65 protein-coding genes and 3 tRNA genes (2 of these 68 cut by a window edge) are annotated in these 52,995 nt (G+C 61.8%); 54 read left to right on the forward strand and 14 right to left on the reverse strand.

All coding sequences use genetic code 11. The features are described 5' to 3' along the window. Together A3AU_RS0104625 and A3AU_RS0104630 are read right to left on the reverse strand one after the other, a co-directional pair. Positions 1-268: the 5' end (the start) of an ABC transporter permease gene (locus A3AU_RS0104625; protein ID WP_081709443.1), read on the reverse strand. Its footprint begins 614 nt before the window's first position; 268 of the gene's 882 nt are visible here — the first part of the coding sequence; its start codon is at positions 266-268; the stop codon falls past the left edge of the window. Between the two features lie 13 nt (positions 269-281). Beyond that, positions 282-1,364, reverse strand: coding sequence for a polyamine ABC transporter substrate-binding protein (locus A3AU_RS0104630; protein WP_027051759.1), 1,083 nt, complete (start codon positions 1,362-1,364; stop codon positions 282-284). Between the two features lie 92 nt (positions 1,365-1,456). On the opposite strand from A3AU_RS0104630, the gene A3AU_RS0104635 reads away from it, so the two are divergent. Both A3AU_RS0104635 and A3AU_RS0104640 read left to right on the forward strand, forming a co-directional pair. Beyond that, a complete protein-coding gene (locus A3AU_RS0104635; protein ID WP_027051760.1) occupies positions 1,457-2,071 on the forward strand; it encodes a TetR/AcrR family transcriptional regulator in 615 nt (204 codons plus the stop codon). A gap of 134 nt (positions 2,072-2,205) precedes the next feature. Then, the gene (locus A3AU_RS0104640; RefSeq protein ID WP_027051761.1) at positions 2,206-2,775 is read left to right on the forward strand and encodes a DUF2569 family protein; all 570 of its coding nucleotides are present in this window, start codon (positions 2,206-2,208) and stop codon (positions 2,773-2,775) included. A 66-nt stretch (positions 2,776-2,841) separates the two neighbouring features. Here the strand turns inward: A3AU_RS0104640 and A3AU_RS0104645 are convergent. Further along, a tRNA-Thr gene (locus A3AU_RS0104645) sits at positions 2,842-2,917 on the reverse strand. 157 nt (positions 2,918-3,074) lie between these two features. Between A3AU_RS0104645 and A3AU_RS1000000139710 the strand changes: the two genes are divergently transcribed. Both A3AU_RS1000000139710 and A3AU_RS0104655 read left to right on the forward strand, forming a co-directional pair. Next, a complete protein-coding gene (locus A3AU_RS1000000139710) occupies positions 3,075-3,242 on the forward strand; it encodes a hypothetical protein (RefSeq protein WP_081294272.1) in 168 nt (55 codons plus the stop codon). Positions 3,243-3,522: 280 nt separating this feature from the next. Next, positions 3,523-3,828, forward strand: coding sequence for a BA14K family protein (locus A3AU_RS0104655; RefSeq protein WP_027051762.1), 306 nt, complete (start codon positions 3,523-3,525; stop codon positions 3,826-3,828). A 65-nt stretch (positions 3,829-3,893) separates the two neighbouring features. Here A3AU_RS0104655 and A3AU_RS1000000140265 read toward each other — a convergent pair whose 3' ends face one another. Then, positions 3,894-4,142, reverse strand: a complete 249-nt coding sequence (locus A3AU_RS1000000140265; RefSeq protein WP_245235415.1) for a hypothetical protein — start codon at positions 4,140-4,142, stop codon at positions 3,894-3,896. Between the two features lie 307 nt (positions 4,143-4,449). On the opposite strand from A3AU_RS1000000140265, the gene A3AU_RS0104665 reads away from it, so the two are divergent. Next, positions 4,450-4,821: a hypothetical protein gene (locus tag A3AU_RS0104665; protein ID WP_027051764.1), complete on the forward strand. Its 372-nt coding sequence runs from the start codon at positions 4,450-4,452 to the stop codon at positions 4,819-4,821. On the opposite strand, the gene bhcR is transcribed toward A3AU_RS0104665, so the two are convergent. Next, positions 4,822-5,643 (reverse strand): HTH-type transcriptional regulator BhcR, encoded by an 822-nt coding sequence (gene bhcR / locus A3AU_RS0104670; protein WP_027051765.1) that lies wholly within the window; start codon positions 5,641-5,643, stop codon positions 4,822-4,824. It lies immediately after the preceding gene. Positions 5,644-5,854: 211 nt separating this feature from the next. On the opposite strand from bhcR, the gene gcl reads away from it, so the two are divergent. From gcl to A3AU_RS0104685, 3 genes are all read left to right on the forward strand, one after another. After that, positions 5,855-7,636: a glyoxylate carboligase gene (gcl, locus tag A3AU_RS0104675; protein ID WP_027051766.1), complete on the forward strand. Its 1,782-nt coding sequence runs from the start codon at positions 5,855-5,857 to the stop codon at positions 7,634-7,636. A gap of 10 nt (positions 7,637-7,646) precedes the next feature. Then, positions 7,647-8,444, forward strand: coding sequence for a 2-oxo-tetronate isomerase (gene otnI, locus A3AU_RS0104680; protein ID WP_027051767.1), 798 nt, complete (start codon positions 7,647-7,649; stop codon positions 8,442-8,444). A 107-nt stretch (positions 8,445-8,551) separates the two neighbouring features. Then, on the forward strand, positions 8,552-9,469 hold the full coding sequence (locus A3AU_RS0104685) for a 2-hydroxy-3-oxopropionate reductase (RefSeq protein ID WP_027051768.1): 918 nt from the start codon (positions 8,552-8,554) through the stop codon (positions 9,467-9,469). 118 nt (positions 9,470-9,587) lie between these two features. On the opposite strand, the gene A3AU_RS0104690 is transcribed toward A3AU_RS0104685, so the two are convergent. Continuing rightward, positions 9,588-10,436, reverse strand: a complete 849-nt coding sequence (locus tag A3AU_RS0104690; RefSeq protein ID WP_027051769.1) for a TrmH family RNA methyltransferase — start codon at positions 10,434-10,436, stop codon at positions 9,588-9,590. A 202-nt stretch (positions 10,437-10,638) separates the two neighbouring features. Here A3AU_RS0104690 and A3AU_RS0104695 point away from each other — a divergent pair. Together A3AU_RS0104695 and A3AU_RS0104700 are read left to right on the forward strand one after the other, a co-directional pair. Next, positions 10,639-10,723 (forward strand) — tRNA-Tyr (locus tag A3AU_RS0104695). A gap of 91 nt (positions 10,724-10,814) precedes the next feature. Then, positions 10,815-10,888, forward strand: a tRNA-Gly gene (locus A3AU_RS0104700). Positions 10,889-10,983: 95 nt separating this feature from the next. Here A3AU_RS0104700 and A3AU_RS0104705 read toward each other — a convergent pair. After that, positions 10,984-11,439 carry a YidB family protein gene (locus A3AU_RS0104705; protein ID WP_027051770.1) on the reverse strand — a complete coding sequence of 152 codons (456 nt, stop codon included), beginning with the start codon at positions 11,437-11,439 and terminating at the stop codon, positions 10,984-10,986. 130 nt (positions 11,440-11,569) lie between these two features. Here A3AU_RS0104705 and A3AU_RS0104710 point away from each other — a divergent pair, with 130 nt between their 5' ends. Continuing rightward, complete coding sequence (locus A3AU_RS0104710) at positions 11,570-11,824, forward strand: GlsB/YeaQ/YmgE family stress response membrane protein (protein ID WP_027051771.1); 255 nt, start codon at positions 11,570-11,572, stop codon at positions 11,822-11,824. Positions 11,825-11,899: 75 nt separating this feature from the next. Here the strand turns inward: A3AU_RS0104710 and A3AU_RS0104715 are convergent, their stop codons facing one another. Beyond that, positions 11,900-12,787, reverse strand: a complete 888-nt coding sequence (locus A3AU_RS0104715) for a DMT family transporter (protein WP_027051772.1) — start codon at positions 12,785-12,787, stop codon at positions 11,900-11,902. 294 nt (positions 12,788-13,081) lie between these two features. On the opposite strand from A3AU_RS0104715, the gene tuf reads away from it, so the two are divergent. The 28 genes from tuf (at position 13,082) to rplQ (ending at position 29,003) form a co-directional block, all read left to right on the forward strand. Then, the gene (tuf, locus tag A3AU_RS0104720) at positions 13,082-14,257 is read left to right on the forward strand and encodes an elongation factor Tu (protein ID WP_010909256.1); all 1,176 of its coding nucleotides are present in this window, start codon (positions 13,082-13,084) and stop codon (positions 14,255-14,257) included. Between the two features lie 67 nt (positions 14,258-14,324). After that, a complete protein-coding gene (gene rpsJ, locus A3AU_RS0104725) occupies positions 14,325-14,633 on the forward strand; it encodes a 30S ribosomal protein S10 (RefSeq protein WP_010909272.1) in 309 nt (102 codons plus the stop codon). 61 nt (positions 14,634-14,694) lie between these two features. Next, positions 14,695-15,408, forward strand: a complete 714-nt coding sequence (gene rplC / locus A3AU_RS0104730) for a 50S ribosomal protein L3 (protein WP_027051773.1) — start codon at positions 14,695-14,697, stop codon at positions 15,406-15,408. Beyond that, positions 15,408-16,028 carry a 50S ribosomal protein L4 gene (rplD, locus tag A3AU_RS0104735; protein ID WP_027051774.1) on the forward strand — a complete coding sequence of 207 codons (621 nt, stop codon included), beginning with the start codon at positions 15,408-15,410 and terminating at the stop codon, positions 16,026-16,028. Before rplC ends, rplD begins: the two co-directional genes overlap by 1 nt. Beyond that, a complete protein-coding gene (locus tag A3AU_RS0104740; protein WP_010909275.1) occupies positions 16,025-16,318 on the forward strand; it encodes a 50S ribosomal protein L23 in 294 nt (97 codons plus the stop codon). Before rplD ends, A3AU_RS0104740 begins: the two co-directional genes overlap by 4 nt. Before the next feature lie 23 nt (positions 16,319-16,341). Continuing rightward, positions 16,342-17,175, forward strand: coding sequence for a 50S ribosomal protein L2 (rplB, locus tag A3AU_RS0104745; protein WP_013895698.1), 834 nt, complete (start codon positions 16,342-16,344; stop codon positions 17,173-17,175). Between the two features lie 16 nt (positions 17,176-17,191). Beyond that, entirely contained in the window at positions 17,192-17,470 is a 279-nt protein-coding gene (gene rpsS / locus A3AU_RS0104750; RefSeq protein WP_006205463.1) for a 30S ribosomal protein S19, read from the forward strand. Positions 17,471-17,472: 2 nt separating this feature from the next. Further along, positions 17,473-17,862, forward strand: coding sequence for a 50S ribosomal protein L22 (gene rplV, locus A3AU_RS0104755; RefSeq protein ID WP_010909277.1), 390 nt, complete (start codon positions 17,473-17,475; stop codon positions 17,860-17,862). Continuing rightward, positions 17,862-18,587, forward strand: coding sequence for a 30S ribosomal protein S3 (rpsC, locus tag A3AU_RS0104760; RefSeq protein WP_010909278.1), 726 nt, complete (start codon positions 17,862-17,864; stop codon positions 18,585-18,587). The genes rplV and rpsC overlap by 1 nt, the downstream gene beginning before the upstream one ends. Positions 18,588-18,614: 27 nt before the next feature. Then, positions 18,615-19,028 carry a 50S ribosomal protein L16 gene (gene rplP / locus A3AU_RS0104765; protein WP_010909279.1) on the forward strand — a complete coding sequence of 138 codons (414 nt, stop codon included), beginning with the start codon at positions 18,615-18,617 and terminating at the stop codon, positions 19,026-19,028. Positions 19,029-19,041: 13 nt separating this feature from the next. Further along, complete coding sequence (gene rpmC, locus A3AU_RS0104770; RefSeq protein ID WP_006205459.1) at positions 19,042-19,242, forward strand: 50S ribosomal protein L29; 201 nt, start codon at positions 19,042-19,044, stop codon at positions 19,240-19,242. An 11-nt stretch (positions 19,243-19,253) separates the two neighbouring features. Next, positions 19,254-19,493: a 30S ribosomal protein S17 gene (gene rpsQ, locus A3AU_RS0104775; RefSeq protein WP_010909280.1), complete on the forward strand. Its 240-nt coding sequence runs from the start codon at positions 19,254-19,256 to the stop codon at positions 19,491-19,493. Positions 19,494-19,565: 72 nt separating this feature from the next. Further along, positions 19,566-19,934 (forward strand): 50S ribosomal protein L14, encoded by a 369-nt coding sequence (gene rplN / locus A3AU_RS0104780; RefSeq protein WP_006205457.1) that lies wholly within the window; start codon positions 19,566-19,568, stop codon positions 19,932-19,934. 12 nt (positions 19,935-19,946) lie between these two features. Beyond that, positions 19,947-20,261, forward strand: a complete 315-nt coding sequence (gene rplX, locus A3AU_RS0104785) for a 50S ribosomal protein L24 (protein ID WP_006205456.1) — start codon at positions 19,947-19,949, stop codon at positions 20,259-20,261. Then, positions 20,254-20,832 carry a 50S ribosomal protein L5 gene (gene rplE / locus A3AU_RS0104790; protein WP_051355275.1) on the forward strand — a complete coding sequence of 193 codons (579 nt, stop codon included), beginning with the start codon at positions 20,254-20,256 and terminating at the stop codon, positions 20,830-20,832. Before rplX ends, rplE begins: the two co-directional genes overlap by 8 nt. A 27-nt stretch (positions 20,833-20,859) precedes the next feature. Continuing rightward, positions 20,860-21,165: a 30S ribosomal protein S14 gene (gene rpsN / locus A3AU_RS0104795; protein WP_010909282.1), complete on the forward strand. Its 306-nt coding sequence runs from the start codon at positions 20,860-20,862 to the stop codon at positions 21,163-21,165. A 12-nt stretch (positions 21,166-21,177) separates the two neighbouring features. After that, positions 21,178-21,576, forward strand: a complete 399-nt coding sequence (gene rpsH / locus A3AU_RS0104800; RefSeq protein WP_006205453.1) for a 30S ribosomal protein S8 — start codon at positions 21,178-21,180, stop codon at positions 21,574-21,576. A gap of 88 nt (positions 21,577-21,664) precedes the next feature. Beyond that, positions 21,665-22,198: a 50S ribosomal protein L6 gene (rplF, locus tag A3AU_RS0104805; RefSeq protein WP_027051776.1), complete on the forward strand. Its 534-nt coding sequence runs from the start codon at positions 21,665-21,667 to the stop codon at positions 22,196-22,198. A gap of 141 nt (positions 22,199-22,339) precedes the next feature. Continuing rightward, positions 22,340-22,699, forward strand: a complete 360-nt coding sequence (gene rplR / locus A3AU_RS0104810; RefSeq protein WP_027051777.1) for a 50S ribosomal protein L18 — start codon at positions 22,340-22,342, stop codon at positions 22,697-22,699. Positions 22,700-22,828: 129 nt separating this feature from the next. Further along, positions 22,829-23,398, forward strand: coding sequence for a 30S ribosomal protein S5 (gene rpsE, locus A3AU_RS0104815; RefSeq protein ID WP_027046810.1), 570 nt, complete (start codon positions 22,829-22,831; stop codon positions 23,396-23,398). Between the two features lie 24 nt (positions 23,399-23,422). After that, a complete protein-coding gene (gene rpmD, locus A3AU_RS0104820; protein WP_006205449.1) occupies positions 23,423-23,620 on the forward strand; it encodes a 50S ribosomal protein L30 in 198 nt (65 codons plus the stop codon). A gap of 22 nt (positions 23,621-23,642) precedes the next feature. Continuing rightward, positions 23,643-24,116 (forward strand): 50S ribosomal protein L15, encoded by a 474-nt coding sequence (gene rplO / locus A3AU_RS0104825; protein ID WP_027051778.1) that lies wholly within the window; start codon positions 23,643-23,645, stop codon positions 24,114-24,116. 193 nt (positions 24,117-24,309) lie between these two features. Beyond that, positions 24,310-25,650, forward strand: coding sequence for a preprotein translocase subunit SecY (gene secY / locus A3AU_RS0104830; RefSeq protein ID WP_027051779.1), 1,341 nt, complete (start codon positions 24,310-24,312; stop codon positions 25,648-25,650). Then, on the forward strand, positions 25,647-26,243 hold the full coding sequence (locus A3AU_RS0104835; protein WP_027051780.1) for an adenylate kinase: 597 nt from the start codon (positions 25,647-25,649) through the stop codon (positions 26,241-26,243). The genes secY and A3AU_RS0104835 overlap by 4 nt, the downstream gene beginning before the upstream one ends. Before the next feature lie 217 nt (positions 26,244-26,460). Next, positions 26,461-26,829, forward strand: a complete 369-nt coding sequence (gene rpsM / locus A3AU_RS0104840; protein ID WP_006205445.1) for a 30S ribosomal protein S13 — start codon at positions 26,461-26,463, stop codon at positions 26,827-26,829. Positions 26,830-26,968: 139 nt separating this feature from the next. Then, positions 26,969-27,358, forward strand: a complete 390-nt coding sequence (rpsK, locus tag A3AU_RS0104845; RefSeq protein ID WP_006205444.1) for a 30S ribosomal protein S11 — start codon at positions 26,969-26,971, stop codon at positions 27,356-27,358. Positions 27,359-27,459: 101 nt separating this feature from the next. After that, on the forward strand, positions 27,460-28,470 hold the full coding sequence (locus A3AU_RS0104850) for a DNA-directed RNA polymerase subunit alpha (protein ID WP_006205443.1): 1,011 nt from the start codon (positions 27,460-27,462) through the stop codon (positions 28,468-28,470). Between the two features lie 104 nt (positions 28,471-28,574). After that, complete coding sequence (rplQ, locus tag A3AU_RS0104855) at positions 28,575-29,003, forward strand: 50S ribosomal protein L17 (RefSeq protein WP_027028848.1); 429 nt, start codon at positions 28,575-28,577, stop codon at positions 29,001-29,003. Positions 29,004-29,057: 54 nt separating this feature from the next. On the opposite strand, the gene A3AU_RS0104860 is transcribed toward rplQ, so the two are convergent. Continuing rightward, positions 29,058-29,675 carry a hypothetical protein gene (locus A3AU_RS0104860; protein WP_209444633.1) on the reverse strand — a complete coding sequence of 206 codons (618 nt, stop codon included), beginning with the start codon at positions 29,673-29,675 and terminating at the stop codon, positions 29,058-29,060. 139 nt (positions 29,676-29,814) lie between these two features. Here A3AU_RS0104860 and A3AU_RS0104865 point away from each other — a divergent pair, with 139 nt between their 5' ends. The 13 genes from A3AU_RS0104865 to A3AU_RS0104925 all read left to right on the forward strand — a co-directional run bounded on the left by A3AU_RS0104865 (position 29,815) and on the right by A3AU_RS0104925 (position 44,942). Then, a complete protein-coding gene (locus A3AU_RS0104865) occupies positions 29,815-31,311 on the forward strand; it encodes a DegQ family serine endoprotease (protein ID WP_027051782.1) in 1,497 nt (498 codons plus the stop codon). A gap of 106 nt (positions 31,312-31,417) precedes the next feature. Next, positions 31,418-32,725: a replication-associated recombination protein A gene (locus A3AU_RS0104870; protein WP_027051783.1), complete on the forward strand. Its 1,308-nt coding sequence runs from the start codon at positions 31,418-31,420 to the stop codon at positions 32,723-32,725. Between the two features lie 329 nt (positions 32,726-33,054). Continuing rightward, the gene (locus A3AU_RS01000000134925) at positions 33,055-33,420 is read left to right on the forward strand and encodes a DUF930 domain-containing protein (protein ID WP_245235416.1); all 366 of its coding nucleotides are present in this window, start codon (positions 33,055-33,057) and stop codon (positions 33,418-33,420) included. Between the two features lie 158 nt (positions 33,421-33,578). Further along, positions 33,579-34,409, forward strand: coding sequence for an aspartyl/asparaginyl beta-hydroxylase domain-containing protein (locus A3AU_RS0104880; RefSeq protein ID WP_027051785.1), 831 nt, complete (start codon positions 33,579-33,581; stop codon positions 34,407-34,409). A gap of 337 nt (positions 34,410-34,746) precedes the next feature. Continuing rightward, positions 34,747-36,399: a hypothetical protein gene (locus tag A3AU_RS0104885; protein WP_027051786.1), complete on the forward strand. Its 1,653-nt coding sequence runs from the start codon at positions 34,747-34,749 to the stop codon at positions 36,397-36,399. Between the two features lie 171 nt (positions 36,400-36,570). Continuing rightward, the gene (locus A3AU_RS0104890) at positions 36,571-37,542 is read left to right on the forward strand and encodes a helix-turn-helix domain-containing protein (protein ID WP_027051787.1); all 972 of its coding nucleotides are present in this window, start codon (positions 36,571-36,573) and stop codon (positions 37,540-37,542) included. A 143-nt stretch (positions 37,543-37,685) separates the two neighbouring features. Further along, positions 37,686-39,203: an aldehyde dehydrogenase gene (adh, locus tag A3AU_RS0104895; protein ID WP_027051788.1), complete on the forward strand. Its 1,518-nt coding sequence runs from the start codon at positions 37,686-37,688 to the stop codon at positions 39,201-39,203. A 123-nt stretch (positions 39,204-39,326) separates the two neighbouring features. Continuing rightward, positions 39,327-39,698 carry a DUF779 domain-containing protein gene (locus A3AU_RS0104900; protein ID WP_032916852.1) on the forward strand — a complete coding sequence of 124 codons (372 nt, stop codon included), beginning with the start codon at positions 39,327-39,329 and terminating at the stop codon, positions 39,696-39,698. Positions 39,699-39,729: 31 nt separating this feature from the next. Further along, entirely contained in the window at positions 39,730-40,104 is a 375-nt protein-coding gene (gene crcB / locus A3AU_RS0104905; protein WP_027051790.1) for a fluoride efflux transporter CrcB, read from the forward strand. 61 nt (positions 40,105-40,165) lie between these two features. Next, complete coding sequence (locus A3AU_RS0104910) at positions 40,166-41,146, forward strand: RluA family pseudouridine synthase (protein WP_027051791.1); 981 nt, start codon at positions 40,166-40,168, stop codon at positions 41,144-41,146. Between the two features lie 47 nt (positions 41,147-41,193). Beyond that, complete coding sequence (locus A3AU_RS0104915) at positions 41,194-42,066, forward strand: DMT family transporter (protein WP_051355280.1); 873 nt, start codon at positions 41,194-41,196, stop codon at positions 42,064-42,066. A 12-nt stretch (positions 42,067-42,078) separates the two neighbouring features. Further along, on the forward strand, positions 42,079-42,870 hold the full coding sequence (locus A3AU_RS0104920) for an ATP12 family chaperone protein (protein ID WP_027051793.1): 792 nt from the start codon (positions 42,079-42,081) through the stop codon (positions 42,868-42,870). Between the two features lie 182 nt (positions 42,871-43,052). Continuing rightward, entirely contained in the window at positions 43,053-44,942 is a 1,890-nt protein-coding gene (locus A3AU_RS0104925; protein WP_027051794.1) for an MFS transporter, read from the forward strand. An 81-nt stretch (positions 44,943-45,023) separates the two neighbouring features. Here A3AU_RS0104925 and A3AU_RS0104930 read toward each other — a convergent pair whose 3' ends face one another. Then, positions 45,024-45,215 (reverse strand): DUF2735 domain-containing protein, encoded by a 192-nt coding sequence (locus A3AU_RS0104930; protein WP_027051795.1) that lies wholly within the window; start codon positions 45,213-45,215, stop codon positions 45,024-45,026. Positions 45,216-45,530: 315 nt separating this feature from the next. On the opposite strand from A3AU_RS0104930, the gene A3AU_RS0104935 reads away from it, so the two are divergent. Beyond that, complete coding sequence (locus A3AU_RS0104935; RefSeq protein WP_027051796.1) at positions 45,531-46,571, forward strand: glutamine synthetase beta-grasp domain-containing protein; 1,041 nt, start codon at positions 45,531-45,533, stop codon at positions 46,569-46,571. A gap of 19 nt (positions 46,572-46,590) precedes the next feature. Here the strand turns inward: A3AU_RS0104935 and A3AU_RS0104940 are convergent, their stop codons facing one another. From A3AU_RS0104940 to A3AU_RS0104955, 3 genes are all read right to left on the reverse strand, one after another. Further along, positions 46,591-46,791, reverse strand: a complete 201-nt coding sequence (locus A3AU_RS0104940) for a hypothetical protein (RefSeq protein WP_027051797.1) — start codon at positions 46,789-46,791, stop codon at positions 46,591-46,593. A gap of 638 nt (positions 46,792-47,429) precedes the next feature. Continuing rightward, positions 47,430-48,839, reverse strand: a complete 1,410-nt coding sequence (gene glnA / locus A3AU_RS0104950; protein ID WP_027051798.1) for a type I glutamate--ammonia ligase — start codon at positions 48,837-48,839, stop codon at positions 47,430-47,432. A gap of 58 nt (positions 48,840-48,897) precedes the next feature. Continuing rightward, the gene (locus A3AU_RS0104955) at positions 48,898-49,236 is read right to left on the reverse strand and encodes a P-II family nitrogen regulator (RefSeq protein WP_006205430.1); all 339 of its coding nucleotides are present in this window, start codon (positions 49,234-49,236) and stop codon (positions 48,898-48,900) included. A 502-nt stretch (positions 49,237-49,738) separates the two neighbouring features. On the opposite strand from A3AU_RS0104955, the gene A3AU_RS0104965 reads away from it, so the two are divergent. Then, the gene (locus A3AU_RS0104965) at positions 49,739-51,280 is read left to right on the forward strand and encodes a bifunctional ADP-dependent NAD(P)H-hydrate dehydratase/NAD(P)H-hydrate epimerase (protein ID WP_032916803.1); all 1,542 of its coding nucleotides are present in this window, start codon (positions 49,739-49,741) and stop codon (positions 51,278-51,280) included. Positions 51,281-51,470: 190 nt separating this feature from the next. On the opposite strand, the gene A3AU_RS0104970 is transcribed toward A3AU_RS0104965, so the two are convergent. Then, a protein-coding gene (locus A3AU_RS0104970; protein ID WP_027051800.1) for an acyl-CoA carboxylase subunit beta crosses the window boundary here: on the reverse strand, positions 51,471-52,995 show its 3' portion. It continues 8 nt past the right edge of the window; the window shows 1,525 of its 1,533 coding nt (coding positions 9-1,533); its start codon lies beyond the right edge, outside the window; it ends in the stop codon at positions 51,471-51,473.

Raw genomic sequence — 52,995 nt, forward strand, 5'->3', positions numbered from 1 at the left:
CCACGGTGACGATCGCCGTCACCTGCAGCGAGTTCACCATCGCCTGCCAGTAGGAGGGGTTGGCGAAGAATTGGCTGTAGTTGCCGAGCGTGAAGCCGCCGCCTTCATGCGCCGTCAGGCTGGAAAACCCCATGGCAAGGAACGGCAGCACGAAGAACAGCAGCGTCCAGCCGAGCGCCGGAGTGACCAGCGCCCAGGGCAAGGCGCGGCCCGCCCGGGGCAGGGCAGAGCCCGCCCGGGGCAGGGGATTGTCTCCAGCCGGGCTCACGAGCGGTATCGGCTCATTTTGCCTGCAGCATTTCGGTCCACATGTCCTGCATCTTCTTGTCGAGGTCGGCGCTCGGCGCCGGATAGGCCTGGGCGCGGGCCAGGAAGCCCGGCTGTTCGTCGAAGCGCAGAACTTTCTTCTGGTCGTCGGTGAGCGCCGCCTTGGTGTTCGACGGCATGCCCCAATAGCAGGAAGAGGTGGCGAGCCGCGCCTGGCCTTCCGGGCTCATAATGTACTGGATGAACTTCAAGGCCATGTCCTTGTTCTTGGAATCCTTGAACATGGCCAGCGACTGCGACCACAGCACCGCACCCTCCTTCGGGATCGAGAAGTCGAGCGCCGGGTTCTCCTTGGCGAGGCCCGCTGTGACCCATTCGCCGCCGCCAACCAATATGTCGACTTCTCCGGTGGCGAGCGCCGTCTGGCTGGCGGTCACCTCGCCGACCAGCTTGGCATTGGCCTTCATCTTGAGCAATTCGTCCTTGAGGGCGGGAAGGTCGGCCTCGGTGAGGTCCGACGTCTTCTTGCCGATGGCGAGCGCCGCCATGCCGATGACCGGCAAATAGTAGTCGTAAATGGCGACCTTGCCCTTGTATTTATCTGATGTCAGCGACTCGAGGGACTGCATGTCGGCCGGATCGACCTTGGTCTTGTTGAAGCCGATTGTGTTGTAGCCGAACTTTTCGGTGATGCCGTAGCGCTTGCCGTCGACGACCGTGGACTTGTCCATCTTCACCTGTGGGAACAGGTCGGCCAGCGGCAGCTTGTCTTCGGGCAGCGGCTCGAACAGGCCTTTTTCGACGCCGCGCGGCACGTCGATGCTGTCGATCACCATCACGTCCCAATCCCCAGGCTGCGACTGCTCCACGATGGCGAGCCCCGCACCGGTGCCCTCGAACTCCTTGACGTTGACCTTGACGTTGTTGGCCGCCTCGAAGGGCTGCAGCAGCGCCGGATCGGAATGATCGCACCAGATCAGCGCATTGAGATCGGCAGCCTGGGCACCGCCCGCCGCGATGAGCAACGCGGCGGCCGCGCAAGCGGTGGCGAGGTTGGACTTCAGGGTGGAAAGCGGATTCCGGGTGTTGCTGGTCATCGAGTGTTCTCCCTGCCTTGCTGGCTTGTTGGACAAAACTTGAACCAATTCTAAAATTGAGTCAATTATGATTTTCTGGCAAAGAGGCCGATATGAGTGGATTGCGCGAAAGACAGAAGGCGGACCGGCACCGCCGGATCATCGAGGCGGCGGCAGCACTTTTCCGCGAAGCCGGCTATGAGGGCGCCAAGATCGAGGCGATCGCGGCACAAGCCGAAGTGTCGATCGGCACGATCTACAATTACTACGAAAACAAAGGCGACATCCTCGGCGCCATCGTCTCGCTCGAGGTCAACGAGGTGCTCAATGCCGGGCGCGGTGTCGTCGCCAGGCCGCCAGCCAATGTCGGCGACGCGCTTGACACCCTGGTCGGCATCTACATCGAGCATTCGCTGCACTATCTCAGCAAGGAGATGTGGCGGCAGGCGATGGCGATCTCGACGCAGCTGCCCGACAGCCCGTTCGGCCAGGCCTACACCGCGCTCGACCGGGAGCTTACCGAGCAGATAAGCGCGTTGGTCGCCCGCCTCCAGGAAACAGGCTTGGTGCGCAAGGACTTGGACGGGGTGGCTCTGGGCGAACTGATCTTCAACAACATGAACATGATGTTCATCGAATTCGTGAAACGCGACGAGGCCAAGATTCCGGAACTGCGCGCGGCGATAAGACGGCAGAACCGGATCTTGGTGGCGGCGATCGGCGTGTGAGAGACGGACCTGTCAGGAGGTGGCAGGAAAAATCGCCGTTGTAGGAGTCAGACGCCGTTTCCACGCCATCGCGCCTCTTGAGTTGAATTTGAAATCTGATACAACCTGGAAGGGCATTAAATGGGGAGGGGTAAATGGGGGCGTTTTCCATCTGGCATTGGGTAATCGTGCTGCTATTGATCGGCGTGCCGGTTTTCTTTGCCGTTCGATCTGCCGCGAAGCCGTCACGGAATCCTGAGGCTCTCGTGGGCTTCGGTGGATGGCTGATGCTGCTGGCGATCGGCCAGGCGTTATCACCGCTGCGCACACTCGCCGACTTTGCAAACTCCGCCGACGGCTACCAGCAGCTCATGACCCTCTCAAATGGGCCGCTGGCGGTGTATGGCGAGGTCGCCCTTAATCTGGCATTTCTGGCGCTTCAGCTGGTTGTGCTCGTTTCGATGCTGCGGCGAAGCCACCGCTTTCCGCAATTGTTTCTTTTCCAGTGGGTTGCGATCCCGGTCGTGTTCATCCTGGACACGATCTGGATCGTGTCGATTCTGGGCGTTCCGGTGAATCAGGTGCTTGCAGGCGATGCGCTGGTGGCGCCGATAGCCTCGTTCGTTGGGGCCGGCATCTGGGTCGCTTATGTCTATAAGTCGGTCAGGGTGAGAAATACGTTCATCAGGACGAACGCATCTGAGCAAATTGCGAGCGCTTCATAGGGAATATCGGCGCTCAGGGCCGAGCCCGGAAGGGCTTCAAGCTCTCGAAGGATCGCTGGTCAGAACTGGTGCCCCCGGACGGAATCGAACCGCCGACCTTCGGTTTACAAAACCGCTGCTCTACCAGCTGAGCTACAAGGGCACTTGCGCTCCGGTAGCATATTTGCTGCGCCAGTAAAGACAAAACTCGATTTTCGGTTACCCCAGCGGTGGATGACGCCGTGGCCGCACATGCTGAAATCCGCAAACGAGCTTCCTACATAAGGCGAAGGTGCAACTGCTTCGGACCGGAGTGTCGCATGATCAGGCTTGTCATCATTCTCCCCATCGTCGTCATCGCCTGGATGCTGCTGGTGAGGCTCATCAGCGATGTGAAGAAAGCCAATGTCGACTGGACTGGCGTGACCACCATCATCGGCTTCATCGCGCTCGCCTTCTGGCTTCGTCACATCACGGGCATGGGGTGAGGTGGTGGCACCACCTCCATCATCACCACGGCCACGGCAAGGTTATCATTTTCCTTTGATGGAGGGACCCAATTCTCCCAAGACGGGCGGCTTCGGCCGCCCTTTTTGTTCGAGGTGATTTTTGCGATCGTCGGGGCGAAATGAAAGATGCCGGATACTGGGACGGCCGGTAGGTCTCTGAAAAAAATATTGAAAAAGGATCGAACCTTTTTACTTGCCGCAACGACAGATGATCAAGAGGCGGATGGATCGCCTCGGTCAACGAAGCAAGGAGATCGTCATGTTCAAGCGCACACTCGTTTCCGGCCTCATCGCCACCACAGTTGCCGCCACCGCGTTGGTCGGCACCGTTCAGCCTTCAGCGGCTCATTCGCATCACCACGACCTCGGCATCGGCATTGCCGCCGGCGTCGGCGGGTTTGTCCTGGGCAGCCTGCTGGCCCAGCAGCCGCCGCGGACCGTCTATGTCGACGAAGACGGTGGTTCCTGGCACGTCCGCCGCTGCTTCGATCGTTATGCGAGCTATGATCCGGACTCCGACACCTATATCGGCCGCGACGGCTATAGCCACTATTGCCGGCTCTAGGAGGAGGACCGGTTAAACGGAAAGGGGGCTCATCCGAGCCCCTTTTTCCGTTGTCGTACATATATTTACGGCGACGTCTTCGGGTTGGACTCGGAGATCGGCAATCCGGCCGCGCTGCAGGTGCTGCCGACGATATGCCTCGTTTCCGAAGCGTCGCCCATGGCGACGAGTTCGAAGCTGCTTCCCGAATCCGGGTAGATCTTGGCAATGAAGGCTTGGTCGCCGCCATAGCTGCCGGACGGATTCTTGCCGTTGACGAAGCCGCAGACGACGACCTCCTTGCGGCCGCTCAGCGTCCGTTCGCCGGCAAGCATCCTTCCGAACCTGGCGGAAGCAGGATCCGGCAAACGCTGACGGATGCCGGTGGTTATGATCTCCTCGAGGGCAAGCGGGATTGGGATGGGATCGACACGTTGGCCGCCGCCGACATCAGGTCGAGGTGCCGCCGCCACGCATCCGCAAAGTGAAGCGGTAAGCAAAAGCTGAACCGTTTTCCGCATCCGTGCCCTTTCGCACGCATTCGAACGCCACGGCAAGCCGGAGTCCGTGCCGCCGGCGGTGTACAGCGATTTTGCGAACGTCTAATCTTCTCATTCGAGCGCCAACGCAGGGGAGGGTGGCTTGGACGAGCAGGACCCCAAGGAAGATCTGAGGGAAGATCTGATCGAGACGGTTTTTCGCAACGGCACCGTCACCACTGTCGGCATCCTGCTGGCGTTTTCGCTGGGCTTCATCACCCATTGGGCGGCTAACCCGATTCCGTGGCGGGCCTATCATCTTGTCGCCGTCCTGCCGATCCTGGCCGGCATCGCCTTGCAGATGCGGGCGTTGTCCCTGTTGCTCGACATCGACTCCCTGCAGCGGCGAGTCTATGAACGCGCCAACCGCATCTTCATGGCCGGCCTCATCTTCACCGCCTGCGGTGTCGGCATGGCCATCCTGCTCGATTTCTTCGACATCGCGACCAAGAGCGCGCTGCCCGGGGCAAGCTGATCAGCCGGCTTGCTCGCCGCCGATCATCCTGGTCACCTCGGCCGCCGCGCTGCGCACCATCGGCCCGATCTCGGCCAGCCGCTCCGGCGTCACCCGCACGGTCGGCCCCGACACCGAGACGCCGCCGATCGGTTCGCCGAATTCGTTGAAGATGGCCGCCGCCACGCAGCGCATGCCGGGGTGCCGCTCCTCGTCATCGACCGACCAGCCACGCTGCTTGATGGCCGCCAGATCGTGGGCGAGGGCCGGGATCTCGGAAAGCGTCTTGTCCGTGAAGCGCTGCAGACCGGCCTTGCGCAAGATGGTGCCGACCCGCTCCGGCTCCAGATGCGCCAGCACCGCCTTGCCGATGCCGGACGCGTGGAAGGGGCTGCGTGTTCCTGGACGGAAGAAGGCGCGGATTGCCTGGTGCGTCTCGACCTGGCTGACAAACACCACGCAATCATCCTCGGCGACACCGAGATTGGCAGTCTCGCCGGTCTTCTCCATCAGTTCCTGCATAACGATGCGGGCACGGTCGACCAGCTTGCGGCGGCGCAGGAACGCCGCGCCCATGCGATAGGTCTCGACGCCGATCGACCACAACTGGTCTGAGGTGTCGAACTCGACCATGCCGTGGTTCTGGAGCGTCGTCAGCATGCGGTAGGCGGTGGAGGCGGCAAGGCCGCTCTGCGCCGCAATCTCGCTCAGCGACAGGCCGCTGCCCTCGGCGACAATGGCCAGGATACGCAAGGCCCGGTCGAGCGATTGCACTGAATTGGCTTCGCTGGGCCCGTTGAAAGCACGCGGACGGCCGCGCTGTCGTTTCTCGGTGGTTTCCATAGCGGCATTCTTGCCGATTTCGTCAAACAAGCAATGAAATAGTTTTTCACTCTGGGAGGAGGAAAATTCTTGGAAAACGAAAAATACAATTGAATCAGCATGAAGCTGTCGTTTTCTAGAAATGAAAAAATATTCTGAAAAAATTGAAAAATAGCTGGCTTGCTGAGATAACAGGCCATCCAACAATGACAAACCCTGTGGAGGGCGGAAAATGGCCAGGATGCGCGCTGTCGATGCCGCGGTTCTCGTTCTCGAAAAGGAAGGCATTTCCTGCGCCTTCGGCGTGCCGGGCGCGGCGATCAATCCGCTCTATTCGGCACTGAAGGCGCGAGGCACGATCCGCCATGTCCTGGCCCGCCACGTAGAGGGCGCCTCGCACATGGCTGAAGGTTATACCCGTGCCAAGGCGGGAAATATCGGGCTCTGCATCGGCACTTCGGGGCCGGCCGGCACCGACATGATCACCGGGCTTTACTCGGCGGCGGCCGATTCCATCCCGATCCTATGCATCACCGGTCAGGCGCCGCGGGCGCGGCTCAACAAGGAAGATTTCCAGGCCGTCGACATATCAGCCATCGCGGCGCCCGTCGCCAAATGGGCGGTTACCGTCATGGAGCCTTATCTCGTCCCCATGGCGCTGCAGAAGGCGTTTCATCTCATGCGCTCGTCGCGGCCCGGCCCGGTGCTGATCGACTTGCCGGTCGACGTGCAACTGGCCGAGATCGAATTCGACATCGATGCCTACGAACCGCTGGCGCCGTTCAAGCCGGCAATGACCCGCGCCCAGGCCGAAAAGGCGCTGACGATGCTCAACGCGGCCGACAAGCCGCTGATCGTCGCCGGCGGCGGCATCATCAACGCCGATGCGTCGGATCTGCTGATCGAGTTCGCTGAAATCACCGGCGTCCCGGTCATCCCGACGCTGATGGGCTGGGGCGCCATCCCAGACGACCACCGGTTGATGGCCGGCATGTGCGGCCTGCAGACCTCGCACCGCTACGGCAATGCGACCATGCTTGAAGCCGATTTCGTCTTCGGCATCGGCAACCGCTGGGCCAACCGCCACACCGGTTCGGTCGACGTCTATACCAAGGGTAAGAAATTCATCCATGTCGACATCGAGCCCACTCAAATTGGCCGTGTCTTCGCGCCGGACCTCGGCGTCGTCTCGGATGCCGGTGCCGCGCTGAAGATACTGCTCGACGTCGCCACCGAGTGGAAGACGGCCGGCAAGCTGCGCGACTGGTCTGGCTGGGCAAAGGAATGCCAGGGGCGCAAGAAGACGATGAAGCGCAAGACGCATTTCGACCAGGTGCCGCTGAAGCCGCAGCGTGTCTATGAGGAGATGAACAAGGCGTTCGGCCGCGACGTCACCTATGTCACCACGATCGGCCTGTCGCAGATCGCCGGGGCGCAGTTCCTGCATGTCTACAAGCCGCGAAACTGGATCAATTGCGGCCAGGCCGGGCCGCTCGGCTGGACGCTGCCGGCAGCGCTTGGCGTGCGCGCCGCGGACCCGGACCGCACCATCGTGGCGCTGTCGGGCGATTATGATTTCCAGTTCATGATCGAGGAACTGGCGGTCGGCGCGCAGCACAAGCTGGCCTACATCCACGTCGTCGTGAACAACGCCTATCTCGGCCTGATCCGCCAGGCGCAGCGCGGCTTCTCGATGGACTATGAGGTGAGCCTGGCCTTCGAGAACATCAACCGATCAGGCGATCCCGAAGCCGGCTACGGCGTCGACCATGTCGCCGTTGCCGAGGCGATGGGCTGCAAGGCGGTCCGGGTGCGCAAGCCGGAAGAATTTGCCGGCGCCTTCAGGGAGGCGCAGCGGCTGATGAAGGAACACCAGGTCCCGGTCGTGCTCGAATTCATCCTCGAGCGGGTCACCAACATCTCCATGGGCACAGAGATCGACAAGATCACCGAATTCGAGGACCTTGCCGAACACCAGGAAGATGCTCCCACCGCGATCGTGATGTTGGATTAGGAGAAAAGGAATGCCGCGTTTTTCAGCCAACCTGTCGATGCTCTTTGGCGAGCATGATTTCCTCGACCGCTTCGACGCCGCCGCCCGCGCCGGCTTCAAGGGCGTCGAATATATCGGTCCTTACGACCATGCGCCCGAGGTGGTGGCGGCAAGGCTGAAGAAGAACGGCTTGACGCAGGTGCTGTTCAACCTGCCGGCCGGCGACTGGGCCAAGGGCGAGCGCGGCATCGCCGTGCTGCCGGACCGCGTGCCCGAATTCCGCCAGGGCATCGCCAAGGCGATCACCTATGCGCAGGCGCTGGGCTGCCCGCAGGTCAATTGCCTGGCCGGCATCGCGCCCGCCGGCGTCGACCGCAAGGTGTTGGAGGATGTTTTCGCCGAAAACCTCGCCTTCGCGGCGGAGAAGCTGGAACAGGCCGGCATCAGGCTGCTGATCGAGCCGATCAACACCCGCGACATCCCAGGTTTCTTCCTCAATTATTCGGACCAGGCTCTGGCGCTGATCGACCGCGTCGGCTCAAAAAACCTGTTCCTGCAATACGACATCTATCACATGCAGATCATGGAGGGGGATCTCGCCCGTAAAATCGAGGCAAACCTCGGCCGCATCGCGCATATCCAGCTTGCGGACAATCCCGGCCGCCACGAGCCGGGAACGGGCGAGATCAACTATCCCTTCCTATACGACCACATCGACCGCATCGGCTATTCCGGCTGGATCGGCGCCGAATACAAGCCGAAGGCCGGCACTGAGGCCGGGCTTGGATGGTTCCGGGATCTGGCCGGGCAGGGAAGCGCGGCGGCTTAAGCATCTTCCTTCTCCCCGTCGCTATACGGGGAGAAGGTGCCGGCAGGCGGATGAGGGGCAGCGCCACCTCTGGATGAATTCGAGCCAAGAACTTCAGGAGTAAACCAATGGAAATCATAGGCTTCATCGGCCTCGGCATCATGGGCGCGCCGATGGCGGGGCATCTGCTCGACGCCGGCTATCATGTCATCGCCAGCGACCATCGCGGCAAGCCTCCGGCCGAGCTCATCGCCAGGGGGCTGAAAACAGTCACCGGCCATGCCGCCGTGGCTAAGGGTGCCGACATCATCATAACCATGGTGCCCGACACGCCGCAGGTGGCCGATGTGCTGTTCGGCGACAACGGCGTCGCCTCCGGCCTGTCCAAAGGCAAGCTGGTCATCGACATGAGCTCGATCTCGCCGATCGAGACCAAGACCTTCGCCCGCAAGATCAACGATCTCGGCTGCGATTATCTCGATGCGCCGGTTTCGGGCGGCGAGGTCGGCGCCAAGGCGGCGTCGCTCACCATCATGGTCGGCGGCGAGGAAAAGGCTTTTGAACGCGCCAAGCCCGTGTTCGAGAAGATGGGCAAGAACATCACCTTGGTCGGCCCCAACGGTGTCGGCCAGACCACCAAGGTCGCCAACCAGATCGTCGTCGCGTTGACCATTGAAGCCGTCGCCGAAGCGCTTGTTTTTGCTTCGAAAGCCGGTGCCGAGCCGGCCAAGGTCAGGCAGGCGCTGATGGGCGGGCTGGCGGCTTCGCGCATTCTGGAAGTGCATGGCGAGCGCATGGTCAAGCGCACCTTCGCGCCAGGCTTCCGCATCGAACTGCACCAGAAGGACCTCAATTTGGCGCTGGAAGGCGCCAAGGCGCTCGGCGTCTCCCTGCCCAACACCTCGACCACGCAACAACTGTTCAATTCCTGCGCCGCCAATGGTGGTGCGAAAGAAGATCATTCGGCGCTGGTCAGGGCGCTGGAGCGGATGGCCAATTTCGAGGTCGGCAGCGAGGCGACTGAGAGTCAGGGCAAAGCGGCATAGGTCGGGAGAGGGCGGCGTAACGTTCCCAAGCCGCCATTCTTGTCCGTCGAAGAACGGGTTCCTGCGCCGGCCGCGGGAACCCGTTTCTCGTTTTTACGCAAGGACTGTCGCTGCGGGCTCAGCCGCGCTTCAAGAATGCCCGTGCTGCATAAAGGCTGACCGCCGCGGCATTCGACACATTGAGCGAGCGGATCGCACCGGGCATATCGAGCCGCGCCAGCGTCGTCACCGTCTCGCGCGTCTTCTGGCGCAGGCCTTTGCCCTCGGCGCCAAGCACTAGCGCTATCCTGCCGCCCGAAAAGCTCGTTTCGAGTTCCGCCGGTCCATCCGAATCAAGCCCGATCGTCTGAAAGCCGGCCTCGTGCAACTGCCCGAGCGCGTCGGCCAGGTTCTTCACCTCGATCTGGTCGATATGCTCCAGCGCGCCGGAGGCGGATTTGGCCAGCACGCCCGATTCCTGGGGGCTGTGGCGCGCGGTGGTGATCAGCGCACCGGCGCCGAAGGCGACCGCCGATCGCAGGATGGCGCCGACATTATGCGGATCGGTGACCTGGTCGAGCACCAGCACCAGCCTCGTGTCACCGAGCGCGTCGAGGCGCTTCGCTTTTAGCGGCTCCGCCTCGATCAGCACGCCCTGATGCACGGCGTCCGACCCGGTGATCTTGTCGATGTCCCTGGGTTCGACCAGTTCCGCCGTGAAGGGCAGGACGGCGAGGTCTGCTATCTCGAGACGCTCGGCCGCATTGCGCGTCACCAGCATTTTCCGAATCTTGCGGCGCGGATTGTCGAGTGCCGCCCGCACCGTGTGGAGGCCATAAAGCCGCACCAGGCCGTCCGCGGCGTTTTCGCCCGGCGGCACCGGCTGGCGTGGCCGGAACGCTGGCGCGCCGCCGCTTTTCTCGTCGCGAAAGGCGCGGCGCAGCTTGGCGTAATGGGTGTCTTTCGGGGTGTTGGTCTTATTGCTCATGGCCAGCTTCTATAGCTGTCTCCCGCGGCCAGCGATATGGCCCGTCGCCGCAGCCGGCGACCAACATCGAAAAAGCCTGGCCACGCGGTTGACACCCACTGGCCTTGCCGCCATAAGGCGCTTCGCTGATTTCGGAGAAGACATCTATCTCGGGCTCCGGGATCGGCAAGAATGCCTCGTTGCATGGCTCCGGCGGCAGACTGGAGAGGTGCCCGAGTGGTTAAAGGGGACGGACTGTAAATCCGTTAGCTTAGCTTACGTTGGTTCGAATCCAACCCTCTCCACCACTGCCGGCCCGGAAGCCCTGAAACGCGAAAAGCATCGGAAACGAAAAGCGCATGGCGCTTTTCCCGTGAATCCGGTACTTCAGTGCAAGGCGCGGGTATAGCTCAGTGGTAGAGCAGCAGCCTTCCAAGCTGAATATGCGGGTTCGATTCCCGCTACCCGCTCCAGATACTGATCCCCACGATCGGCAACCCGGACACTGCTCGGCCCAGACGCTGCGCGACCATGCACACAGCGCTTCAGGGCATCGATATCAGCCGCGTCAGCTGTTGAAAGCGGAAGCCACCTGATGCTGCTGCGGCACCTGGCCGTTCGGCGTCAGCTTGTCGACGATGCCGGGCAGGGCGGTGGACAATTGCTGCAGCAGTTCCTGCTCGTTCATGCCGGTGCGCTGCGCGATCTCGCGGATCACTGCCGGACCGAGCGCCGAGCCGAGATCGCCCGGATTGATCGACTGGTTCTGGCCGGTGCCGACCCAGGAATCGGCGACGTTGCCTTGGCCGGCATCCCTGAGCTTGTCGAGCAGGCCGCCCAGGCCGCCGAGCAGGCCGCCATCGGCCGACGTCGTGCCGGCGGGGGTGGGTGCGGGTGCTGGAGCCTCTTGCGGCTGTTCGGCACTTTTGCCGCTCAGCATTTTTCCGACCAGCAGCGCACCGAGCGCGATCATCATCGGTTTGGTGATGTTGCCGCCGGGAACGGCGTTGTCAAAAAGTCCCATAGTGGATCCTCCATCTCGACCAAGCCCAGCCCATCTCTGACAATGGCGCATCCGGGCGGAATTTCAAGCTGGCTTGAGCTTTTGACAATCATATGAAAATGTCGGACCGGCGGGGGATGGAGAGGAAAAAATGGGTATCATCAGCTGGATCATTCTCGGCGCTATCGCCGGGTTCCTTGGCAGCAAGATCGTCAACAAGACCGGCCAGGGCCTGATCATGGATATCGTGCTCGGCATTGTCGGTGCCATCGTCGGCGGTGTGATCTGCAGCCAGATCTTTGGCGTGGGTGTTACCGGCCTGAACATCTCCAGCCTGATCGTCGCGGTGGTTGGCGCGGTGGTTGTCCTGTGGGCCTACCATCAGTTCAGCGGGCGCCGGATCTAGGGCCAGCCGGATCGTCTGAAATTCGAATTTCCGCCGAGGAGGCAAGGCCGCCTTCAGGCTTGTCTATTGCTGATGCTACGCGACCAAGGTCAGCCGGCGCTTGCGCTGGTCCAGCGACACGATGGTCAGCCCGCTGCCCACCACCAGCAGGATGCCGCAGACCGCCAGCGCATTGGGGAACTGCCCGAACACCAGCAGGCCCGAAATGACGGCCCAGACGGTGAAGCTGTAATAGAACGGCGCCACCGCGCTGGTCGGCCCGACGCGGTAGGCCATGAAGATGAAGAAGTGGCCGAAGATCAGGAAAAACCCGGCACCGGCCATCAGCAGCAGATGGCGCGCCTCAGGCATGACCCAGCGCTCTGACGCCAGATGCGCCGCGCCCGCTCCGATCAGCACCACCACGACAGCGGAAATCGCCACGATCATCCCCGGCACTTCGGCCGGGACACGTCTGCCGGCAAGGTCGCGCGCGGCTGCCAGCGCCGCATTGCCGAGCGCCAGCAGCGCGTAGACCGAAATGCCTTGCATGGTCGGCTGCGCCACCATCAGCGCGCCGATGAAGCCGAGCCCGATCAGCGCCATGCGCTGTCCACCGATGCGCTCGCCAAAAAGGATCGACGAGCCGACCAGCATCAGCAGCGGCGTGATTTGTCCAAGCGCCGTGGAATCCGCGATCTGCATGTTGGCGAGCGCCACGACATAACAAAGGATCGCCGCCATCTCGAGCAGGTTCCTACGCAGCACATGGCCGTCGAAGATCAGTGGGATCTGCTTGCCGTAGCCCAGCAGGAACAGCAGCGGGAAGCCCCACAGCGTTGCCGCGACCCCGCGCAGGAACAGCACCTCGTAGGATGGCAAGCCAGCCGTCGCGAGCTTCATCATCGTATCGTTGACAAGATACGACCCGGTCGAGACGATCATGAACAGCGGGCCGCGGATCGAGGCAGGGATGAAATGCATGGCGTCAGGAGATCAGACCTCTGCTGCCGCCGCAATGGGCCATCAACTGGCCGTGAACCAGACAGGGATTGGCGGGCAGAAGCCTTGGATGCCGGGTCCTATCGATCGGCCGGGCACCCATTCCATTTCACCCATTGCCTTCCTATATCAGCGCCACATCCCCGCAATCGGATCCCAGGTTCGGACTGAGTGAGACGGCACCCGGCCAAAAGACGCTTGTGTTTTTTGGCCTTTGTCGCTAATCGCCCCGCATTCGACTGAACTGAAGGTCAAGGCCGTCCAAGGAAAGAGACTATGGCAAAAGGTAAATTCGAGCGCACTAAGCCTCATGTGAACATCGGCACGATTGGTCACGTTGACCATGGCAAGACGTCGCTGACGGCGGCGATCACGAAGTATTTTGGCGAGTACAAGCGCTACGACCAGATCGATGCGGCGCCGGAAGAGAAGGCACGCGGCATCACGATCTCGACGGCTCACGTCGAATACGAGACGGCCAACCGCCACTACGCTCACGTCGACTGCCCCGGCCACGCCGACTATGTGAAGAACATGATCACCGGTGCGGCGCAGATGGACGGCGCGATCCTGGTCGTGTCGGCCGCCGACGGCCCGATGCCGCAGACCCGCGAGCACATCCTGCTTGCCCGTCAGGTCGGCGTGCCGTCGATCGTGGTGTTCCTGAACAAGGTCGACCAGGTCGACGACGCCGAGCTGCTCGAACTGGTCGAGCTCGAGGTTCGCGAGCTTCTGTCGAAGAACGAATTCCCGGGCGACGACATTCCGATCGTCAAGGGTTCGGCGCTGGCTGCTCTCGAGGATTCGAACAAGACGATCGGCGAGGACGCGATCCGCGAGCTGATGGCTCAGGTCGACGCCTACATCCCGACGCCGGTTCGCCCGCTCGACAAGCCGTTCCTGATGCCGATCGAGGACGTGTTCTCGATCTCGGGCCGTGGCACGGTCGTGACCGGCCGCGTCGAGCGCGGCGTGGTCAAGGTTGGCGAGGAACTCGAGATCATCGGCATCCGTCCGACGACCAAGACGACCTGCACGGGCGTCGAGATGTTCCGCAAGCTGCTCGATCAGGGCCAGGCTGGCGACAACATCGGCGCGCTGCTGCGTGGCGTTGACCGTGAAGGTGTCGAGCGCGGCCAGGTTCTGGCCAAGCCCGGTACGGTGAAGCCGCACAAGAAGTTCGTGGCCGAAGCCTACATCCTGACCAAAGACGAAGGTGGCCGCCACACGCCGTTCTTCACCAACTACCGTCCGCAGTTCTACTTCCGCACGACTGACGTGACCGGCATCGTGTCGCTGCCGGCCGGCACCGAGATGGTGATGCCTGGCGACAACATCACGGTCGATGTCGAGCTGATCGTGCCGATCGCCATGGAAGAGAAGCTGCGCTTCGCCATCCGTGAAGGCGGCCGCACCGTCGGTGCCGGCATCGTCGTCACCATTAAAGAATAATTAGACTTAAACCGATCTGTCGCGGGCGCGGAGTTGCCCGCGCCGCGCCAGAACAAGGAAGTGACGCATGAACGGACAGAATATCCGCATCCGCCTGAAGGCGTTTGATCACCGCGTGCTCGACGCCTCGACGAAAGAAATCGTGTCGACGGCAAAGCGCACCGGAGCAAACGTCCGCGGCCCCATTCCGCTGCCGACGCGGATCGAAAAATTCACGGTCAACCGGTCGCCTCACGTCGACAAGAAGAGCCGCGAGCAGTTCGAGATGCGCACGCACAAGCGTCTGCTCGACATCGTCGATCCGACCCCGCAGACAGTCGATGCTTTGATGAAGCTCGATCTGGCCGCCGGCGTCGATGTCGAGATCAAGCTCTAAGGGAATGAGAGCGCGGTGAGGGGCGGTGCCCCTGGCCCGGAACTCTAAAGGAATTGAACCGATGCGTTCAGGTGTGATTGCAAAGAAGGTGGGAATGACCCGCATCTACAACGATGCCGGGGAACATGTTCCCGTCACCGTTCTCCAGATGGAGAACTGCCAGGTCGTGGCGCAGCGCACGCAGGAGAAGAATGGCTACACCGCCGTTCAGCTCGGCGTTGGCCTCGCCAAGGTGAAGAACACGTCGAAGGCGCTGCGCGGCCATTTCGCGACCGCTTCCGTCGAGCCCAAGGCGAAGGTTGCTGAGTTCCGCGTCTCCGCCGACAACATGATCGATGTCGGCGCCGAGATCACCGTCGAGCACTTCGTCGCCGGCCAGAAGGTCGATGTGACGGGCACGACGATCGGCAAGGGCTTCCAGGGCGTCATCAAGCGCCACCACATGGGTGGTGGCCGCGCGACGCACGGTAACTCGGTCTCGCACCGTACGCACGGTTCGACCGGCCAGCGTCAGGACCCGGGCAAGGTGTTCAAGGGCAAGCATATGGCTGGCCACATGGGCGACACCCGCGTCACCACACAGAATGTCGAGATCGTTTCGACCGACGCTGATCGCGGCCTGATCCTGATCCGCGGAGCGGTTCCCGGATCGAAGGGCGCTTGGATCCTGGTCCGCGACGCGGCCAAGGTGGCACTGCCGGCCAATGCGCCGAAGCCTGCCGCGATCCGCGCCGCCACGAAGAATGAGGCTCCGGCCACAGAGGGAGCGGAATAATGGATCTCAAGATCACAACGCTCGGCGGTAAAGACGCCGGCAAGGTGGAACTCTCTGACGGGATTTTCGGCCTTGACCCGCGCGAGGACATTCTGCAGCGCGTCGTGCGCTGGCAGCTTGCCAAGAAGCAGCAGGGCACGCACAAGTCCAAGGGCCGCGCCGAAATCGCGCGCACCGGCGCCAAGATGTACAAGCAGAAGGGTACGGGCCGCGCCCGCCACCATTCGGCACGCGCTCCGCAGTTCCGTGGCGGCGGCAAGGCCCACGGCCCGGTTGTTCGCAGTCATGAGCACGATCTGCCCAAGAAGGTTCGTGCGCTTGGCCTCAAGCATGCTCTCTCGGCCAAGGCCAAGAGCGCTTCGATCATCGTCATCGACGAACTGAAGCTGACCGAGGCCAAGACCAAGGCGCTGATCGCGAATTTCGCGACGCTGGGCCTGACCAACGCCTTGGTGATTGGCGGCGCCGAGCTTGACAAGAACTTCAAGCTGGCAGCGACCAACATTCCCAACATCGACGTGCTGCCCATCCAGGGCATCAACGTCTACGACATTCTGCGCCGCGGCACGCTGGTCCTTTCCAAGGCCGCCGTCGAGGCTCTCGAGGAGCGCTTTAAATGACCGACCTTCGTCACTACGACGTGATCGTCAGCCCGGCGATCACTGAAAAGTCGACCATGGCTTCCGAGCAGAACCAGGTCGTCTTCAACGTCGCCAAGAAGGCGTCGAAGCCGGAAATCAAGGCCGCCGTCGAAGCGCTGTTCGGCGTCAAGGTGATGGCCGTGAACACACTTGTCCGCAAGGGCAAGATCAAGCGCTTCCGCGGCACGATCGGCCGCCAGAGCGACGTCAAGAAGGCGATCGTGACGCTGGCCGACGGCCAGTCGATCGACGTCGCGACGGGTCTCTGAGCTAGGCCGCGAGGACAACAACAATGGCACTGAAAAAATTCAACCCGGTAACGCCGAGCACCCGACAGCTGGTTATCGTCGACCGCTCGGGCCTCTACAAGGGCAAGCCCGTCAAGGGCCTGACCGAGGGCCTGACCAAGTCGGGCGGCCGCAACAATCACGGCCGCATCACCGCCCGCTTCATCGGCGGTGGTCACAAGCGTTCGTACCGCATCATCGACTTCAAGCGCCGCAAGTTCGACGTCGTCGGCACGGTCGAGCGCATTGAATACGATCCGAACCGCACCGCCTTCATCGCGCTGATCAAGTACGACGATGGCGAGCTGTCCTACATCATCGCCCCGCAGCGCCTCGCCGCCGGCGACAAGATCGTGGCCGGCGAAGCGGTCGACGTGAAGCCAGGCAATGCGATGCCGCTGGCATCGATGCCGGTCGGCACGATCGTCCACAACATCGAGCTGAAGCCAGGCAAGGGCGCCCAGGTTGCCCGTTCGGCCGGCGGTTACGCACAGCTCGTCGGTCGCGACCAGGGCATGGCGATCCTGCGCCTCAATTCGGGCGAGCAGCGTGTCGTTCACGGCTCCTGCATGGCCACCGTCGGCGCCGTGTCGAACCCCGACCACGGCAACATCAACGACGGCAAAGCCGGCCGCACGGTTTGGCGTGGCAAGCGTCCGCACAATCGCGGCGTGACCATGAATCCGGTCGACCATCCGCACGGCGGTGGTGAAGGCCGCACCTCCGGTGGCCGTCATCCGGTCAGCCCGTGGGGCAAGCCGACCAAGGGCAAGAAGACGCGGTCCAACAAGGCGACCGACAAGTTCATCCTGCGCTCGCGCCATCAGCGCAAGAGCTAAGAAGAGGTAACGCCAAGTGACTCGTTCTATTTGGAAAGGCCCCTTCATCGACGGCTACCTTCTCAAGAAGGTGGACAAGGTTCGTGAAGGTGGTCGCAATGAGGTGATCAAGATGTGGAGCCGCCGCTCCACCATCCTGCCGCAGTTCGTCGGCTTCACCTTCGGTGTCTACAACGGCCAGAAGCATGTTCCCGTTTCGGTGAACGAGGACATGGTCGGTCATAAGTTCGGTGAATTCGCTCCGACGCGGACTTATTACGGTCACGGCGCGGATAAGAAGGCGAAGAGGAAATAATCATGGGCAAGGCCAAAGCTCCGCGCAGGCTTGCTGACAACGAAGCGCGCGCCGTGTTGCGCACGATCCGTATCAGCCCGCAGAAGCTGAACCTCGTTGCCGCGCTTATCCGCGGCAAGAAGGTCGCGACAGCGCTTTCCGACCTCGAATTCTCGGCCAAGCGGATTTCCGGCACGGTCAAGAAGACGCTGGAATCGGCGATCGCCAACGCGGAAAACAACCACGACCTCGATGTCGATGCGCTGGTGGTGGCGGAAGCCTATGTCGGCAAGTCGATTGTCATGAAGCGGTTCCACGCTCGTGGTCGTGGTCGCGCCAGCCGTATCGAGAAGCCGTTCTCGCACCTCACGATCGTCGTTCGTGAAGTCGAAGAAAAAGGGGAGGCCGCATAATGGGCCAGAAAGTCAATCCGATCGGTCTTCGCCTCGGCATCAACCGCACCTGGGATTCGCGCTGGTTCGCGAACACCGGCGAGTACGGCAAGCTGCTGCATGAGGACATCAAGATCCGCAAGTATCTTGAGAAGGAACTCAAGCAGGCCGCGATCTCCAAGGTCGTGATCGAGCGTCCGCACAAGAAGTGCCGCGTCACCATCCATGCGGCGCGCCCGGGCCTGATCATCGGCAAGAAGGGCGCCGACATCGAGAAGCTTCGCAAGAAGCTGATGGAGATGACGAAGTCCGAGACGCACCTCAACATCGTCGAAGTGCGCAAGCCGGAAATCGACGCGACCCTGGTCGCCCAGTCGATCGCCCAGCAGCTCGAGCGCCGTATCGCGTTCCGCCGCGCCATGAAGCGCGCCGTGCAGTCGGCGATGCGCCTCGGTGCCGAAGGCATCCGCATCAACTGCTCGGGCCGTCTCGGCGGCGCCGAAATCGCGCGCATGGAGTGGTACCGCGAAGGCCGCGTGCCGCTGCACACGCTGCGCGCCGATGTCGACTACGGCACCGCCGAGGCGAATACGGCGTACGGCATCTGCGGCGTGAAGGTCTGGGTATTCAAGGGCGAGATCCTCGAGCACGATCCGATGGCTTCGGAACGTCGCGCCACCGAGGGTGACGCCGCGCATGGCGGTGGTGGTGATCGCGAACGCGGTCGTCGTCGCGAAAACGCCTGAGACATTTAGGAATTTGGAGTTAGAACGATGCTGCAGCCAAAGCGCACAAAGTTCCGCAAGCAGTTCAAGGGCCGTATCCATGGTACCGCAAAGGGCGGCACCAACCTGGATTTCGGTGGTTTCGGGCTGAAGGCGCTTGAGCCGAACCGCGTCACCGCGCGTGAGATCGAGGCGGCCCGCCGCGCGATCACTCGCGAAATGAAGCGCGCTGGCCGTGTCTGGATCCGTATTTTCCCGGATCTGCCGGTCACGTCGAAGCCGACCGAAGTCCGCATGGGCAAGGGCAAGGGTGCCGTCGACTACTGGGCGGCGCGCGTCAAGCCGGGCCGCATCATGTTCGAGATCGACGGCGTCAGTGAAGAAACCGCCCGTGAGGCGCTGCGTCTCGGCGCGGCCAAGCTCTCGGTCAGGACGCGCTTCGTACAGCGCATCGCAGAATAAGGACGGGCTGATCATGAAAGCCGAAGACATCCGGACCAAGACCCAGGACCAGCTGACCGACGACCTGGCCAGCCTGAAGAAGGAGCAGTTCAACCTGCGCTTCCAGAAGGCCACCGGCCAGCTCGAGAAGACCGCGCGCGTGAGGCAGGTTCGTAAGGACATTGCGCGTATCAAGACCATCGCTGCGGAAAAGTCCGCGGCCAAGAAGGCTTAAGGACGAAAACCATGCCAAAGCGCATTCTGCAGGGCACCGTCGTCAGCGACAAGAACGAGAAGACGGTTGTCGTCAAGGTCGAACGGCGCTTCACGCATCCCGTGATGAAGAAGACCGTGCGCATGACCAAGAAGTACAAGGCGCACGACGAGAACAACGCCCACAAGGTTGGCGATCAGGTGTTCATCCAGGAATCGAAGCCGATTTCCAAGGACAAGCGCTGGATCGTGGTCTCTTCGGACCAGGCGTAAACAAACGAATTTTGGACAGACCGGGGAGGGGTGAAGAACCCGTCCCGTTAGAAAAGAAGAAGGCGGCCAGTCATGATTCAGATGCAAACAAACCTCGACGTGGCGGATAATTCCGGCGCGCGTCGTGTCATGTGCATCAAGGTGCTGGGCGGCTCGAAGCGGAAATACGCTTCCGTGGGCGACATCATCGTGGTGTCCATCAAGGAAGCCATTCCGCGCGGCCGCGTTAAGAAGGGCGATGTGATGAAGGCGGTCGTGGTTCGCACGGCCAAGGACATCCGCCGCCCGGACGGCAGCGTGATCCGTTTCGACAAGAACGCGGCCGTTCTCGTCGACAACAAGAAAGAGCCGATCGGCACGCGTATCTTCGGACCGGTTCCGCGCGAACTCCGCGCCAAGAACCACATGAAGATCATCTCGCTCGCGCCTGAAGTGCTGTAAGGAGCCGGACCAATGCAAAAGATTAGAAAAGGCGACAAGGTCGTCGTGCTGGCCGGCAAGGACAAGGGCCGTTCGGGCGAAGTCCTCTCGGTTCAGCCGAAGGATGACACCGCGCTGGTGCGCGGCGTCAACATGATCCGTCGTCACCAGAAGCAGTCCCAGTCCCAAGAGGGCGGGATCATCACCAAGGAAGCGCCGATCCAGCTGTCGAACATCGCGCTGGCCGACCCCAAGGATGGCAAGCCGACCCGCGTCGGTTTCATCTTCCAGAAGGACGGCAAGAAGGTGCGCGTCGCCAAGCGCTCGGGAGAAGTCATCAATGGCTAAGGCTCAAACCAAGCAGGCGACTGCCGCCAACACGCCGCGTCTGAAGCAGGTCTACAACGAGACCATCCGCAAGGCGCTGCAGGAGCAGTTCGGCTACGACAACGACATGCAGGTTCCGCGCCTCGACAAGATCGTGCTGAACATGGGCGTTGGCGAAGCGACCGCCGATTCCAAGAAGCCCTCGGTTGCCGCCGAGGACCTTGCGATGATCGCCGGCCAGAAGGCCGTCGTCACCCGCGCCCGCAATTCGATCGCAGGCTTCAAGGTCCGCGAGAACATGCCGATCGGCGCCAAGGTCACGCTGCGCAAGGAACGTATGTACGAGTTCCTCGACCGCCTCGTGAACATCGCGCTGCCGCGCGTCCGCGACTTTCGCGGACTGAACCCAAAGAGCTTCGATGGCCGTGGCAACTACGCCATGGGCATCAAGGAGCACATCGTGTTCCCGGAGATCAACTACGACAAGGTTGATCAGATCTGGGGCATGGACGTCATCGTTTGTACGACTGCGAAGACGGACGACGAAGCCCGGGCATTGCTCAAGGCTTTCAACTTCCCCTTCCGCCAGTAACGGCAGCGAGAAAAGGAAAAATCTGAAATGGCAAAGACCAGCTCAGTCGAGAAGAACAACAGGCGCCGCAAGCTTGCCGACCAGTACGGTCCCAAGCGCGCTGCCCTGAAGGCGATCATCATGGACCAGTCCAAGCCGATGGAGGAGCGCTTCCGCGCTCAGCTCAAGCTTGCTGCCCTGCCGCGCAACTCGGCCAAGATCCGCATCCGCAACCGCTGCGAAGTCACCGGCCGTCCGCGTGCCTACTATCGCAAGCTCAAAGTATCGCGCATCGCGCTTCGTGATCTCGGCAACAACGGCCAGATCCCGGGCCTGGTCAAGTCGAGCTGGTAAGGAGGACATAACATGTCATTGAGCGATCCTCTCGGCGATATGCTGACCCGCATCCGCAACGCCTATGGCCGCAAGAAGTCGAGTGTCTCGACGCCGGCCTCGCGTCTGCGCACCCGCGTCCTCGACGTGCTGAAGGCTGAAGGCTATATCCGCGACTACAGCCAGACCGACTTCGACAACGGCAAGTCCGAAATCGAGATCGAGCTGAAGTATTTCGACGGGGCTCCGGTCGTGCGCGAAATCGCCCGCGTCTCGAAGCCTGGCCGCCGCGTTTACGTCTCGGCCAAGTCGATCCCGCACGTCGCCAACGGCCTCGGCATCGCCATCCTTTCGACGCCGAAGGGCGTGATGGCAGATCACGAAGCTCGCGAACAGAACGTCGGCGGCGAGATCCTCTGCCAGATCTTCTGATCTGGCAGCTGACCGCAAAGTGGAATCCGGTCTTCGGATCGTTCCGAAGACAGAGACCTGAAACAAGAGAAGTGACGAGGACAACAAAATGTCTCGTATTGGAAAGAAACCCGTTTCGCTGCCGCAGGGCGTGACCGCGACCGTCAACGGCCAGACCGTGACGGCGAAGGGCCCCAAGGGCGAGCTGAAGTTCGTGGTGAACGACGAAGTCCTGGTCAAGATGGAAGGCAGCGAGATCGCTGTCCAGCCTCGCGACCAGACCAAGACCGCCCGCTCGAAGTGGGGCATGTCGCGCACGCAGATCGTCAACATCCTGCACGGCGTCAAGGACGGTTTCGAGAAGAAGCTCGAAATCACCGGCGTCGGCTATCGCGCCGCCTTGCAGGGCAAGAACCTGCAGCTGGCACTTGGCTTCAGCCATGACGTCGTCTACGAGACGCCGGCCGGCATCACCATCACCGTGCCTAAGCCGACCGAGATCACCGTTGCCGGCATCGACAAGCAGCAGGTCGGCCAGGTGGCTGCGGAGATCCGCGAATACCGTGGCCCCGAGCCCTACAAGGGCAAGGGCGTCCGCTACGCTGGCGAGAAGATCGTCCGCAAGGAAGGCAAGAAGAAGTAATAGGCCTGGCCCCGGGAAGTCGCGGACTTTTCGGAAGGGGCCAAGCCAACGAACTGTAACGCCGCGGGGAGCGGTCGCGGGAGGCGCTTTTCGCCTGCCGCATATGGCGGCCCCCGTTTTGTGAAGGCAAGGAAGACCATCATGGGTATCAAGGAAGCCATTCAGCGTCGTGCGCAGCGCGTCCGCCGCCAGATCAAGAAGGTCGCCGGCGACCGCCCGCGTCTGTCGGTTCATCGCACGTCTAAGAACATCTACGTGCAGGTCATCGACGACGCCAAGGGCCACACCATCGCCGCCGCCTCGACGCTGGAGAAGGACCTCAAGGGTTCGCTCAAGACCGGGGCCGACACAGCCGCCGCCGCCGCGATCGGCAAGCTGATCGCCGAGCGTGCCGCCAAGGCCGGCGTCAAGGAAGTCGTCTTCGACCGTGGCCCGTACATCTATCACGGCCGTGTCAAGGCGCTGGCTGAAGCTGCCCGCGAAGGCGGCCTCAGCTTCTGACGCATGATCCCGAAAAGTTGCAGACTTTTCGGATAAGATCATGCAAAGGAGAGAAATTCACCGTCGGCGACCCAAAGCGACGCCGGCAATCAGCAACCCGTGCTTCCGGAAAAGAACAAGGAACAGGATATGGCACAGGAACGTAGGGAAGGCGGCCGCGGCCGCGAGCGTGAGCGCGAAGAGCGCGACGACGGGATGGTGGACAAGCTGGTCCACATCAATCGCGTCGCCAAGGTCGTCAAGGGTGGCCGCCGCTTCGGCTTCGCCGCACTCGTCGTTGTCGGCGACCAGAAAGGCCGCGTCGGCTTCGGTCACGGCAAGGCACGCGAAGTGCCGGAGGCCATCCGCAAGGCAACCGAATCGGCAAAGCGCGACATGATCTTCGTGCCGCTGCGCTCAGGCCGTACGCTGCACCATGACGTCGAAGGACGCTGGGGCGCCGGACGTGTTCTGCTGCGCGCCGCCAAGCAGGGTACCGGCATCATCGCTGGCGGCCCGATGCGCGCCGTCTTCGAGACGCTCGGCATGCATGACGTGGTCGCCAAGTCGATGGGGTCGTCGAACCCCTACAACATGGTTCGCGCCACCTTCGACGCGCTGAAGAGCCAGATGCATCCCAAGGATGTGGCTGCTGCGCGCGGCATCAAGTATTCGACCCTTCAGGCCCGCCGCGGCACCGCCGTTGCGGCTGAAGAATAGTCGATCTGACCAGGGATTTTGACCATGGCCAAGAAAGCAACCAAGACCATCACCGTTGAGCAGATCGGTTCGCCGATCCGCCGTCCGAAGGAACAGCGCGCGACGCTGGTCGGCCTCGGCCTCAACAAGATGCACAAGCAGCGCACGCTGGAAGATACGCCTTCCGTGCGCGGCATGATCGCCGCCGTTCAGCATCTCGTCCGCGTCGTGGACGAGGGCTGAGCCAAAGCGCAGGAGAACTCAGATGAAACTCAATGATCTGCGTGACAAGGACGGCGCGACGCATTCCAAGAAGCGTCTCGGCCGCGGCATCGGTTCCGGCTCGGGCAAGACCGCCGGTCGCGGCGTCAAGGGCCAGAAGGCACGCTCCGGCGTCGCCATCAACGGCTTCGAGGGTGGCCAGATGCCGCTCTACAGGCGCCTGCCGAAGCGTGGCTTCAATAACCTCTTCGCCAAGAGCTTCGTTGTCGTCTCGCTGGCCCGCATCCAGGAAGCCGTCGATGCCAAGAAGCTCGACGCCAAGGCAACCGTGACGGCCGAGGCGCTTGTCGCCGCCGGTGTTATCCGCCGCGTCAAGGACGGCGTGCGCGTGCTGTCCGATGGCGAACTCAAGGCGAAGCTCGCCTTCGACGTGGCCGGTGCTTCCAAGGCTGCGATCGAGAAGATCGAAAAGGCCGGCGGCTCGGTCAAATTGCCTGAAAAGGCAGCTGCCGAGTAACGGCAATTTGAAGCGTGATCGGCGGAAACGGGATCCCGTTCTGCTCACGATTGCGCTTTGATCTGCTCAATTAAGCGGCCGCGTCAACGCGGCCGCTTGCATGTTTAGAGCCCGGAGCTTATCTCGTGAGCTTCGGTGAAACGCACCGCCTGACCTCACGGGCCATCAAGCGTTACCAAGCGGAGAATCAGGCATGGCTTCGGCTGCTGAACAACTAGCCTCGAATCTGAATTTCTCGGCCTTCGCCAAGGCGGAGGATCTCAAGAAACGCATCTGGTTCACCATTGGCGCGTTGCTTGTGTACCGCCTCGGCACCTACATCCCGCTTCCCGGCATCAACCCCGACGCCTTCGCCCAGGCCTTCTCCTCGCAGAGCAAGGGCGTGCTCGGCATGTTCAACATGTTCGCCGGCGGCGCCGTGCAGCGCATGGCTATCTTCGCACTCGGCATCATGCCGTACATCTCCGCCTCCATCATCATGCAGCTGATGACGTCGGTCATCCCGTCGCTGGAAGCGCTGAAGAAGGAAGGCGAGCAGGGCCGCAAGGTCATCAACCAGTACACGCGTTACGGCACCGTGCTGCTGGCACTGGTGCAGGCCTATGGCATTTCCGTGGGTCTCGAGAACGGCAACGGCATCGTCAGCGATCCCGGCATGTTCTTCCGCATCTCCACCGTCGTCACGCTGGTCGGCGGCACCATGTTCCTGATGTGGCTTGGCGAGCAGATCACAGCGCGCGGCATTGGCAACGGCATTTCGCTGATCATCTTCTCCGGCATCGTCGCCGGCCTGCCGCATGCTATCTCGGGCACTCTGGAACTCGGCCGCACCGGCGCCCTGTCGACCGGCCTGATACTGGCGATCATCGTCCTGGCCATTGTCGTCATCGCGCTCATCGTGTTCTTCGAGCGCGCCCAGCGCCGCCTGCTGATCCAGTATCCGAAGCGCCAGGTCGGCAACCGCATGTTCCAGGGCGATACTTCGCACTTGCCGCTGAAGCTTAACACGTCGGGCGTCATCCCGCCGATCTTCGCTTCCTCGCTGCTGCTGCTGCCGGCCACAGTCGCCGGCTTCTCGCAGGCGACCAACATGCCGGCCTGGGCGAGCACCATCCTGGCTTCGCTTGGCCACGGCCAGCCGCTCTACATGGCATTCTACGCGGCGATGATCGTGTTCTTCGCCTTCTTCTACACAGCGATTGTCTTCAATCCGAAGGACACCGCCGACCAGCTCAAGAAGCATTCGGGCTTCATCCCGGGCTATCGTCCGGGCGAGCGAACCGCCGATTACATCGATTACGTTCTCACCCGCATCACCGTCGTCGGCGCCATCTACCTGGTGCTGGTGTGCCTGCTGCCGGAGTTCCTGATCTCGGCGACTGGCGTACCATTCTACCTTGGTGGCACATCGCTTCTGATCGTGGTCAGTGTCACGCTCGATACGGTTGCGCAGATTCAGGGCCACCTGATCGCGCACCAGTATGAAGGCCTGATCAAGAAGTCGAAGCTGCGCGGGGGGAAGAAAGCCAGATGAGGTTGATATTGCTTGGGCCGCCAGGAGCGGGCAAGGGGACACAAGCACAAAGACTGGTAGACAAACACGGCATACCCCAGCTTTCGACGGGCGACATGCTGCGTGCCGCCGTCCAGGCCGGTACCGAGGTCGGCAAGCGTGCGAAGGCGGTGATGGATGCCGGGGAACTGGTTTCCGACGCCATCGTCAACGCCATCGTCGCCGAGCGCATCGACCAGGCCGACTGCGCCAAGGGCTTCATCCTCGACGGCTACCCGCGCACGCTGGTACAGGCCGACGCGGTTGATCGGATGCTTTCGCAGCGGGGCATAGGTCTCGATACGGTCATCGAGCTGGTTGTCGACGACAGGGCTCTCGTCGGCCGCATCGTCAAGCGCGCCGAGGACGCCAAGGCCGCCGGCCACCCGGTGCGCAAGGACGACAATCCGGCGGTGTTCGAAGAGCGCCTGCGGGAGTACTACAAGAAGACCGCTCCGCTGACCGGCTACTACTACGCCAAGGGCAAGCTCAAGACGGTCGACGGCATGGCCAGCATCGACGCGGTCACCGCCGAGATCGAAGCCGTGCTGGTTGCGACCGCCAAGGCGCGGTAAGGGAATTAACGATTAGGCTTGACGGGAGCGGCCCGCTGCGGTATGGCGGCCCGTCTTCCTATCAGGCGCGAACTTTGCTTGTCCGCAAGGGCAAGGCAGTCGCTTTGAACTGGAAACTCCCGCAGGGGCCGGCCTCCACCGGACGCGGGGCAACTTTGACAGCGCCGGGCCTGCCTCGTTTTGAAGGTCGACCGGTCCAAATGGAGAAGAGAAGAACATGGCTCGTATAGCCGGCGTTAACATTCCGACCAACAAGCGCGTCGTCATCGCGCTCCAGTACATTCACGGCATTGGCAAGAAGTTCGCCCAGGAGATCGTCGACAAGGTCGGCATCCCGGCCGAGCGTCGCGTCAACCAGCTGACCGACGCGGAAGTGCTGCAGATCCGCGAGACCATCGACCGCGACTACCAGGTCGAGGGCGATCTGCGCCGCGAAGTGTCGATGAACATCAAGCGTCTCATGGACCTCGGTTGCTACCGCGGCCTGCGTCACCGTCGCTCGCTGCCGGTTCGCGGCCAGCGCACGCACACCAATGCACGCACCCGCAAGGGCCCGGCCAAGTCGATCGCCGGCAAGAAGAAGTAATTTAGGACAGTAAGGGAGTAGGGCAGTAAGGCAATAGGATCGGCAGACATACTGCCCTATTGCCATGTTCCCCTACTGCCTTCTCCTAGGTGGAGCCGCTGGCATTACGGCGGTGTAGAGATCAACTGAAAGGACTATCATGGCCAAGGAAGCCGCTCGTGTTCGCCGTCGCGAACGCAAGAATATCTCGTCGGGCGTTGCCCACGTCAATTCGACCTTCAACAACACGATGATCACCATCACCGACGCGCAGGGCAATTCGATCGCCTGGTCGTCGGCCGGTGCCCAGGGCTTCAAGGGTTCGCGCAAGTCGACCCCGTTCGCCGCCCAGATGGCCGCCGAGGACGTTGCCAAGAAGGCCCAGGAACACGGCATGCGCATGCTCGAAGTCGAGGTCTGCGGACCTGGCTCCGGTCGTGAATCGGCACTGCGCGCCCTGCAGGCGGCCGGCTTCACCATCACCTCGATCCGTGATGTGACGCCGATCCCGCACAATGGCTGCCGCCCGCGCAAGAAGCGCCGCGTCTAAATTTATCGAACGCCGCGCGAACGCTCACAGGGCGTTCCTCCGCGGTATTCCAGGTCGCCCGCCACGATTGGATGGTGGCGGGTCAACGGAAGGAAAGCATCATGATCCAGAAAAATTGGCAGGAACTGATCAAGCCGAACAAGATCGAGTTCTCGTCGAAGAAGAAGACGCTGACCACGCTGGTCGCCGAGCCGCTCGAGCGCGGCTTTGGCCTCACCCTCGGCAACGCGCTGCGCCGGGTGCTCCTGTCTTCGCTGCGCGGTGCGGCCGTTACCGCCGTGCAGATCGACGGCGTCCTGCATGAATTCTCGTCCATCGCCGGCGTGCGCGAGGACGTGACCGACATCGTCCTCAACATCAAGGAAATCGCCATCCGCATGGAAGGCGATGGCCCCAAGCGCATGGTCGTGCGCAAGCAGGGACCGGGTGCGGTTCTTGCAGGCGACATCCAGACAGTTGGCGACGTCGAGATTCTTAACCCGGACCACGTCATCTGCACGCTGGACGAGGGCGCTGAAATCCGCATGGAGTTCACCGTCGACACCGGCAAGGGTTACGTGCCGGCCGAGCGCAACCGCGCCGAGGACGCGCCGATCGGCCTGATCCCGGTCGACAGCCTCTATTCGCCGGTCAAGAAGGTCTCCTACAAGGTCGAGAACACCCGCGAGGGCCAGGTTCTCGATTATGACAAGCTGACCATGACCATCGAGACCGACGGTTCGATCTCGGGCGAGGACGCGGTGGCTTTCGCCGCCCGCATCCTGCAGGACCAGCTTGGCCTGTTCGTCAACTTCGACGAGCCGCAGAAGGAAGTCGCGGCGGAAGCCGTCACCGAGCTCGCCTTCAACCCGGCGCTGCTCAAGAAGGTCGACGAACTCGAGCTTTCGGTGCGTTCGGCCAACTGCCTGAAGAACGACAACATCGTCTACATCGGCGATCTCATCCAGAAGACCGAAGCCGAGATGCTGCGCACCCCGAACTTCGGCCGCAAGTCGCTGAACGAGATCAAGGAAGTGCTCGCGGCGATGGGCCTCCATCTCGGCATGGAAGTGCCGGACTGGCCGCCGGAAAACATCGAAGACCTCGCCAAGCGTTACGAAGACCAATATTGAGCATGAATTCCAAGGATCGGCGGCGTGGGCCGCCCGATCCGACGGTCATGCGGAAAACCATCAGGGGCCGCGGCCTCTTGAACAACTGAAGAAGGAAAAGAGCCATGCGCCACGGTTTCAAAGGCCGCCGCTTCGCCCGAAGCATTAGCCATCGCAAGTCGATGTTCGCCAACCTCGCCGTGTCGCTGCTCGAGCACGAGCAGATCGTCACCACCCTGCCGAAGGCGAAGGACCTGCGTCCGATCGTCGAGAAGCTGGTGACGCTCGGCAAGCGCGGCGACCTGCACGCCCGCCGCCAGGTCATTGCCCAGATCGGCAATGAAGGCGTCGTCAAGCGCCTGTTCGACACGATCGCGCCGCGCTACGCCAACCGCAATGGCGGCTACCTGCGCATCATGAAGGCGGGCTTCCGTCACGGCGACAATGCCGCGATGGCCGTCATCGAATTCGTCGATCGCGACACCTCGGCCAAGGGCGCCGGCGACCGCGCCCGCATCGAAGCCGAAGGCACCGACGAGGCCGCAGCCGCATAAGGCTCGGTCTTTCCGGAGAGAACTAAAGGGGCCTGCGGGCCCCTTTTTTGTTCGTCAGGTTTGCCGTCCATCGGCCAGCGCCAGGTACTGGCTTCCGCTCAACAGCTTCCAATCGAATGCACCCGGTACCTCTTCAGTCTTCGGGTGCGGGTATGAATAGATACTGTCGAGGACGGCTCGGGAGTCGATTTTCGCCATCGATTGCGACGGGGAGGACGCGCTCAAATATGCTTCGGCGTCTTGGTCGGCGATGAAGTCGGTGGGCACATGAAAATGCATCTGGATAGTTCCGGCGCAGATATTCATCCCGATGTCATAGCCGGACGCGGCGTAGAAAACCTTGGCCTGATCTGGTGTCCAAAGGCCGGCCTCCAGGAACTCTGATGGCTTTGTCTTTCCGCTGAAGCCGTCGAGGGAAAGTACCAAGCGATCGGTGAGAGCCTCCAAATCGCCTTTGAGGTAACCGGCCTCTTCGATTTGAAACCAGTTCATCCGGTAAGGCGGCTCGACATCAAAGGAGATTTCGAGTTTTCCGAACGTCCAGTAGTCCGGTTCGGCATGCTCAGGTATGCCGATCACGTCGGCAATCTCGGCCATTGTCATATCAGGAGAGACCGCACCCAATCTGCCGGTCTTCAAAAAGTCACGGAATGACACCAGTTGTGTTTTCATGAGGTCCGGCGAGGTTTTCGGTTTCAAGTTCAGCTGTAGCTCTTTTGCTGCTAAAAATAATCGGATTTCAGGGGCTTAGCCTTTCATTTTGCACAATCGTCGGGACAATGCGCCCGAACTTGCCTTGGAGGATTCGCGAATGCGCGCCAAAAGACTGTCCCTTGTTCTGCTCTGCGCCTTCATGGTGTTCGCAGCCGCGCCGGCAGTGAGGCAAGCGCTTGCCGAGGACGCCGCCGCTCCCAAGGCTGATCCTGGTCTCTCCGATGTGCTGACCGACCTGTTGCACGGCGTCGAGGGCGAAAACTCGACCTCCGGCCCGGACAAGCGGGTGCCGTTCGGCCGCGAGGAAGTGCAGCTCTCGTTCGCTCCTCTGGTCAAGCAGACCGCGCCCGCCGTGGTCAACGTCTATGCATCGCAGACAGCCAAGGTGACGTCGCCTTTTGAGGGCGACCCGTTCTTCGAGGAGTTTTTCGGCCGTGCGCAGCCGCGCGCGCAGTCGTCGCTGGGATCGGGCGTGCTCGTCGATCCGAGCGGCGTCGTCGTCACCAACTTCCACGTCATCAAGGATGCCGATGAGGTCAAGGTGGCAACCGCCGATGGCCGTGAATTCACCAGCAAGGTCATGCTCAAGGACGAAACGCTGGATCTCGCCGTGCTCAAGATCGAATCCGACAAGCCGTTCCCGGTCATCGCCATTGGCGATTCCGACGCGCTCGAGGTCGGCGACCTGGTGCTGGCCATCGGCAATCCCTTCGGCGTCGGCCAGACCACCACCAGCGGCATCGTCTCCGCATTGGCCCGCAGCCATATCGGCGTCTCGGATTCGGGCTATTTCATCCAGACCGACGCCGCCATCAATCCCGGCAATTCCGGCGGCGCGCTGATCAACATGGGCGGCCAGCTGGTTGGCATCAATACCGCTATCTACAGCCGCAGCGGCGGCTCGATCGGCATCGGCTTTGCCATCCCCGCCAACATGGTGCGGGCTTTCGCCGATGCCGCCAAGGCAGGTCTCGACTTCTTCGAACGCCCCTATATCGGCGCCGAGTTCGAAGCGGTGACGCCGCAGATCGCCGAATCGCTCGGTATGGAAAAGCCGACCGGGGCTCTTGTCTCTTCTGTCGAGGCCACGGGACCTGCCGGCAAGGCGGGGCTGAAGGCGGGCGATGTCGTGCTGCAGATCAACGGCAAGCCCGTCGAGAGCATCGAGGCGCTGGACTATCGCATGGCGACGCTGTCGATCGGCACCAAGGCGAATTTCGCCATCCTGACCAAGGGCCAGCATGCCGCCATGGACATTGCGCTGGAGCGCGCGCCGGAGGGTGCAAAAGCCACGGAAGTGACGCTGCATGGCCGCAGCCCGTTCTCGGGCGCCAAGGTCGCCGAACTGTCGCCGCGGCTTGCGCAGAAGCTCGGCCTGCGCACCGACCTCAAGGGCGTGACGGTGATCGACATCAACCGTGATTCGCCGGCCGCCGATTTCGGCTTCCAGCCGGGCGACATCGTGCGCGAGGTCAACGGCACCACCATCGACACCGCCGCGACGCTGGCGCAGATAGCCCAGCAGGATACGCGCTGGTGGCGCTTTACCGTCGAGCGCGGCGGGCAGATACTGCGCCAGGTGTTGCGCTATTAAGCTGATCGCCCCATCTTCAGAGCATGATCCCGAAAAGTGGGAACCGGTTTTCGTATAAGATCATGCTCCAAAAAGAGAGCGATCATGCTCCAACCAGAAGACCTACATGGCCGATCTGTTCAGTGTCGATGAACCGGAGAAGGCGCCGCCCGGGCGGCCGCTTGCCGACCGGTTGCGGCCGAGGCACCTTGGCGAGGTCGTCGGCCAGGAGCACCTGACCGGTCCCGATGGCGCCCTGACCCGTTTGATCGGCTCTGGTTCGCTCGGCTCGATGATCTTCTGGGGCCCCCCCGGAACCGGCAAGACCACGGTGGCGAGGCTGCTCGCCGGCGAGACCAGCCTTGCCTTCGAGCAGATATCGGCGGTCTTCTCCGGCGTCGCTGACCTGAAGAAGGTGTTCGAGGCGGCCAAGCTGCGCCGCGCCAACGGCCGCCAGACCCTGCTTTTCGTCGACGAGATCCATCGCTTCAACCGCGCCCAGCAGGATTCCTTTCTCCCTGTCATGGAGGATGGGACGGTTGTCCTAGTTGGCGCGACAACCGAGAATCCATCCTTCGAACTGAACGCCGCCTTGCTGTCGCGCGCGCGCGTCATGGTCTTTCATTCGCTTGGCGAGGAGAGCATCGCCAAGTTGATGATGCGCGCGGAGGAGACGGAGGGCAGGGCGCTTCCGCTCGACGAAGACGCGCGGGTGATGCTGATCCGCATGAGCGATGGCGATGGACGCGCCTCGCTGACGCTCGCCGAGGAAGTCTGGCGTGCCGCCAAGCCTGGCGAGGTCTTCGATCCCGAAGGGCTGCAGCGCATCGTGCAGCGCCGCGCGCCAATTTACGACAAGGGCCAGGACGGCCACTACAATTTGATCTCGGCGCTGCACAAATCGGTGCGTGGCTCCGATCCCGATGCCGCACTCTACTATCTCGCCCGCATGTTCGATGCCGGCGAGGATCCGCTCTATCTCGGCCGCCGGCTGGTGCGCATGGCGATGGAGGACATCGGCCTTGCCGATCCGCAGGCGCTGGTCATCGCCAACGCCGCCAAGGACGCCTATGACTATCTGGGCTCGCCGGAGGGCGAACTCGCCTTTGCCGAGGCCACCGTCTATCTCGCCACCGCGCCCAAATCCAATGCCGTCTACACTGCCTTCAAGGCGGCCACGCGCGCTGCCAAGGAGCATGGCTCGCTGCTGCCGCCCAAGCATATCCTCAACGCGCCGACCAAGCTGATGAAGGAAGAGGATTACGGCGCTGGCTACCGCTACGATCACGATGAGCCGGATGCTTTTTCGGGTCAGGACTATTTTCCGGAGAAGATGGGCCGCCAGACCTTCTATGATCCGCCTGAGCGCGGCTTCGAGCGCGATATCCGCAAGCGGCTCGACTATTGGGCGAAGCTGCGCAAAGAGCGGGAATAGCAGGCTTGCGTGGCCCGGTGGTCGTGACGCTTCGAAGCGAGGCCTCGCCTTGGGGCATTTCAACCTCGGTCGTTCTCCACGCGATGCTCGCCGCCACGCTGGCGCTTATGCCGCTGCCAAAACGGCCGAAGCGGCTGGAAGAGGAGCGGGTGTCGGTCGACATTCTGACGCCGCGGCAGTTCGAGGCCTCGACAAGGCCGCCGTCGGCACCGGCTCCCTCTCCAGTGCCTGAGGCTCGAGCCCCGACGCTCCCATCAGCGCCGCCACCGGCCCCGAGTGTTCCTCAACCTCGACAGCCCACCGCTCCGGCGATGATCCGGCCGACCCAAATGCTGTCAGCCAAGACGCTTGCCGATCCGCGCAGCCGGCAGGCGCGCGCCGATCTCAAGACCTTCGCTTCCGACGAGCGCATGGTGCAATTGTGTAATCTGGAGGCCATGGACCAGATTCGGCATTGGCGCGCGGACTTTCAGCCAGAGCGCGTCGTGCCTTACGCGACGGCCGAGGAGAAAGTCGGAGGCACCACAATCGCCGCCGACGGCGCGGCTTTTCGCAGCCGTAGAAACTGGTATAATCTAAAATTCAAATGCCAGCTCGCATCAGACGGCGCAAGCGTCATCGGCTTTGAGTTCCTGGTCGGCGATCCCGTGGCCAGGGAAAAATGGGACGAGCTCGGCTTGCCGGCGGTGCATTGACGGAAGCCGGCAAATTTCACCAGGCAACTGCCAAGCCACAAAGTCGTGGCGTTGTGCGGCGACCCAAAAAACCTTATCAAGGCGCACGACCGGGCGGTGGTCGTTGCCGTGATTTGGCACACTCATTCGCAACAGGATCGCGCTCGGCGCGTGGAAAAATGACAAAAGCTCTTCGCAAATCCCTTCGCAAATTCGCCATCGCCGTACCGCTTCTCGCCCTTGGCTTCTATTTCATCCCCATCCTGACGTCGATCTTCATCGTTTGCGGCCTGATCGACGTGCTGCGCAACGACAGGAAGGATCTGGCGCTGTTCTCGGGCTACTTCCTTGGCAACGGCCTGTTCACCTGGCTGCTGTCGCCCTTCAACCTGCTGGTCGATCTGCTTTGCTACCGGAACCCCGGTGTCTGGAAGCTGGAGCAGTTTCCGGAAGACTATCAGCGCGAGGTCAATGAGGTCCTGGACATCTTCAAGGCCCGCAAGGACGAGATCATCGCCGACATCGACGCCAATTTCGGCGCCGGCCGGCGCGGCATGTATGTCTACCAGTGGTACGGCAAGCACAAGATCGACAACGTCGCCGAGTTCAACAAGGACTTCAAATACATCAAGACCATCGCTGTATCGGTCTTCAGCAAACGCGAATCGACCTCCTGGCATTTCGGTCCGCTGCGGCTCAGCCTGCGCATCCTCTACAACCTGATCCCGGTCAAAGCCGAAATCTTCGTCGAGTGCGGCAACGTCAAGAACTACTGGTATGACAATCCGCAGTTCATTTTCGACGACACGCTGCTGCACCGCTCGGTCAACGAATATGACGGCCGCCGCTACTGCGTGTTCATGGACATTATCAGGCCGTCCCCATTCCCGAGATTGATAGCAGGCATGCTCGCTGTTGTCTCCGTCAGCGTCGAGCGCATCAATTCGATGTTCTACAAGAACTGGAAGATGATCGGCTCGACCAAGCCCAAGAAGGTCGAAACCACCTGAGCTGAAATCGCCGACGCTGCCGGTTCTACCGGCAGCGTGCCAGTGTGCGAGGCCTGGTCATCTTTGCCGGCTTCTCACGTATCGCTTCGATATATATCACTTAAGCATAATATATAGAGCGACCGCCTGGAAGGGTATGTTCTTCGGCGGTATTTCAGCGCGCGGTCAACACTTGCGATGTCCGCGCATTCAAGTATAAATCCTCTTCAAGGCAGCATCGATAATTCCTCACGGGAATTTTTCCGATTCTCGTTTGGCAGAGAAGCTCCCAGATACATTAGAAATATCTAAAATTTGACTGGAGCAGATCCGTCTCTTGCTTTCTTGGCGGCTTCAAGTGACTGAGAAGAAAATACTCGGATTCTGCACTGCTTACATATGCATCGCGTTGCTCGGCGTTGCCCTGAGCGCGGCGTACATAAATCTCGAAGAACCCGTCTATTATTGGGATTTCGCAGCCTATTTCAATATGTTCAAACAGCAGGGAGCGCTGCTGGCCGATAGCCCCTCGAAATGGCTGAGCCAACTGGGTACCTCGATCGCGACGGAAGATTACGGCGTGGCGATCCTTGTGCCTCTGATGCCGTTTCACTTCATGTTTGGCGATTCAAGACTCGCCTTCGTTGCCGGAATTGTCACGGTCTATCTAGCTCCGGCGGTCCTGTTCATGGGCAGGATAAGTTATCTGGAAGCGGTCTCCGAGACACCTTCCCGAAGCTGGCTCGCGGTCTGGATCGCGGTCTTTCTCTACACGCCGTTCTGGGCGCCGACGCTGCGCGGGTTGCCCGACATTGCCGGATGCATCGCTCTCACCGCGGCGACCTATTTTCTGTGGAAGTCCAGATTCCTGACCCGTGAGCCAGTGATCAGCGGAATATCGGTCGGCGCATGCCTGTGGTTGGCGTTCATGCTGCGTCGCTGGTACGCCTATGCCGCCATCGGGATCACTGTCTCGGCAGCAATTTTTTGCTTGCAGCAGATCGCTAGAGACCGAGATTTCCCCGCCTTCCGGAAAGCGGCGTTGGGTTGCGCGTGTGTGATTTTCGTTGTTGCCGCGACCGGGTTGCACTTCCAATTGCCGCTGATCGCCAGAATTCTTGGAACCAGCTACGCCGATCTTTATAGCGGCTACAGAACGACCATCGTTACCCAGCTTGCCGGAGTGGGCTCCCGCCTCAGCTATGTCAATTGGGCGTTGATCATTGTGGGGCTTTATATCTCGGTGGTGCGCGGCAACAGGTTTTCCCTGTTCTGTGCCATTGCTTCGGTCCTCACCTTTCTTCTTTTCACCCGCACGCAGGATCCGGAACGTCATCACTCGCTGCCGATATTTCTTTGGCTCCTTCCCGCATACACACAGGCAATCGTTTCGATTGTTTCGGCGCTGGCGCTGAGATCGCGATGGTCGACCGCCGTCGTAGCCACTGTCGCCGGCTTTGCCTTTCTCGGCGCGTTTTTTCCAACCGGTCGACAGTTGCTGTCTCCGATCGGGTTCGTTTTTCCCAGCGAAGCCACGCTTCCCCTTCACCTCGACAATCTCCCCGAATACAGGCGCCTGATTGATGACCTCGTCAGCAGGATGGGGCCGGACGACCATTTTTCGGTGTTTGCTTCTGGCCCTGTCATGAGCGATGCGTTGTTATTTGGCATGGATCGGCGTCTGCTTCCGCATGTCGGATGGATTTGCCAGGTGGATAGTCGCGATCAGTTCCGGCCGGACGCACTGAAATCCAGATATGTGATCGTAACCGACCAGCCCGTTACGCACCTGCAACCCGGCGCGCAGACCTGTGTCACGCTTCCGAACCAACATATTTTTGACGGAACGGGCCTGGGCGCCGCTTACAAGCAACTCGCATCATACCGATTGTCCGGCGGGGTCAACGGTTACCTCTATGAGCAGGTACGCCCGGTCAGCGCACCGGAAATTGATTCTCTCTACGGCGAGTTCAGGAAGCGATATCCGGCCTGGACAGTGCCTGCGCAGTGACGAGCGTGTTGACTGAGCCAGGCCGTATCGCCGATCTTGCCATCCCTTAGCCGGCCTTGCACCATCGTCCTATAGCGCCACAGAGCTTCACTCCTATACATCTGATACAGTGGATATATCGGAACGGATATAACGCTGCGTTGGACGTGACAATCGCCTTGGGAGGATGAGGTGAGCGGGCGGCAGCCGACCGGTCATCATGCGGATTTCGTCCAGGCCTCCATCGCCAGCAGCGATGCGGCGCGCTCGGCGCTGGTCGCATCCTGGCGGCGCTCAATGACCGTGCACGGTCTCGATCCGGCCGAACGCAAGGCGCCTCGACGCCTCACCGAAGGCGAGTTGAGCGAGGCCCGGCGCCGCATCGAGCCTCTGCTTCGCGCCGCGGATGCGAGCCTCGATCGTCTATACCTGGCTGTAGGCGGCGTTGGCTGCTGCGTCCTGCTGGCCGACCGCGACGGCATTCCCGTCGAACGTCGTGGCGCCGTCGCCGATAACGACACGTTCGATGAGTGGGGGTTGTGGACAGGCACTGTATGGAGCGAGGACTCCGAGGGCACCAACGGCATCGGCACATGTCTCGCCGACCAGCGTGCGCTGACTATTCACCGTGATGAGCACTTCTTTGCGAGCAACACGCTGCTCAGTTGCACGACGGCGCCGATTTACGACCACGAAGGCAATCTGGCTGCCGCGCTCGATGTCTCGTCGTGCCGGTCGGATCTGACCGAAGGCTTTGTCGGCCTGATCGCCATGGCGGTCGGTGATGCCGCGCGCCGCATCGAGGCCGAGAATTTTCGCCTGTGTTTTCCCGATGCCCGCATTCTGCTTGCCTCGGCGGCCGAGCGCAGCGCCGGTGCGCTGATCGCGGTCAACTGCGATGATCTGGTCGTCGGCGCGACACGCTCGGCGCGGCAGACCCTCGGCATCACGCAACAGGCGTTGGCCAGGGGGCTGCCCGCCGCAGACATCCTCGGCGACGTTGCCAAGGCCGCCGAGGAACTTGAAGAGGCGGAGCGCGGAGTAATCCAGCGGGCGATCGCGCGCGCCGATGGCAACGTCTCCGCCGCCGCGCAAAATCTCGGCATTTCTCGGGCCACTCTGCATCGCAAGCTCGCCCGCTTCGGCATCCGCCGGCCACATTGAGGTTTCGGCGCTGAAACTGTCGCAATCTTGCGACAGTCGGCCTGGTGCAGACGTCCTGCCCGGGCTGACAAAGCCCGACGGCATCCTCACTCTCCCTGACAGCGCGGTACATCCCGTGCCGCTGTTTCCTGGGAGGAAGACAAATGAACAAGGTGGAATTTTCACGCACGGCCAAGGTGCCCTTTGCCAAGCGTTACGACAACTATATCGGCGGCAAATGGGTGGCGCCGCATTCAGGAAGGTATTTCGACAACATCTCGCCGGTCAACGGGAAGCCGCTTGGCGAAATCGCCCGTTCGGACGCAAACGACATCGAGGCAGCGCTCGATGCCGCGCACAAGGCTAAGGATGCCTGGGGCAGGACGAGTGCCGCCGCCCGTGCGCTGATCCTCAACCGCATCGCCGACCGCATGGAAGACAATCTCGATCTTCTGGCGCTCGCCGAGACCTGGGACAATGGCAAGCCGATCCGCGAGACGACCGCCGCCGACCTACCGCTCGCCATCGACCATTTCCGTTATTTCGCCGGTGCCGTACGCAGCCAGGAAGGCGGCATCTCCGAAATCGATCACGACACTGTCGCCTATCATTTTCATGAGCCGCTTGGCGTCGTCGGCCAGATCATTCCCTGGAACTTCCCCTTGCTGATGGCGGTGTGGAAGCTGGCGCCGGCGCTTGCCGCCGGCAATTGCGTCGTCCTGAAGCCGGCCGAACAGACGCCCTCCACCATCATGCTATGGGCCGATCTGGTTGGCGACCTGTTGCCGGATGGCGTGCTCAACATCGTCAACGGCTTTGGCCTCGAGGCGGGCAAGCCGCTTGCCTCCTCGAACCGCATCGCCAAGATCGCGTTCACCGGCGAGACCACGACCGGCCGCCTGATCTCGCAATATGCCAGCCAGAACCTCATCCCGGTGACATTGGAACTCGGCGGCAAGTCGCCCAACATCTTCTTCCAGGACGTTACCGCTGAGGACGACGACTTCTTCGACAAGGCGATCGAAGGTTTTGTCATGTTTGCGCTCAACCAGGGCGAGGTCTGCACCTGCCCGAGCCGGGCGCTGGTGCATGAGAAGATCTACGACAAGTTCATGGAGCGTGCGCTTAAGCGCGTTGAGGCGATCGTCCAGGGCGATCCGCTTGACCCGGCAACGATGATCGGTGCGCAGGCGTCGAGCGAACAGCTGGAGAAGATCCTGAGCTACTTCGAGATCGGCCGCCAGGAAGGCGCCGAAGTGTTGACCGGGGGCGAGCAGAACCACCTGCCGGGCGATTTGGCCGGCGGCTATTACGTCAAGCCGACCGTGTTCAAGGGGCACAACAAGATGCGGGTCTTCCAGGAGGAGATCTTCGGACCGGTGGTTTCGGTGACGACCTTCAAGGATGACGATGAGGCACTGTCGATCGCCAACGACACGCTCTACGGCCTTGGCGCCGGCATCTGGAGCCGCGACGCTAACCGCTGCTACCGTTTCGGCCGCGCCATCCAGGCTGGCCGCGTCTGGACGAATTGCTACCATGCCTATCCCGCGCATGCGGCGTTTGGCGGCTACAAGCAGTCGGGCATCGGTCGTGAAAACCACAAGATGATGCTCGACCATTATCAGCAGACCAAGAACATGCTCGTCAGCTACAGCCCAAAGAAGCTCGGTTTCTTCTGATCACCTCCCAGCCCGCGCATGATCCTGTCGAAAGGACCATGCGCGATCTTCACACGAGGCGCGGCTTTCATCGCCCCGCCTCGTTCCATTCGTGAAGGAGCACGCTTCGTGATGGAGGATGGCATGCTCGACAAGATTTCCCTTGGAAAAGTCTCGGCCACGCCTGCAGCCCGGGCATTTCTGGCTGAAATCATCGCCGATCATGGCCCGGTGCTGTTCCACCAGTCGGGCGGTTGCTGCGATGGATCCTCGCCGATGTGCTATCCCCGGAGCGATTTCATCGTCGGCGACAAAGATGTCATGCTCGGCGAAATCGGCGAGACCCCGGTCTACATCAGCGCTTCGCAGCATGAGGTGTGGAAGCACACCGATCTGATCATCGATGTGGTGCCGGGCAGGGGCGGCATGTTCTCGCTCGACAATGGACGCGAGAGGCGGTTCCTGACGCGTTCAACTGTTTGTGCGGCGCCAGCGCCCATACGCGCAGGGGATTGACCGGACCGCCCAGCGAGGGCAGAAAACCGCCATGCTCAATCTCCTTCTCGTTGTTCTGGGCGGCGGCATTGGCGCCGGCATCCGCCACCTGGCCAATATGGGCACGTTGCGGCTCATCGGTCCGAATTTTCCGTGGGGCACGATGGCCATCAACATCGTCGGCTCTTTCGCCATGGGCCTGTTCATCGCAATCTTGGCGCGGCGCGGCGGATCGAACGAGCTTAGGCTCTTCGTCGCCACCGGCGTCTTTGGCGGCTTCACCACTTTTTCTGCTTTTTCGCTCGATTTCGCGACACTGTGGGAGCGCGGAGCCACGCTCCCGGCGTTCGGATATGCGCTGGCCAGCGTCATTGGCGCCATCATCTCCCTGTTTTTTGGTCTTTGGCTCGCAAGAAGCCTGCCTTAGTGCTATTGCCGCGCCAAGCGCAGGTCGAGCCCTGCTTTGGAAACGGATAAGCGAAGAAAAAATGGCAGGCGTCGAACAGATCACGGTGGAGGCCGGCGAGGCGGGCATGCGGCTCGATCGCTGGTTCAAAACCCATTTCCCAGGCCTTGGCTTCGGCCATCTGCAGAAGCTGCTGCGCTCGGGCCAGATCCGTGTCGATGGCGGCCGCGTCAAGGCCGACAGCCGTGTCGAGCCTGGCCAGGTGGTCCGCGTTCCGCCGCTCGAGGTCGACAAGAAGGGCGAAAGTGCGCTGACCGGCCATTCGATCCGCAACCAGGGCGATGCCGATGTCCTGGCGAAAATGCTGATCCATGAGGATCCGAAGGTTTTCGTCTTCAACAAACCGGCAGGCCTTGCAGTGCAGGGCGGTTCGGGCGTCACCCGCAATGTCGACGACATGCTGGAAGCCTGGCGCAGCCAGAAGGGCGAGAAGCCACGGCTGGTTCACCGGCTCGATCGCGACACGTCGGGCGTGCTGGTCGTCGCCCGCACGAGGCTGGCCGCCATGAAGCTGTCCGAAGCGTTCCGCGCCCGCGAAACGAAAAAGACCTACTGGGCCTTGGTCAAGGGCGTGCCGCCCAAGCGCGAGGACAAGATCTCGACCTGGCTGATCAAGGAGCCGACCGAGGACGGCGACCGCGTGCGGGTGGCCGCGCATGGCGAAAAAGGCGCCGACCACGCCGTGTCCTACTATCGCATCATCGAGCAGGCGGCGCAGACCATGACCTGGCTGGAAATGGAGCCCTATACGGGCCGCACCCACCAGCTTCGCGTCCATGCCGCCTATATTGGCTGCCCGATCATCGGCGACCCGAAATATTTCGAGGCCGACACCAACTGGGATTTTCCCGGCGGCATCCAGAACCGCCTGCATCTGCATGCCCGCCGCATCATCATTCCGCATCCCGACAAGGGCGTCATTGACGTCACCGCGCCGATGCCGCCGCATATGCGCCAGAGCTGGAACCTCATCGGCTTCGACGACGCCAGCGCGGAGGACTGATCTTGAGCGGCGCCACCGACGCGCTCGATCGGCGCGACACTGTCGACATGGCCGCCGCCGCCATCATGGTCGGCCTGACTTTTTCCTGGGGCATGAACTACGTCGCCGCCAAGATCTCCTACGCGGGCTACGACCCCGTCTTCCTGTCGATCCCGCGCTCGGTCATTGGCGGCTTCTGCGTCTTCCTGTGGTGCCGCTGGCGCGGCATCGCGCTGTTTGCCAAGGATGGCACGTTGCTTGCGGGCATTACTGTCGGCGCGCTTTTCGGCATCGAGTTCCTTTGTCTCTATGTAGGCCTGGAGCATACGACCGTTGCCCGCAACACGCTGCTGGTCAACACAATGCCGTTCTGGATGCTGGTTGGCGGCCACCTCCTGTTGGGCGAACAGATCACCATGCGCAAGTCACTCGGCCTGCTGCTGGCTTTCGCCGGTCTCGCCGCTGTCTTTTCCGACAAGCTTGGCGGCGGTGGGGACATGCTTTTCGGCGACCTGCTGAGCCTGGGTTCCGGATTTTTCTGGGCCTTGACCAACATCCTCATCAAACGGTCGAAACTGGTTGAAGCGAGCGCCGAGAAGCTGCTGCTCTATCAACTCGCCGGCGCGGCCGTCGTCGGCATATTGGTGCTGCCTCTCGCCGGCCCGCCTGTGCGCGATCCCTCGCTGTTGCCGACATTGGCGCTGCTTTTCCAGGCGATCTACATCGTCGCCTTCACCTATGTCCTGTGGTTCTGGCTGCTGCGCCGCTATCCGGCCTCCGGCCTGTCCAGCTTCACCTTCCTGTCGCCTGTTTTCGGTGTCTTGTGCGGGGCGATCATCTTGAATGAGCCGCTGACCATCCGCATTTTCCTGGCACTTGGCCTGATTGCCGCGGGCCTGATCGTCGTCAACCGGCCGGCCCGCAAGCTGACCCCGGTGTGAGAGAGACCTTTCATGCGTGACATCCTCAACGACCTCGAAGCGGGCAAATATCTCTCGGATCCGGATCCGGTGCGTCGCGCCCAGATCCAGATGAAGACACCGCTGCCCAAGCGCTTCTACAAGACCGTCTCGGTAGCACCGGTTGAGGGCGGTTTTGCCGTGCATCTGGACGGCAAGCCGGTCCGCACGCCGGGCAAGGCACTGTTGGCGCTGCCGACCGAAGCAGCGGCAGTGCTGGTCGCCGACGAATTCGCCGGGCAGGGCGAGACCATCAATCCGGTGGCGATGCCGGTGATGCGCCTTGTCAATACCGCCATCGACGGCGTCACCAGTGATCCGCAGGCGGTGCTCGAAGACATACTGCGTTTTGCCTCGTCCGATTTGCTCTGCTATCGCGCCGACGCGCCGCAAGGGTTGGTCGAGCGGCAGAACGAGCACTGGGATCCGGTTATCGATTGGGCGCGTACCGCATTAGGAGCGCGCTTCAACCTGGCCGAGGGGATCATCCACGTCGAGCAGCCGCGTGAGACGATCGCCGTGCTGGGCAGCCATCTTGCTCAGCGCGCCGAGCCGCTGCGGTTGGCTGCCATCCATCTCATGACCTCGCTGACCGGTTCGGCGCTGTTGGCGCTGGCCGTCGATATCGGCGAACTCGACGCGGAGGCAGCCTGGGCCGCCGGCCATGTCGACGAGGACTGGCAGATCGAGCACTGGGGACAGGACGCCGAAGCGGTCGCGCGCCGTGCCGCCCGCAAGCGCGATATGGCGGCGGCCGTCAGCCTTCTCGAAGCCCTCAAGGCCTGACCGATCGGTCCCTACCGCACCGCACCTAATACCAAAGTCATAATCCCATCGTCGCTCTGCCGCCGGCGCGCGCTTTCTGTCATTTTTTGCGGGATGGCTCGGCATTTCCGAGTCCGCGTTCGGAGGAGAGCGCGGATTTTGGCGCCTACATCGAGGACAGGGTCTCACGGGAGGACAACTCAATGGCACTTGCATCGACCGCCGGCGGAACCAGCCGCGGCATGACGCGGGAAGAGAAGAAAGTCATCTTCGCTTCCTCGCTGGGCACCGTTTTCGAATGGTACGATTTTTATCTCTACGGCTCGCTGGCGGCCTTCATTGGTTCGACTTTCTTCAGCCCGACCATTCCCGAAGCGACGCGCAACATATTCGCCTTGCTGGCATTTGCCGCCGGCTTTCTCGTTCGACCGTTCGGCGCACTGCTGTTCGGCCGCATCGGCGACCTCGTCGGACGCAAATACACCTTCCTCGTCACCATGACGATCATGGGCCTGTCCACCTTCCTGGTTGGCCTGTTGCCCGGTTACGCGACTTTGGGCATCGCGGCTCCCATCATTCTGATCGTGCTGCGTATGCTGCAGGGCCTGGCGCTCGGCGGCGAATATGGCGGCGCGGCGACCTATGTTGCCGAGCACGCGCCGGACGACCGTCGCGGGTTCTACACGTCATGGATCCAGACGACGGCGACGCTCGGCCTGTTCCTGTCGCTCATCGTCATCCTGATCGTCCAGGGCTCGCTGAGCAAGGAAACCTACGCCGCCTGGGGTTGGCGCATTCCTTTCATCGTCTCCTTCCTGCTGCTCGCCGTTTCGGTCTGGATCCGGTTGTCGCTCTCGGAATCACCGACCTTCCAGAAGATGAAGGAGGAAGGAAAAGGCTCCAAGGCGCCGCTATCGGAAGCCTTCGGTCAGTGGAAGAACGCCAAGATCGCGCTGCTGGCGTTGCTCGGCCTCACCGCCGGTCAAGCCGTCGTCTGGTACAACGGCCAGTTCTACGCATTGTTCTTCCTGCAGAACGTGCTGAAGGTCGATGCACAGTCGGTCAACATAATGATCGCCATCGCGCTGGCGCTCGGCTCGCTCTTCTTCGTTGTTTTCGGGTGGCTCTCCGACAAGATCGGCCGCAAGCCGATCATCATGGCCGGCCTCGCGCTCGCCATCGTCTGCACCTTCCCGCTGTTCAAGGCGCTGACCTGGGCTGCCAATCCGGCACTCGCCAAGGCGCAGCAGAGTACGCGGGCAACGGTGACGGCAGCTCCCGGCGACTGCAAGTTCCAGTTCAATCCAGTTGGAACGGCGAAGTTTACGACGTCCTGTGACATTGCGACTTCATTCCTGACCAAGAACTCGGTTCCGTATGATGTCGTCTCGACCGCCGCGACCGGAACGGCTGCGTCGGTGAAGATCGGCAACGAGACCGTGTCGTCCTACGATGCGGTAGCCGCTGGTGATCAGGCCAAGGCCAAGGACGCTGCTTTCGTCAAAGCGGTCAACATGTCGCTGCAGGACAGCGGATATCCGCTGAAGCGCGCTGCCATCAAGGTCGCGGATCAGAAACTGGACGCCTTCATCGCGAGCAATCCCGAACTCAAGCTCGACGCGGCATCGATACGCGGCGGCGAGAAGACAGCGGTGCCGACCGACCAGGCGGTCAAGGACAAACTCTTGACCACCGAAGAGGCAGCGGGGGCGCCCGAAGTCACCGTCTACAACATACCGGGCGGCGGCGCCTTCGCCATGTTCGCCGACCCGGCGGCCGTGAACTGGCCGATGACAATCGGAATCCTGTTCATCCTGGTGCTGTTTGTGACCATGGTCTACGGGCCGATCGCGGCGATCCTGGTCGAGATGTTCCCGACCCGCATCCGCTATACCGGCATGTCGCTACCCTACCACATCGGCAATGGCTGGTTCGGCGGCCTGCTACCGGCAACGGTGTTCGCTCTTAGCGCGTACAAGGGCGACATCTACTACGGCCTCTGGTACCCGGTGGTGATCGCGGCGATCACGCTGGTCATCGGCATGATCTTCGTCAAGGATACGCTTGGCACCGACCTCCACGCCAAGGAGTAGCCGAGACATCATCGGCCAACAAAAAGCCCGGAGTGATCGCTCACGCCGGGCTTTTCATATTCGAGACCTGAAAGAAGCGGATCAGCCCTTGTGCTGATTTTCTTCCTCGACGGCCGCCTCATGATACCAGCCGTCAAAATCGGCGTGTGCGTAACGCAGCGATGCGAGCTCTGCCGCGAATTTCGCCTTCGCGCCTAAATTTGAGGCAGATTTGCGCGCTGCCAGAGGGAACATCAGAATTTTTGCCGACAGACGGGACGGGACGACTTCCATGAGCGGTCTCCTTTCTTTTTCAGGAGCTTGTCGATTCAGCTTCCCTAAAGATAGGCTCTGCGATTCCTTTAGGCAATATGCCTACAAAAAGATCAGTAATTGCCTGTTATTGATGCATTTTGAACTTCTGATCGATCTCGACCCAGTGATGAGGCGGCTCAGCAAATTCCACGGGATATCGCTGCCATTTTGCCGCACCCGTCGAAGCCGGAGTGGCACACGAATTGCGTTTTAGGGATCGGCAGCGCCGGCTGCCGACGGCGGATGCATGTCGACGCCGTTTGGTGTTCGGTGAACAAGCAACGAGAGGCTAGAATGACGAAATATAAGCTCGAGTACATTTGGCTCGATGGATACACCCCGGTCCCCAACCTTCGCGGCAAGACGCAGGTCAAGGAATTCGCCGAATTCCCGACGCCTGAAGAGCTGCCGCTGTGGGGCTTCGATGGCTCCTCCACGATGCAGGCCGAGGGCCACAGCTCCGACTGCGTGTTGAAGCCGGTCGCGGTGTATCCGGATCCGACCCGCACCAACGGCGTGTTGGTCATGTGCGAAGTCATGATGCCGGATGGCGTGACACCGCATGCCTCCAACAAGCGCGCCACCATCCTCGATGACGAGGGTGCCTGGTTCGGCTTCGAGCAGGAGTATTTCTTCTACAAGGACGGCCGCCCGCTCGGCTTTCCGGAGAGCGGTTATCCCGCGCCGCAGGGTCCGTACTACACCGGCGTCGGCTACAAGAACGTTGGCGATGTCGCACGCCAGATCGTCGAAGATCATCTCGACCTTTGCCTCGCCGCCGGGATCAACCATGAAGGCATCAACGCCGAAGTGGCCAAGGGCCAGTGGGAATTCCAGATATTTGGCAAGGGCTCCAAGAAGGCCGCCGACCAGATGTGGATCGCCCGCTATCTGCTTCTGCGCCTCACCGAGAAATACCGCATCGACATCGAATTCCACTGCAAGCCGCTCGGCGATACCGATTGGAACGGCTCGGGCATGCATGCCAACTTCTCGACCGCCTATATGCGCGAAGTCGGCGGCAAGGCGTATTTCGAATCATTGATGGCGCAGTTCGACAAGAACCTGATGGACCACATCGCCGTCTACGGCCCGGACAACGACAAGCGCCTGACCGGCAAGCACGAGACCGCGCCGTGGAACAAGTTCAGCTACGGTATTGCCGACCGTGGCGCTTCGATCCGCGTGCCGCACTCCTTCGTCAAGAATGACTACAAGGGTTATCTGGAAGACCGCCGCCCGAACTCGCAAGGCGACCCCTACCAGATCGCTTCGCAGATCCTGAAGACCATCTCGGAGGTTGCGACCGACGCGAAGGTCTCGGCCGCTGCCTGATTGTTTTGCGCGGCGCGGATCACAATATCTTCGCCGCGTCCAGATCTTGGTAACAAAAGCCCTGGAGGGAAACCGCCAGGGCTTCTTCATGACGACCGGCGCCGATTGCGCGATTGGCGCCAACCTCGCCGCCAGCCTGGCCGGGGCCGTCGTACTCGCCCATGCCGGAGAAACCCGATCCGGAGATGCCGCGCTGACCGCGAGCGTGCGCATAAGCCATTGAAGCCGCGTCGAACCGGTGAAACAGCGTCGGGTGGAATACACCCAAAAAAAGTCAGGTTGAAAACGACCGGCCAACTTCGCCCGGCGGAGACGCTTTTGGCCCGCGCCAGTTGCCGTGATGCGCGCTGAACGCTTCAAACTTCGTTGAAAAAGCCCGGAAAACGGCCTGTTCCAGGTCGTCCGTACACCAATGATCAGTCATATAACCCGCTGTTCATGCATCGAAATTCGCGATGCATGCGTTCGGCCGGCGGCGTTGACAGATCACGCTGCGGCATGCGTATTCCGGGCCTTGGGGTTACGCCAAAGCGATGCTGTTCAAACGGGGCGGGGTTTCTTGAACGACGGCATTGGCGGGGGCGCCGGACGAGCGGGCATTGCAGCCTGAGGCAGTGTGCCGCTCGCTCCTGGCGATTGATCGTGCTCAACATCCGACCGTCGATGTCGACGAGCCTGAGACGGCTCGGAGCGATGAGCTTTCTATCGGCGGCCCGGCCGGCTATACGGCGCAAAATCAAACCAGTGACTGCCGTTGTGTGACTCGATCTTCGCCCAATTCGTCGATGCAGAGCTTGCAGGCAGCAAAAAGCCCTTGAAGGCGGAAACCTTCAAGGGCTTTTTTGTCCGAGCCGGTTCTTAGACCGAGTAGTACATGTCGTACTCGACCGGATGCGGGGTCATTTCGAAGCGCATCACCTCGGCCATCTTCAGCTCGATATAGCTATCGATCTGGTCGTCGTCGAAGACGCCGCCGGCCTTCAGGAAGCCGCGATCCTTGTCGAGGCTCTGGAGGGCTTCACGCAGCGAACCGCAGACGGTCGGGATCTTCTTCAACTCCTTCGGCGGCAGGTCGTAGAGATCCTTGTCCATCGGCTGTCCCGGGTGGATCTTGTTCTTGATGCCGTCGAGGCCCGCCATCAGCATGGCGGCGAAGGCGAGGTAAGGGTTCGCGCCCGGATCAGGGAAGCGAACCTCGACGCGCTTGGCCTTCGGCGACGAGCCGAACGGAATGCGGCAGGAGGCCGAACGATTGCGCGCCGAATAGGCGAGCAGCACCGGCGCTTCGTAGCCAGGCACCAGGCGCTTGTAGGAGTTGGTCAGCGGGTTGGTGAAGGCGTTGATCGCCTTGGCGTGCTTGATGATGCCGCCGATGTAGAACAGGCAGCTTTCCGACAGGCCGGCATACTCATTGCCGGCGAAGGTCGGCTTGCCACCCTTCCAGATCGACTGGTGGACGTGCATGCCCGAGCCGTTGTCGCCGAAGATCGGCTTCGGCATGAAAGTAGCCGTCTTGCCATAGGCGTTGGCGACCTGGTGCACGACATACTTGTAGATCAGCATCTTGTCGGCGTTACGGACCAGCGTGTCGAACTTGATGCCCAGTTCGTGCTGGGCGGCGGCGACCTCGTGGTGATGCTTTTCGACGCGTACGCCCATTTCGGCGAGCACGGTCAGCATCTCGGAGCGCATGTCCTGCGCGCTGTCGATCGGCGGCACCGGGAAATAGCCGCCCTTGATGCGCGGGCGGTGACCAAGGTTGCCGGTCTCGTAGTCGGTGTCGTCATTGGACGGCAGTTCGGTCGAATCGAGCCTGAAGCCGGTGTTGTAGGGATCAGCCTTGTACTTGACGTCGTCGAACACGAAGAACTCGGCTTCCGGGCCGACATAGATGGTGTCGCCGATGCCTTCCGCCTTCATGTAGGCCTCGGCCTTCTTGGCAGTGCCGCGCGGATCGCGGTTGTAGGATTCGCCCGAAACCGGATCGAGAATGTCGCACAGGATGACCATGGTCGACTGGGCGAAGAACGGGTCCATGTGGACCGTGTCCGGATCGGGCATCAGCACCATGTCGGACTCGTTGATGGCCTTCCAGCCGGCGATCGACGAGCCGTCGAACATGACGCCATCGGCAAACATGTCCTCCTCGACCTCGACGACATCCATCGTCACGTGCTGCAGCTTGCCCTTCGGGTCGGTGAAGCGCAGGTCGACGAATTTCACGTCGTTATCCTTGATCTGCTTCATGATGTCTTTGGCTGTCGTCATGTCATTTCTTCCCTGTGTGGTGACGTTTCGAGGAGACGATAATCTGAAATCAGAAAGCTCAGACCGCGTCCATACCCGTTTCGCCGGTGCGGATACGAACGACTTCCTCGATGTTGGAGACGAAGATCTTGCCGTCGCCGATGCGGCCGGTCTGCGCCGCCTTGCGGATAGCCTCGATGGCGCCTTCGACCGCGTCGTCGCCGAGCACGACCTCGATCTTCACCTTGGGCAGGAAATCGACGACATATTCCGCACCGCGATAGAGCTCGGTGTGGCCTTTCTGGCGGCCGAAGCCTTTGGCTTCGGTCACGGTGATGCCCTGCAGTCCGGCCTCCTGAAGCGCTTCCTTCACTTCGTCTAGCTTGAACGGCTTGATGATCGCTTCGATCTTTTTCATGTAAAAAGTGGCCTCCACTGCCAAAAAAAGACGGGTTGTGCGCCCCGCTTGCGCCTCCATCAAGCACGAACTGTGCCAATTTCAGCCGACGAGGGCGGTCTTGCGCAATTACAATGCCGCGCCGGGCCGGGATGCACATTCACGTCATCCGCTGCTTCGGTTGCGGCGCAGGTGCCTGGAGCCTACACATTGCCGCTCGAGACGTCTGCACGAGAATTAGGCAGATAGCGTATTTTGCGGGCAGCGACGCTTGTCATAACCGCGTGCACGATCCCGCTGCCAGGCGAATTTGACCCGTCGTTGCCGGTATGGGCATATCCGGCCCTGAATGCTTCGAAAGACGGACAGATGAAGCCATGGATGTGCTCAATCCGGCACTGGGCCCACCATCGCGATGGAATCGGCGATCCATGCCTCGAAGATCGAGCCGGCACCGTATCCGCTCAAGCTCCTGACGCAGGCACCGGCGGGCGGGTAATCTGACACTTCGGGAGTACTGACCATGGGCCTGCCAGCCGGCGCCAATCTGGAAATCCTATCGCCGGCCGAGATGGCCGAGGCCGATCGGCTGGCGATCGCGGCCGGTCCACTCGACGGCTATGGCCTGATGCAGCGCGCCGGCGAGGCGGTCGCCGCGGTGGTTCTCGCACGCTATCCCGCCGCAAGCCGCGTGCATGTGCTGTGCGGCCCCGGCAACAATGGCGGCGACGGCTATGTCGTGGCGCGCCTGCTGGCCGAGGCCGGGGTCAGCGTCGCCGTCTGGGCGGAGGGCGAACCGCGCGCAGGCAGCGATGCGGCGATTGCCTTGGCTGGATGCCGGCTTGAGCGGCGCCCACTCGAGGCTTTTATCGCAGAGCCTGGCTCGCTGGTCGTGGATGCTCTCTATGGCGCGGGGCTGTCGAGGGCTCTCTCCGGCGACGCCGCACGCGCCGTGGAGATTGCCGCCGGCCTGTCGGTCGTTGCGGTTGACTTGCCTTCGGGCGTTTCGGGTGAGAGCGGCGAAATCCTCGGTACGGCATTTCGGGCCGCTGCCACCGTAACCTTCGCACGCAAGAAGCCCGGACACCTGCTCTTGCCCGGCCGCGAGCACTGCGGCGAGGTGATGCTTGCCGATATCGGCATCCGTAACGAGGTCATCGAGCAGGTCGCGGCGCGAACCTTCGAGAACGAACCAGAGCTTTGGCTCTCGAACTTTCCGACACCTGCCGTCGACACGCATAAATACAAACGCGGCCATGTGAGCGTCTTTTCCGGCGGACCGTCCGCGACGGGCGCAGCGCGGCTATCGGCGCTTGCGGCCGCCAGAAGCGGGGCAGGGGCGGTCACCGTGCTTTCCCCCGCGAACGCCATGCAGGTCAACGCCGCGCATTTGACCTCGATCATGTTGCGAAAGGCCGACACCGTCGAGGATGTGCAAGAGGTTATCGGCGATCGCCGGCCATCGGCCTTTGTCCTTGGACCCGGCTTCGGCATCGGCGACAAAGCGCGCGATTTTACCCTCGGGGTGCTCGCCAGGAAGCGCCAGGACGCAGGCGTTGAGGGGCTCGTGCTCGACGCCGACGGGATTACGTCTTTTCGAAACACGGCCTCAACTCTAAGCGAGGCGGCTGGCAGGCCGGACGCGCCGGCGCTGATCATGACGCCGCATGAGGGCGAGTTCAGCAGGCTGTTTCCGGATATTTTAGGCGACAAGAAATTGTCGAAACTTGCCAAGGCGCGTGCGGCAGCGGCGCGTGCCAATGCTGTTATCGTGTACAAAGGCGCCGACACGGTCATCGCCGCGCCGGACGGTCGGGCGGCGATCAATGCCAACGGCGCGCCTTGGCTCGCGACGGCGGGCTCGGGCGATGTACTGTCCGGCATCGTCGCCGCGCTGCTGGCGCAAGGCATGCAGGCTTTCGAGTCTGCCTGCGCGGCGGTCTGGATCCACGCCGAAGCCGGCAGGCGCTTCGGACCGGGACTGATCGCCGAGGATCTGCCGCTGGCGCTGGTGGCAGTGCTGCGCGAACTCGTGGAAGCGCGGCAGAAGGTGCCGATCGGATGAGGATTACATGTGCCGGCCGTTGCCGCCGGGCACTCCGGGCGCGGCAAAGGTCAAGGGCATCGGCTTTTGCTCACCGATGCTCATAGACAACCACGCAACACCGTGGGCCAGTCCCACCGTGGACGCGAGGTTCGGGGTTGCGGCGGAGGAGTGCTCGACAGCTGTCGCTGACAGGTGCCCATCGGACGCCTCACAGCGGGATATTGTCGTGCTTCTTCCAGGGGTTCTGCATGTCCTTGTTGCGCAGCATGCGCAGCGCCCGCGCGACGCGGCGGCGGGTCGAGTGCGGCATGATCACCTCGTCGACATAGCCGCGCTCCGCAGCGACGAATGGCGACAGGAAGCGATCCTCGTAAGCCTTTGTATGGGCTGCGATCTTTTCCGCGTCGCCAATGTCCTTGCGATAGATGATCTCGACCGCGCCCCTGGCGCCCATCACCGCGATCTGCGCCGTCGGCCAGGCATAGTTCATGTCGCCGCGCAGGTGCTTCGATGCCATCACGTCATAGGCGCCGCCATAGGCTTTGCGAGTGATGACGGTGATCTTCGGCACGGTCGCCTCGGCATAGGCGAACAAGAGCTTGGCGCCATGCTTGATCAGTCCGCCATATTCCTGCGCGGTGCCCGGCAGGAAGCCAGGGACATCGACGAAGGTGACGATCGGGATCGAGAAACAGTCACAAAAACGCACGAAACGCGCCGCCTTGCGGCTGGCGTCGGAATCGAGCACGCCGGCCAGCACCATCGGCTGGTTGGCGACGAAGCCGACCGTGCGGCCCTCGACGCGCCCGAAGCCGGTGACGATGTTCTTGGCGAAGTTCTGCTGGATTTCGAAGAAGTCGCCCTCGTCGGCAACCTTCAGGATCAGTTCCTTGATGTCGTAGGGCTTATTGGCATTATCGGGGATCAGCCGGTCGAGCGACAGATCATGGTCGGTGACCGACTGGTAGCATTCGATCTCGGGAATCTCCGATGTGTTCGAAGCGGGCAACAGATCGACCAGCCGGCGCATCTGCAGGAGCGCCTCGACGTCATTGTCATAGGCGCCATCGGCAATCGAGGATTTCGTTGTGTGGACGGAGGCGCCGCCAAGGCTCTCGGCGGTCACAGTCTCGTTGGTCACGGTCTTGACCACGTCGGGACCGGTTACGAACATGTAGGACGTGTCGCGCACCATGAATATGAAATCGGTCATGGCGGGCGAATAGACGTCGCCGCCGGCGCACGGCCCCATGATCACGGAAATCTGCGGGATGACGCCGGAGGCAAGCACGTTGCGCTGGAAGATCTCGGCGTAGCCACCGAGCGCCGCCACGCCCTCCTGGATGCGCGCGCCGCCGGCATCGTAGAGCCCGATGATCGGCGCGCGGTTGCGCAGCGCCATCTCCTGCACCTTGATTACCTTTTCGGCATGGGCTTCCGACAGCGAGCCGCCGAACACGGTGAAATCCTTAGCGAAGAGGTAGACCGGGCGACCGTTGACCGTGCCCCAGCCGGTGACGACGCCATCGCCGGCGATCTTGGTCTTCTCCATGCCGAAATCGGTTGAGCGATGCTCGACATACATGTCGAATTCCTCGAATGAGCCTTCGTCTAGAAACACCTCGATGCGTTCGCGCGCGGTGAGCTTGCCCTTCTTGTGCTGGGCATCGATGCGCGCCTGACCACCACCCATGCGGGCCATCTCACGCCGGCGCTCGAGTTCCTTCAGCACA

Origin of the sequence: Mesorhizobium erdmanii USDA 3471 (genome assembly GCF_000472705.1) — a bacterium.
Taxonomy (GTDB): domain Bacteria; phylum Pseudomonadota; class Alphaproteobacteria; order Rhizobiales; family Rhizobiaceae; genus Mesorhizobium; species Mesorhizobium erdmanii.

What these genes read in the sequence shown, in the direction of transcription:
- A3AU_RS0104630 (WP_027051759.1), bottom strand. Translation starts at nt 1,364, where the DNA reads ATGACCAGCAACACCCGGAATCCGCTTTCCACCCTGAAGTCCAACCTC.
- A3AU_RS0104635 (WP_027051760.1), top strand. Translation starts at nt 1,457, where the DNA reads ATGAGTGGATTGCGCGAAAGACAGAAGGCGGACCGGCACCGCCGGATC.
- A3AU_RS0104640 (WP_027051761.1), top strand. Translation starts at nt 2,206, where the DNA reads ATGGGGGCGTTTTCCATCTGGCATTGGGTAATCGTGCTGCTATTGATC.
- A3AU_RS1000000139710 (WP_081294272.1), top strand. Translation starts at nt 3,075, where the DNA reads ATGATCAGGCTTGTCATCATTCTCCCCATCGTCGTCATCGCCTGGATG.
- A3AU_RS0104655 (WP_027051762.1), top strand. Translation starts at nt 3,523, where the DNA reads ATGTTCAAGCGCACACTCGTTTCCGGCCTCATCGCCACCACAGTTGCC.
- A3AU_RS1000000140265 (WP_245235415.1), bottom strand. Translation starts at nt 4,142, where the DNA reads ATGCTTGCCGGCGAACGGACGCTGAGCGGCCGCAAGGAGGTCGTCGTC.
- bhcR (WP_027051765.1), bottom strand. Translation starts at nt 5,643, where the DNA reads ATGGAAACCACCGAGAAACGACAGCGCGGCCGTCCGCGTGCTTTCAAC.
- gcl (WP_027051766.1), top strand. Translation starts at nt 5,855, where the DNA reads ATGGCCAGGATGCGCGCTGTCGATGCCGCGGTTCTCGTTCTCGAAAAG.
- otnI (WP_027051767.1), top strand. Translation starts at nt 7,647, where the DNA reads ATGCCGCGTTTTTCAGCCAACCTGTCGATGCTCTTTGGCGAGCATGAT.
- A3AU_RS0104685 (WP_027051768.1), top strand. Translation starts at nt 8,552, where the DNA reads ATGGAAATCATAGGCTTCATCGGCCTCGGCATCATGGGCGCGCCGATG.
- A3AU_RS0104690 (WP_027051769.1), bottom strand. Translation starts at nt 10,436, where the DNA reads ATGAGCAATAAGACCAACACCCCGAAAGACACCCATTACGCCAAGCTG.
- A3AU_RS0104705 (WP_027051770.1), bottom strand. Translation starts at nt 11,439, where the DNA reads ATGGGACTTTTTGACAACGCCGTTCCCGGCGGCAACATCACCAAACCG.
- A3AU_RS0104710 (WP_027051771.1), top strand. Translation starts at nt 11,570, where the DNA reads ATGGGTATCATCAGCTGGATCATTCTCGGCGCTATCGCCGGGTTCCTT.
- A3AU_RS0104715 (WP_027051772.1), bottom strand. Translation starts at nt 12,787, where the DNA reads ATGCATTTCATCCCTGCCTCGATCCGCGGCCCGCTGTTCATGATCGTC.
- tuf (WP_010909256.1), top strand. Translation starts at nt 13,082, where the DNA reads ATGGCAAAAGGTAAATTCGAGCGCACTAAGCCTCATGTGAACATCGGC.
- rpsJ (WP_010909272.1), top strand. Translation starts at nt 14,325, where the DNA reads ATGAACGGACAGAATATCCGCATCCGCCTGAAGGCGTTTGATCACCGC.
- rplC (WP_027051773.1), top strand. Translation starts at nt 14,695, where the DNA reads ATGCGTTCAGGTGTGATTGCAAAGAAGGTGGGAATGACCCGCATCTAC.
- rplD (WP_027051774.1), top strand. Translation starts at nt 15,408, where the DNA reads ATGGATCTCAAGATCACAACGCTCGGCGGTAAAGACGCCGGCAAGGTG.
- A3AU_RS0104740 (WP_010909275.1), top strand. Translation starts at nt 16,025, where the DNA reads ATGACCGACCTTCGTCACTACGACGTGATCGTCAGCCCGGCGATCACT.
- rplB (WP_013895698.1), top strand. Translation starts at nt 16,342, where the DNA reads ATGGCACTGAAAAAATTCAACCCGGTAACGCCGAGCACCCGACAGCTG.
- rplV (WP_010909277.1), top strand. Translation starts at nt 17,473, where the DNA reads ATGGGCAAGGCCAAAGCTCCGCGCAGGCTTGCTGACAACGAAGCGCGC.
- rpsC (WP_010909278.1), top strand. Translation starts at nt 17,862, where the DNA reads ATGGGCCAGAAAGTCAATCCGATCGGTCTTCGCCTCGGCATCAACCGC.
- rplP (WP_010909279.1), top strand. Translation starts at nt 18,615, where the DNA reads ATGCTGCAGCCAAAGCGCACAAAGTTCCGCAAGCAGTTCAAGGGCCGT.
- rpmC (WP_006205459.1), top strand. Translation starts at nt 19,042, where the DNA reads ATGAAAGCCGAAGACATCCGGACCAAGACCCAGGACCAGCTGACCGAC.
- rpsQ (WP_010909280.1), top strand. Translation starts at nt 19,254, where the DNA reads ATGCCAAAGCGCATTCTGCAGGGCACCGTCGTCAGCGACAAGAACGAG.
- rplN (WP_006205457.1), top strand. Translation starts at nt 19,566, where the DNA reads ATGATTCAGATGCAAACAAACCTCGACGTGGCGGATAATTCCGGCGCG.
- rplX (WP_006205456.1), top strand. Translation starts at nt 19,947, where the DNA reads ATGCAAAAGATTAGAAAAGGCGACAAGGTCGTCGTGCTGGCCGGCAAG.
- rplE (WP_051355275.1), top strand. Translation starts at nt 20,254, where the DNA reads ATGGCTAAGGCTCAAACCAAGCAGGCGACTGCCGCCAACACGCCGCGT.
- rpsN (WP_010909282.1), top strand. Translation starts at nt 20,860, where the DNA reads ATGGCAAAGACCAGCTCAGTCGAGAAGAACAACAGGCGCCGCAAGCTT.
- rpsH (WP_006205453.1), top strand. Translation starts at nt 21,178, where the DNA reads ATGTCATTGAGCGATCCTCTCGGCGATATGCTGACCCGCATCCGCAAC.
- rplF (WP_027051776.1), top strand. Translation starts at nt 21,665, where the DNA reads ATGTCTCGTATTGGAAAGAAACCCGTTTCGCTGCCGCAGGGCGTGACC.
- rplR (WP_027051777.1), top strand. Translation starts at nt 22,340, where the DNA reads ATGGGTATCAAGGAAGCCATTCAGCGTCGTGCGCAGCGCGTCCGCCGC.
- rpsE (WP_027046810.1), top strand. Translation starts at nt 22,829, where the DNA reads ATGGCACAGGAACGTAGGGAAGGCGGCCGCGGCCGCGAGCGTGAGCGC.
- rpmD (WP_006205449.1), top strand. Translation starts at nt 23,423, where the DNA reads ATGGCCAAGAAAGCAACCAAGACCATCACCGTTGAGCAGATCGGTTCG.
- rplO (WP_027051778.1), top strand. Translation starts at nt 23,643, where the DNA reads ATGAAACTCAATGATCTGCGTGACAAGGACGGCGCGACGCATTCCAAG.
- secY (WP_027051779.1), top strand. Translation starts at nt 24,310, where the DNA reads ATGGCTTCGGCTGCTGAACAACTAGCCTCGAATCTGAATTTCTCGGCC.
- A3AU_RS0104835 (WP_027051780.1), top strand. Translation starts at nt 25,647, where the DNA reads ATGAGGTTGATATTGCTTGGGCCGCCAGGAGCGGGCAAGGGGACACAA.
- rpsM (WP_006205445.1), top strand. Translation starts at nt 26,461, where the DNA reads ATGGCTCGTATAGCCGGCGTTAACATTCCGACCAACAAGCGCGTCGTC.
- rpsK (WP_006205444.1), top strand. Translation starts at nt 26,969, where the DNA reads ATGGCCAAGGAAGCCGCTCGTGTTCGCCGTCGCGAACGCAAGAATATC.
- A3AU_RS0104850 (WP_006205443.1), top strand. Translation starts at nt 27,460, where the DNA reads ATGATCCAGAAAAATTGGCAGGAACTGATCAAGCCGAACAAGATCGAG.
- rplQ (WP_027028848.1), top strand. Translation starts at nt 28,575, where the DNA reads ATGCGCCACGGTTTCAAAGGCCGCCGCTTCGCCCGAAGCATTAGCCAT.
- A3AU_RS0104860 (WP_209444633.1), bottom strand. Translation starts at nt 29,675, where the DNA reads ATGAAAACACAACTGGTGTCATTCCGTGACTTTTTGAAGACCGGCAGA.
- A3AU_RS0104865 (WP_027051782.1), top strand. Translation starts at nt 29,815, where the DNA reads ATGCGCGCCAAAAGACTGTCCCTTGTTCTGCTCTGCGCCTTCATGGTG.
- A3AU_RS0104870 (WP_027051783.1), top strand. Translation starts at nt 31,418, where the DNA reads ATGGCCGATCTGTTCAGTGTCGATGAACCGGAGAAGGCGCCGCCCGGG.
- A3AU_RS01000000134925 (WP_245235416.1), top strand. Translation starts at nt 33,055, where the DNA reads ATGCTGTCAGCCAAGACGCTTGCCGATCCGCGCAGCCGGCAGGCGCGC.
- A3AU_RS0104880 (WP_027051785.1), top strand. Translation starts at nt 33,579, where the DNA reads ATGACAAAAGCTCTTCGCAAATCCCTTCGCAAATTCGCCATCGCCGTA.
- adh (WP_027051788.1), top strand. Translation starts at nt 37,686, where the DNA reads ATGAACAAGGTGGAATTTTCACGCACGGCCAAGGTGCCCTTTGCCAAG.
- A3AU_RS0104900 (WP_032916852.1), top strand. Translation starts at nt 39,327, where the DNA reads ATGCTCGACAAGATTTCCCTTGGAAAAGTCTCGGCCACGCCTGCAGCC.
- crcB (WP_027051790.1), top strand. Translation starts at nt 39,730, where the DNA reads ATGCTCAATCTCCTTCTCGTTGTTCTGGGCGGCGGCATTGGCGCCGGC.
- A3AU_RS0104910 (WP_027051791.1), top strand. Translation starts at nt 40,166, where the DNA reads ATGGCAGGCGTCGAACAGATCACGGTGGAGGCCGGCGAGGCGGGCATG.
- A3AU_RS0104915 (WP_051355280.1), top strand. Translation starts at nt 41,194, where the DNA reads ATGGCCGCCGCCGCCATCATGGTCGGCCTGACTTTTTCCTGGGGCATG.
- A3AU_RS0104920 (WP_027051793.1), top strand. Translation starts at nt 42,079, where the DNA reads ATGCGTGACATCCTCAACGACCTCGAAGCGGGCAAATATCTCTCGGAT.
- A3AU_RS0104925 (WP_027051794.1), top strand. Translation starts at nt 43,053, where the DNA reads ATGGCACTTGCATCGACCGCCGGCGGAACCAGCCGCGGCATGACGCGG.
- A3AU_RS0104930 (WP_027051795.1), bottom strand. Translation starts at nt 45,215, where the DNA reads ATGGAAGTCGTCCCGTCCCGTCTGTCGGCAAAAATTCTGATGTTCCCT.
- A3AU_RS0104935 (WP_027051796.1), top strand. Translation starts at nt 45,531, where the DNA reads ATGACGAAATATAAGCTCGAGTACATTTGGCTCGATGGATACACCCCG.
- A3AU_RS0104940 (WP_027051797.1), bottom strand. Translation starts at nt 46,791, where the DNA reads ATGGCTTATGCGCACGCTCGCGGTCAGCGCGGCATCTCCGGATCGGGT.
- glnA (WP_027051798.1), bottom strand. Translation starts at nt 48,839, where the DNA reads ATGACGACAGCCAAAGACATCATGAAGCAGATCAAGGATAACGACGTG.
- A3AU_RS0104955 (WP_006205430.1), bottom strand. Translation starts at nt 49,236, where the DNA reads ATGAAAAAGATCGAAGCGATCATCAAGCCGTTCAAGCTAGACGAAGTG.
- A3AU_RS0104965 (WP_032916803.1), top strand. Translation starts at nt 49,739, where the DNA reads ATGGGCCTGCCAGCCGGCGCCAATCTGGAAATCCTATCGCCGGCCGAG.